The organism is Paenibacillus sp. FSL H8-0079 (assembly GCF_037991315.1).
GTDB lineage: Bacteria > Bacillota > Bacilli > Paenibacillales > Paenibacillaceae > Paenibacillus.
The window spans coordinates 3,920,415-3,978,085 of record NZ_CP150300.1; the positions used below are offsets into that span (position 1 = coordinate 3,920,415).

General features: G+C 43.9%; 53 protein-coding genes and 1 other annotated feature (1 of these 54 only partly in view). Of the genes, 13 read left to right on the forward strand and 40 right to left on the reverse strand.

The features are described 5' to 3' along the window. On the reverse strand, nt 1–337 hold the 5' portion of the coding sequence (locus MHI06_RS17400; protein ID WP_340398578.1) for a carboxypeptidase M32. 1,178 nt of this gene lie to the left of the window's left edge; the window shows 337 of its 1,515 coding nt (coding positions 1–337); the start codon lies at nt 335–337; the stop codon falls past the left edge of the window. A gap of 225 nt (nt 338–562) precedes the next feature. On the opposite strand from MHI06_RS17400, the gene MHI06_RS17405 reads away from it, so the two are divergent. The 4 genes from MHI06_RS17405 to MHI06_RS17420 all read left to right on the forward strand — a co-directional run bounded on the left by MHI06_RS17405 (nt 563) and on the right by MHI06_RS17420 (nt 2,762). Beyond that, nucleotides 563–1,138 carry a carbonic anhydrase gene (locus tag MHI06_RS17405; RefSeq protein WP_169481075.1) on the forward strand — a complete coding sequence of 192 codons (576 nt, stop codon included), beginning with the start codon at nt 563–565 and terminating at the stop codon, nt 1,136–1,138. A 172-nt stretch (nt 1,139–1,310) separates the two neighbouring features. After that, nucleotides 1,311–1,877 (forward strand): PadR family transcriptional regulator, encoded by a 567-nt coding sequence (locus tag MHI06_RS17410; RefSeq protein ID WP_169481076.1) that lies wholly within the window; start codon nt 1,311–1,313, stop codon nt 1,875–1,877. A 97-nt stretch (nt 1,878–1,974) separates the two neighbouring features. Continuing rightward, nucleotides 1,975–2,478 (forward strand): hypothetical protein, encoded by a 504-nt coding sequence (locus tag MHI06_RS17415; protein ID WP_340398579.1) that lies wholly within the window; start codon nt 1,975–1,977, stop codon nt 2,476–2,478. Between the two features lie 5 nt (nt 2,479–2,483). Further along, nucleotides 2,484–2,762, forward strand: coding sequence for a YxcD family protein (locus tag MHI06_RS17420; protein ID WP_017687903.1), 279 nt, complete (start codon nt 2,484–2,486; stop codon nt 2,760–2,762). Between the two features lie 157 nt (nt 2,763–2,919). Here MHI06_RS17420 and tyrS read toward each other — a convergent pair whose 3' ends face one another. From tyrS to MHI06_RS17450, 6 genes are all read right to left on the reverse strand, one after another. Continuing rightward, the gene (gene tyrS / locus MHI06_RS17425; RefSeq protein ID WP_340398580.1) at nt 2,920–4,182 is read right to left on the reverse strand and encodes a tyrosine--tRNA ligase; all 1,263 of its coding nucleotides are present in this window, start codon (nt 4,180–4,182) and stop codon (nt 2,920–2,922) included. A 117-nt stretch (nt 4,183–4,299) separates the two neighbouring features. Continuing rightward, nucleotides 4,300–4,527 (reverse strand) — a binding site (T-box leader). 229 nt (nt 4,528–4,756) lie between these two features. Further along, a complete protein-coding gene (locus tag MHI06_RS17430; RefSeq protein ID WP_340398581.1) occupies nt 4,757–6,226 on the reverse strand; it encodes a YdiU family protein in 1,470 nt (489 codons plus the stop codon). A 330-nt stretch (nt 6,227–6,556) separates the two neighbouring features. Further along, on the reverse strand, nt 6,557–7,873 hold the full coding sequence (locus tag MHI06_RS17435) for a nucleobase:cation symporter-2 family protein (RefSeq protein WP_340398582.1): 1,317 nt from the start codon (nt 7,871–7,873) through the stop codon (nt 6,557–6,559). Between the two features lie 316 nt (nt 7,874–8,189). Then, nucleotides 8,190–8,969 (reverse strand): NRDE family protein, encoded by a 780-nt coding sequence (locus MHI06_RS17440; RefSeq protein ID WP_340398583.1) that lies wholly within the window; start codon nt 8,967–8,969, stop codon nt 8,190–8,192. Nucleotides 8,970–9,015: 46 nt separating this feature from the next. Beyond that, nucleotides 9,016–9,315: a Dabb family protein gene (locus tag MHI06_RS17445; RefSeq protein WP_340398584.1), complete on the reverse strand. Its 300-nt coding sequence runs from the start codon at nt 9,313–9,315 to the stop codon at nt 9,016–9,018. A 54-nt stretch (nt 9,316–9,369) separates the two neighbouring features. After that, nucleotides 9,370–9,951: a TetR/AcrR family transcriptional regulator gene (locus MHI06_RS17450; RefSeq protein WP_340398585.1), complete on the reverse strand. Its 582-nt coding sequence runs from the start codon at nt 9,949–9,951 to the stop codon at nt 9,370–9,372. Nucleotides 9,952–10,174: 223 nt separating this feature from the next. Here MHI06_RS17450 and MHI06_RS17455 point away from each other — a divergent pair, with 223 nt between their 5' ends. From MHI06_RS17455 to MHI06_RS17465, 3 genes are all read left to right on the forward strand, one after another. Further along, complete coding sequence (locus MHI06_RS17455) at nt 10,175–11,290, forward strand: NADH:flavin oxidoreductase (RefSeq protein WP_340398586.1); 1,116 nt, start codon at nt 10,175–10,177, stop codon at nt 11,288–11,290. A gap of 226 nt (nt 11,291–11,516) precedes the next feature. Next, complete coding sequence (locus MHI06_RS17460; RefSeq protein ID WP_340398587.1) at nt 11,517–12,368, forward strand: AraC family transcriptional regulator; 852 nt, start codon at nt 11,517–11,519, stop codon at nt 12,366–12,368. Continuing rightward, entirely contained in the window at nt 12,365–13,300 is a 936-nt protein-coding gene (locus MHI06_RS17465; protein ID WP_340398588.1) for a DMT family transporter, read from the forward strand. The genes MHI06_RS17460 and MHI06_RS17465 overlap by 4 nt, the downstream gene beginning before the upstream one ends. 70 nt (nt 13,301–13,370) lie before the next feature. Here the strand turns inward: MHI06_RS17465 and MHI06_RS17470 are convergent, their stop codons facing one another. Next, a complete protein-coding gene (locus MHI06_RS17470; protein WP_340398589.1) occupies nt 13,371–14,072 on the reverse strand; it encodes a pseudouridine synthase in 702 nt (233 codons plus the stop codon). A 263-nt stretch (nt 14,073–14,335) separates the two neighbouring features. Here MHI06_RS17470 and MHI06_RS17475 point away from each other — a divergent pair, with 263 nt between their 5' ends. Next, nucleotides 14,336–14,968 (forward strand): DUF1963 domain-containing protein, encoded by a 633-nt coding sequence (locus MHI06_RS17475; protein ID WP_340398590.1) that lies wholly within the window; start codon nt 14,336–14,338, stop codon nt 14,966–14,968. A 115-nt stretch (nt 14,969–15,083) separates the two neighbouring features. On the opposite strand, the gene MHI06_RS17480 is transcribed toward MHI06_RS17475, so the two are convergent. The 3 genes from MHI06_RS17480 to MHI06_RS17490 all read right to left on the reverse strand — a co-directional run bounded on the left by MHI06_RS17480 (nt 15,084) and on the right by MHI06_RS17490 (nt 16,919). After that, a complete protein-coding gene (locus MHI06_RS17480) occupies nt 15,084–15,266 on the reverse strand; it encodes a YjfB family protein (RefSeq protein ID WP_169481089.1) in 183 nt (60 codons plus the stop codon). A 101-nt stretch (nt 15,267–15,367) separates the two neighbouring features. After that, a complete protein-coding gene (locus MHI06_RS17485; RefSeq protein WP_169481091.1) occupies nt 15,368–16,228 on the reverse strand; it encodes a Cof-type HAD-IIB family hydrolase in 861 nt (286 codons plus the stop codon). Nucleotides 16,229–16,388: 160 nt separating this feature from the next. Beyond that, complete coding sequence (locus MHI06_RS17490) at nt 16,389–16,919, reverse strand: GNAT family N-acetyltransferase (protein WP_340398591.1); 531 nt, start codon at nt 16,917–16,919, stop codon at nt 16,389–16,391. 209 nt (nt 16,920–17,128) lie between these two features. On the opposite strand from MHI06_RS17490, the gene MHI06_RS17495 reads away from it, so the two are divergent. Continuing rightward, nucleotides 17,129–18,286 (forward strand): S8 family peptidase, encoded by a 1,158-nt coding sequence (locus MHI06_RS17495; RefSeq protein WP_340398592.1) that lies wholly within the window; start codon nt 17,129–17,131, stop codon nt 18,284–18,286. 119 nt (nt 18,287–18,405) lie between these two features. Here the strand turns inward: MHI06_RS17495 and MHI06_RS17500 are convergent, their stop codons facing one another. The 11 genes from MHI06_RS17500 to MHI06_RS17550 form a co-directional block, all read right to left on the reverse strand. Next, the gene (locus MHI06_RS17500; RefSeq protein ID WP_340398593.1) at nt 18,406–18,804 is read right to left on the reverse strand and encodes a RidA family protein; all 399 of its coding nucleotides are present in this window, start codon (nt 18,802–18,804) and stop codon (nt 18,406–18,408) included. 313 nt (nt 18,805–19,117) lie between these two features. Beyond that, on the reverse strand, nt 19,118–20,560 hold the full coding sequence (locus MHI06_RS17505; protein ID WP_340398594.1) for a 6-phospho-beta-glucosidase: 1,443 nt from the start codon (nt 20,558–20,560) through the stop codon (nt 19,118–19,120). A 34-nt stretch (nt 20,561–20,594) separates the two neighbouring features. Then, complete coding sequence (locus MHI06_RS17510; RefSeq protein ID WP_340398595.1) at nt 20,595–22,508, reverse strand: beta-glucoside-specific PTS transporter subunit IIABC; 1,914 nt, start codon at nt 22,506–22,508, stop codon at nt 20,595–20,597. 439 nt (nt 22,509–22,947) lie between these two features. After that, entirely contained in the window at nt 22,948–24,888 is a 1,941-nt protein-coding gene (locus MHI06_RS17515) for a beta-glucoside-specific PTS transporter subunit IIABC (RefSeq protein WP_340398596.1), read from the reverse strand. 169 nt (nt 24,889–25,057) lie between these two features. Further along, on the reverse strand, nt 25,058–25,897 hold the full coding sequence (locus MHI06_RS17520) for a PRD domain-containing protein (RefSeq protein ID WP_091034839.1): 840 nt from the start codon (nt 25,895–25,897) through the stop codon (nt 25,058–25,060). Between the two features lie 224 nt (nt 25,898–26,121). Beyond that, on the reverse strand, nt 26,122–26,427 hold the full coding sequence (locus MHI06_RS17525) for a hypothetical protein (RefSeq protein ID WP_340398597.1): 306 nt from the start codon (nt 26,425–26,427) through the stop codon (nt 26,122–26,124). A 35-nt stretch (nt 26,428–26,462) separates the two neighbouring features. After that, the gene (locus MHI06_RS17530) at nt 26,463–27,044 is read right to left on the reverse strand and encodes an AAA family ATPase (RefSeq protein ID WP_340398598.1); all 582 of its coding nucleotides are present in this window, start codon (nt 27,042–27,044) and stop codon (nt 26,463–26,465) included. A gap of 166 nt (nt 27,045–27,210) precedes the next feature. Next, complete coding sequence (locus MHI06_RS17535; protein WP_340398599.1) at nt 27,211–28,299, reverse strand: acyltransferase; 1,089 nt, start codon at nt 28,297–28,299, stop codon at nt 27,211–27,213. A 139-nt stretch (nt 28,300–28,438) separates the two neighbouring features. Next, on the reverse strand, nt 28,439–28,972 hold the full coding sequence (locus tag MHI06_RS17540; protein ID WP_340398600.1) for a GNAT family N-acetyltransferase: 534 nt from the start codon (nt 28,970–28,972) through the stop codon (nt 28,439–28,441). Continuing rightward, on the reverse strand, nt 28,953–29,429 hold the full coding sequence (locus tag MHI06_RS17545) for a putative immunity protein (RefSeq protein WP_340398601.1): 477 nt from the start codon (nt 29,427–29,429) through the stop codon (nt 28,953–28,955). Before MHI06_RS17545 ends, MHI06_RS17540 begins: the two co-directional genes overlap by 20 nt. A 129-nt stretch (nt 29,430–29,558) precedes the next feature. Then, the gene (locus MHI06_RS17550) at nt 29,559–32,279 is read right to left on the reverse strand and encodes a family 78 glycoside hydrolase catalytic domain (RefSeq protein ID WP_340398602.1); all 2,721 of its coding nucleotides are present in this window, start codon (nt 32,277–32,279) and stop codon (nt 29,559–29,561) included. 134 nt (nt 32,280–32,413) lie between these two features. On the opposite strand from MHI06_RS17550, the gene MHI06_RS17555 reads away from it, so the two are divergent. Then, nucleotides 32,414–33,298, forward strand: coding sequence for an AraC family transcriptional regulator (locus MHI06_RS17555; protein ID WP_340398603.1), 885 nt, complete (start codon nt 32,414–32,416; stop codon nt 33,296–33,298). A 10-nt stretch (nt 33,299–33,308) separates the two neighbouring features. On the opposite strand, the gene MHI06_RS17560 is transcribed toward MHI06_RS17555, so the two are convergent. The 8 genes from MHI06_RS17560 to zwf all read right to left on the reverse strand — a co-directional run bounded on the left by MHI06_RS17560 (nt 33,309) and on the right by zwf (nt 43,862). Further along, nucleotides 33,309–33,875: a 5'-nucleotidase gene (locus MHI06_RS17560; protein WP_047843459.1), complete on the reverse strand. Its 567-nt coding sequence runs from the start codon at nt 33,873–33,875 to the stop codon at nt 33,309–33,311. A 165-nt stretch (nt 33,876–34,040) separates the two neighbouring features. Beyond that, a complete protein-coding gene (ascB, locus tag MHI06_RS17565; protein ID WP_340398604.1) occupies nt 34,041–35,504 on the reverse strand; it encodes a 6-phospho-beta-glucosidase in 1,464 nt (487 codons plus the stop codon). Between the two features lie 49 nt (nt 35,505–35,553). Then, nucleotides 35,554–37,482, reverse strand: coding sequence for a beta-glucoside-specific PTS transporter subunit IIABC (locus MHI06_RS17570; RefSeq protein WP_340398605.1), 1,929 nt, complete (start codon nt 37,480–37,482; stop codon nt 35,554–35,556). 145 nt (nt 37,483–37,627) lie between these two features. Continuing rightward, nucleotides 37,628–38,470, reverse strand: coding sequence for a PRD domain-containing protein (locus MHI06_RS17575; RefSeq protein ID WP_169481106.1), 843 nt, complete (start codon nt 38,468–38,470; stop codon nt 37,628–37,630). Nucleotides 38,471–38,803: 333 nt separating this feature from the next. Beyond that, nucleotides 38,804–39,907, reverse strand: coding sequence for a metallophosphoesterase (locus MHI06_RS17580; RefSeq protein ID WP_169481107.1), 1,104 nt, complete (start codon nt 39,905–39,907; stop codon nt 38,804–38,806). 245 nt (nt 39,908–40,152) lie between these two features. After that, nucleotides 40,153–41,571, reverse strand: a complete 1,419-nt coding sequence (gene gndA, locus MHI06_RS17585) for an NADP-dependent phosphogluconate dehydrogenase (protein WP_340398606.1) — start codon at nt 41,569–41,571, stop codon at nt 40,153–40,155. A gap of 68 nt (nt 41,572–41,639) precedes the next feature. Next, a complete protein-coding gene (fsa, locus tag MHI06_RS17590) occupies nt 41,640–42,305 on the reverse strand; it encodes a fructose-6-phosphate aldolase (RefSeq protein WP_036613461.1) in 666 nt (221 codons plus the stop codon). A gap of 33 nt (nt 42,306–42,338) precedes the next feature. Continuing rightward, complete coding sequence (gene zwf, locus MHI06_RS17595) at nt 42,339–43,862, reverse strand: glucose-6-phosphate dehydrogenase (RefSeq protein WP_340398607.1); 1,524 nt, start codon at nt 43,860–43,862, stop codon at nt 42,339–42,341. Between the two features lie 112 nt (nt 43,863–43,974). On the opposite strand from zwf, the gene MHI06_RS17600 reads away from it, so the two are divergent. Then, on the forward strand, nt 43,975–44,859 hold the full coding sequence (locus MHI06_RS17600; protein ID WP_169481110.1) for a LysR family transcriptional regulator: 885 nt from the start codon (nt 43,975–43,977) through the stop codon (nt 44,857–44,859). 91 nt (nt 44,860–44,950) lie between these two features. On the opposite strand, the gene MHI06_RS17605 is transcribed toward MHI06_RS17600, so the two are convergent. From MHI06_RS17605 to MHI06_RS17625, 5 genes are all read right to left on the reverse strand, one after another. Next, the gene (locus tag MHI06_RS17605; RefSeq protein ID WP_340398608.1) at nt 44,951–46,966 is read right to left on the reverse strand and encodes a chemotaxis protein CheA; all 2,016 of its coding nucleotides are present in this window, start codon (nt 46,964–46,966) and stop codon (nt 44,951–44,953) included. Between the two features lie 14 nt (nt 46,967–46,980). After that, nucleotides 46,981–47,496 (reverse strand): chemotaxis protein CheW, encoded by a 516-nt coding sequence (locus MHI06_RS17610; protein ID WP_340398609.1) that lies wholly within the window; start codon nt 47,494–47,496, stop codon nt 46,981–46,983. Beyond that, nucleotides 47,430–49,019: a methyl-accepting chemotaxis protein gene (locus MHI06_RS17615; protein ID WP_340398610.1), complete on the reverse strand. Its 1,590-nt coding sequence runs from the start codon at nt 49,017–49,019 to the stop codon at nt 47,430–47,432. Before MHI06_RS17615 ends, MHI06_RS17610 begins: the two co-directional genes overlap by 67 nt. A 541-nt stretch (nt 49,020–49,560) precedes the next feature. Then, nucleotides 49,561–50,241 (reverse strand): hypothetical protein, encoded by a 681-nt coding sequence (locus tag MHI06_RS17620; RefSeq protein WP_340398611.1) that lies wholly within the window; start codon nt 50,239–50,241, stop codon nt 49,561–49,563. Between the two features lie 142 nt (nt 50,242–50,383). Beyond that, the gene (locus tag MHI06_RS17625; protein WP_340398612.1) at nt 50,384–50,977 is read right to left on the reverse strand and encodes a cupin domain-containing protein; all 594 of its coding nucleotides are present in this window, start codon (nt 50,975–50,977) and stop codon (nt 50,384–50,386) included. Nucleotides 50,978–51,251: 274 nt separating this feature from the next. On the opposite strand from MHI06_RS17625, the gene MHI06_RS17630 reads away from it, so the two are divergent. Beyond that, nucleotides 51,252–52,760 (forward strand): hypothetical protein, encoded by a 1,509-nt coding sequence (locus MHI06_RS17630; protein WP_340398613.1) that lies wholly within the window; start codon nt 51,252–51,254, stop codon nt 52,758–52,760. A gap of 622 nt (nt 52,761–53,382) precedes the next feature. Then, the gene (locus tag MHI06_RS17635; protein ID WP_340398614.1) at nt 53,383–53,853 is read left to right on the forward strand and encodes a GNAT family N-acetyltransferase; all 471 of its coding nucleotides are present in this window, start codon (nt 53,383–53,385) and stop codon (nt 53,851–53,853) included. Nucleotides 53,854–54,000: 147 nt separating this feature from the next. On the opposite strand, the gene MHI06_RS17640 is transcribed toward MHI06_RS17635, so the two are convergent. The 5 genes from MHI06_RS17640 to MHI06_RS17660 all read right to left on the reverse strand — a co-directional run bounded on the left by MHI06_RS17640 (nt 54,001) and on the right by MHI06_RS17660 (nt 57,484). Then, entirely contained in the window at nt 54,001–54,306 is a 306-nt protein-coding gene (locus MHI06_RS17640) for a hypothetical protein (RefSeq protein WP_340398615.1), read from the reverse strand. Between the two features lie 98 nt (nt 54,307–54,404). Next, nucleotides 54,405–55,175 (reverse strand): AAA family ATPase, encoded by a 771-nt coding sequence (locus MHI06_RS17645; RefSeq protein ID WP_340398616.1) that lies wholly within the window; start codon nt 55,173–55,175, stop codon nt 54,405–54,407. 72 nt (nt 55,176–55,247) lie between these two features. Beyond that, on the reverse strand, nt 55,248–55,760 hold the full coding sequence (locus tag MHI06_RS17650) for a hypothetical protein (protein ID WP_340398617.1): 513 nt from the start codon (nt 55,758–55,760) through the stop codon (nt 55,248–55,250). A 215-nt stretch (nt 55,761–55,975) separates the two neighbouring features. Continuing rightward, entirely contained in the window at nt 55,976–56,422 is a 447-nt protein-coding gene (locus MHI06_RS17655; RefSeq protein ID WP_340398618.1) for a hypothetical protein, read from the reverse strand. Nucleotides 56,423–56,509: 87 nt separating this feature from the next. Then, complete coding sequence (locus tag MHI06_RS17660) at nt 56,510–57,484, reverse strand: phosphotransferase (RefSeq protein ID WP_340398619.1); 975 nt, start codon at nt 57,482–57,484, stop codon at nt 56,510–56,512. Nucleotides 57,485–57,671 lie beyond the last annotated feature (187 nt).

Below are 57,671 nucleotides of genomic sequence, written 5' to 3' on the forward strand. Positions count from 1 at the left end.
GCACGGTATATGATTGTACTTTCTCAGGTGGTACAGACTGACTGCGATCATATTCTTTCTTACAGTCTTCAACCAGACGACGATCTATATCTTCGAGTTGTTCCAATACCGCTGGAGTGGTTAATGCATCCAGGTAGGTCTTCATGTCAGCCGAGGTTTGCAGCTTGAATGCTTCGGTGGACAGCATACCCAGCGTCTCCGAGCGAGTCGGAACGCCTTTTTTCGGCGCACCTGTGCGCAGATCCCAGTGAAGCAAACCGATGGCTTCATGATAGCTCTTAATTTTACGAGCCAAATTACGGAAGGATTCCAAATGTTCCTGTGTTTGTTTATCCATTGTTATCGTTCACCTCTTCAAAAAAAATGTCATACCCTATTGATGATACTTTTCCCATTGAGTATAATCAACTTTTAACAGAGGCAAATTGCATTATTCTACTACAAAGGGTGAGTAATGTGATTTGCTGACCGTGATATACTAATAACGCAAAGGCGCGTAGGACAAGCTGCATCAAATGCAAGTGGCCGTGCTCGTCGTATTGGATAACAGGAGGCAATGGACATGAACAACATTCAAGAGATTTTGGCTTACAACAAAACATTTGTCGAGACTAAAGAATACGAAAAGTATACGGCTGGCAAGTTTCCAACCAAAAAGATGGTTATCATCACTTGTATGGATACACGTCTGGTGGAAATGCTGCCCAAGGCCATGAATCTGAAGAACGGTGATGTGAAAATCATCAAAAACGCAGGCGCGATTATCTCTCAGCCTTTCGGCAGTGTAATGCGTAGTGTGCTTGTCGCCATCTATGAACTGGGTGCAGATGAAGTTCTGGTTGTCGGACATACGGAATGCGGTATGGCTTCCCTTCACGCAGAGACGATGATTGGACATATGGTTGAACGTGGCGTATCTGAAGAAGTCATGACAACTCTTGAGAACTCTGGCATCCGTTTGCAAAAATGGTTGCGCGGGTTTGACAGCGTCGAAGAAGGGGTAAAACATACTGTGGAAGTGATCAAGAAGCATCCTCTACTTCCTCCCAATGTACCCGTCCACGGCATGGTTATCGATTCTGCTACAGGTGAGCTTGATCTTGTCGCTGAGGGGTATGGACAACAGGCATCTCTCTAAATGGTTTGGCGTGCGGACCTTATGGTTCGCACTTTTTTTGTCTAAATTGAGGCAGTTGCTCTGTCAGGTTGTCAAACCATACAGTTTCAGTGTACACTTTTATGAAAGCGGTCAAAGAAAGCAAAATTGATTATTTTCTCTGACCCAGCCCTAATATTAAGGAGACATGTGCATGAACATACTTTCCTACGGATTGCTCGGGCTGCTTACCCGCGAGGAGTCATCGGGCTATGATCTGATGCTGAAGATTCAGCCGCATTGGCAGGCGAAACACAGTCAGATCTACCCACTCCTGTCCAAGATGGAAAACGATGAGTTATTGGCCTCCCGCTGGGTACAACAGTCTGACAAACCGGACAAGAAAATGTACGCAGTTACGGAAAAAGGCATTGAAAAGCTCTTGGAATGGATGATTACTCCTGTTACCGCACCGGTTACGCGCGATGAATTTAATTTGCGTATCTTGTGTGTTGGCATTGCGGAAGACGGAAGCATGAGACGCATTCTAAATGAGCGTAAAAGCTGGTTTATGGAACGCATACGTTATTTCGAGGAACTGAAATCACGTATACCTCTGGATAATCTTCGTGTAGGCAACCGAGATTTTGGAAGCTACATCCTGGTACAAAAAGGGTTAATGCATGCGCAAACAGGCCTGGAATGGTGTAACTGGGTTACCCAATTGCTTGATGGCCAAGCTGCAATTCAAGACCCAAGTCCAAGCGTTTCAGAAATTTAATAAAATTTGAAACGTTCCTGCAAGTCGACCGTATTACATGAGTAAGGCCCATTTTGGGCGATTCAAACAATTTAATCGGGGGGTTACGATCTTTACAATGAAGAAAAAATTTGGAGTTAAACATCTAATGATGGTATTTATGGCCTTTACATTATTGTTCGCAACAGTGGGAGTAACGAATCCGGATTCAGCGGATGCAAGACGTGGTGGCGGATTCAAATCCGGTACGAAAAGTTATAACAATACACCTAAGAAATCCGACTCCAACAGTAACGTGAACCAATCCAATTCCGGCAATAACTCCGGTACTGGTGCAGCTGCAACTCGTGGTGGTGGATTCTTCGGTGGTGGCGGCGGATTCATGAAAGGCATGATGCTTGGTGGTCTTGCTGGTATGATGTTCGGCGGATTGTTCGGTGGCATGGGCGCCCTGGGTAACATCCTTGGATTGCTCGTGAACGTTGCAGCAATTATGTTGATCGTTATGTTGGCTATGGCACTCTTCAGAGCCATCTCCAATCGTCGTAAACCTGCAGCGAATGGCCGTTATGACCGTCGCAATGATCGTGATGATGATCGCAACAGAAACGGACGGTACTAATCTCTATGGTTCTGAGCATGGATGAAATTGTGAATGCAATCTGTATTCATATGGCAGAACGTAAGGGTGTACGTCCAACCGATGTGAACGTAGAACTGAGCTGGGAAGAAGATACAGGTTATTCCGCTGAAGTTTGGATTCAAGGCCGCAGTCAATATCTGGTGGAATCCAATATGATTGAAGCGATTCTTCGCTACCTGCACAGTGAATACAACATCCGGGCATACCGTGAGAACGTACGACTTGATCTGGATGAAGAGATCACAGCGATCGTTAATCAATAATATAGGTCAAGCAATGACCTGTTATACAAAAGACCGTCTCCACTCTGTCGCTTGACAGAGATGGAAGACGGTCTTTTTGTTTCTGTATAAGTGTTGTGATGTAGTCTGATACATCTCTTTACGTTCTAATACTTCTAATACTTCTAATACTCAGACACTATGATTGGAGTTTAACCAGGCTGTAGTTCTTTTTACCTTTACGGATAATGATGAATTTACCGCCAATGGCATGCTCTGCCGACACCGTGAATTCAAGCTCCGTAATTTTCTCACCATTCATGGAGATTGCACCTTTAGTGACATCTTCACGTGCCTGACGCTTGGATGGCTCCAGCCCCAGATCCACGAGCCAGTCCACGATATTTTTCGCTTCGCCGTCCGTTTCAAATGTTGGCATTTCCTTAAAGCCCTGCTCAATTTCGTCTGCTGTCAGGGAACGGATATCTCCACTAAACAGCGCTGCTGTAATCCGCTTAGCCTGTTCCAGCATGTCTTCGCCGTGAACGAATTTCGTCATTTCTTCCGCGAGTGCTTTCTGTGCTTCACGTTTGTGCGGCTCTGTCTCTACCTTTTCAGCCAAAGCTTCAATTTCTTCTTTGCTCAGGAAAGTAAAGTATTTCAAGTATTTAATGACATCACGGTCATCTGTATTCGCCCAGAACTGGTAGAACTCAAATGGTGTCGTTTTGTTCGGATCAAGCCAAATTGCGCCGCCAGCTGTTTTACCGAATTTGGTTCCGTCGGATTTGAGCATAAGCGGGATGGTCAGACCGTACGCCTTCGCTTCAGATCCTTCTTTTTTGCGAATTAGATCGAGACCGCTTGTGATGTTACCCCATTGATCGGAACCGCCGATTTGCAGTTGTACATCTTCGTTCTGGAACAGGTGCAGGTAGTCGAGGGATTGAAGGATCTGGTAGGAAAACTCGGTGAACGAGATTCCGCCTTCCAGTCTACTCGCAACTACATCCTTAGCCAGCATTGTGTTGAGGTTAAAGTTTTTGCCGTAGTCACGCAAGAATTCAATTACATTGATTTTGTGCGTCCAATCGTAGTTATTCACCATGCGAACTTGATTATCGCCATCTGTTACGAACAACTTCTTCATTTGTGCTGTCAGTGCATCCACATTATCCTGCACCTGCTCCATCGTTTGCAAAGAACGCTCTGCCTGACGTCCACTTGGATCACCAATTGTACCTGTAGCTCCACCAATCAGAATGACTGGACGATGTCCTGCCAGTTGAAAACGTTTCAGCATCATGAAGGGAATTAAATGTCCGATGTGCATGCTATCCCCCGTAGGGTCAACGCCGCAGTACAAGGAGACTGATTTGGTTTCAGTCAGTTCACGTAATCCCTCTGCATCGGTCTGCTGGTTAATGGCGTCACGCCACTCTAGTTCATCAATAATATTCATTCGTAAAAACCCCTTTTCTATCCTCAAGATTCAGTCATGATCCACGTCAAATTACGAAATTACACGCTGGAACGGCTTTTTTGGACACAAAAAAATCGCCTCCTTGTCTTCATTAGACACAGGGACGATTATCATAACCGTGGTACCACCCAAATTGCATGGATAACACGCCACCTTAACACGCTATCCATACCACTTTCGGCAATATATCGTTTGCCCTTCCGCTTGGCATTACCCAAGTACTCCAGAGTGTAATTCGCAGCCCTTGTATGTATCAGGTTCCATCAACCCCTGACTTTCTGTAACAGGGACAAAGCCGCTACTGCGCTCTATCAACGTGATTCATGTATTCAATTTATAGCAAGTATAGCCGAACGTTTGAGTCATTGCAAGGCCAAGTATGCAATCTTTGAACAGAACTACGGATGCATAGTTGAAACCAGCTTATATCGTCATCATGTTCAATTTCCGTGATAGCAACCATAGGCTTTCTCCGCAATCTGATGCTCATGTCAATACGGATTGTCGTAATGAAAAAGCTGCCAAAGGCAGCTCTCTCAAGACAAATTTCATTTTAGGTTCCGCAGAATGTGCGATAAGACGGATCACATGAAACCGGCAAGGTAGCGTAGTCAGCCTGTTCTGGTGTATACGCATAAGGCTGTTGCAGAACTGCAAGAAGTTGTTGCATCACACTATAGTCTCCATGATTCTCAGCTCGTTCCAGTGCTTCTTCTACCCGATCATTCCGAGGAATAACTGCTGGATTGTTACTCTTCATTTGTTGTATAACAACATTTTTTGTTTCGGACTGTCGCTCTAATCTGGACTGCCAACGTGAATACCACTCGTTAAACTCAGGTACTCCATTCAGGTTGGTTCCTTCCAAGGTACCTAGCGTCAGCGCCACGAACGTGTTCGTAAAATCTGCGGAATGTTTCTCCATCAGTTCAATAAGTTCTTTAATTAGAGTTTCATCTTCCGCTTCTTCATTGAACAGTCCCAATTTGGCTCGCATGCCTGATAACCAGTGATGATGATACAACTCTGAGAATTGCGCGATGGCATCCTGTGCGATTTGCACGGCCTGCTCCTCGTCTTCATGCAGCAGCGGTATAAGTGTCTCGGCAAAACGTGCCAAGTTCCATCCGCCAATATACGGTTGATTGCCATATGCATAACGACCTTGCTTATCAATTGAACTAAACACCGTACTCGGATTATAAGCATCCATAAAAGCGCATGGTCCGTAATCAATCGTTTCTCCACTGATCGCCATATTGTCCGTATTCATCACGCCATGAATGAAGCCAACTCGCTGCCACTGCGCAATAAGTGCCGCCTGAAGCTTGATCACTTCCTGAAGCAATCGAAGATAACGATCTTCATCTCCTTCAACCTGGGGGAAATGTCGCTCCAATGTGTAGTCTGCGAGAGTTCTCAGTTCCTCTTTCGATCCCCAACGCGCTGCATACTGAAACGTCGCTACTCGAATATGACTGGCAGCTACTCGTGTCAGTATGGCACCCGGTCGTTCTGATTCACGGACGATATGCTCTCCTGTGGACACAACTGCCAGACTCCGTGTGGTTGGAATGCCGAGTGCATACATCGCTTCACTTATGATATATTCACGCAACATTGGTCCAACTGCGGCACGTCCATCCCCTGCGCGAGAGTATGGAGTTCTTCCCGAACCTTTGAGCTGAATATCTACGCGCTCCCCCTGTGGGGTAATATGTTCACCAAGAAGCAATGCCCGTCCGTCACCTAGCATGTTGAAATTACCAAATTGATGACCTGCATAGGCCTGAGCGAGAGGCTCAGCTCCTTGCGGGGTTACATTTCCTGCAAATACGGCGGCACCTTCTTGCGTGTTCAGCGCTTCGGCGTTCAAGCCAAGTTCTGTTGCAAGCGTAGCATTGAAGATAAGCAGATCCGGTGATTCAACTGGCTCCGCTCCCTGGCTTGTGTAGAATATTTGCGGCAGACGTGCATAACTATTGTCAAAATTCAAACGGGTTTCCAGCTTAGCTTGTTGCATGAGGATCACAACTCCTTTTTTTGACCAAGGGAACATCCCTTGTTGTTATTGTAGCCTTGTGAACCAATGCTCATTTATGTAGTCGCATGGATATTCAATATAAAGGAACACATAAAATGTTCTTGATGAAACTTTAGCATATTTACATTCCTTTTGCATTCCTTCGCAATAACTTTCGTATGAAAATCATCATTTAGAGTCACAGCTTCCAAGCAAATAAAAACCCAAGAGGTTCTGTCATGAGGGGAGTTATTACCTTATTTCCCTCAATCCATCCCGTCTTGGGTCTGTTCCATTCATTAAATCAGTTTGGTTATCGTAGAAAAAGAATTACGTATGTGCTTCTTGTGCCTGTACAGGCTGAAGAGGCAAGCTTTCTTTTTTGAAGCCGAGGTTGAAGAAGACATTGAGCAAAATAGCTGACAGACTTCCTGTGATAATGCCATCGCTCACAATAATACGAATGCTTTGGGGAAGTTGAGCAAACAGATCCGGTACAGCGGTAACACCAAGACCAAGTGAAACGGAGCAAGCCACGATCAACAGATTGGATTGTTTGGCAAAGTCGACGTTTTGCAGCATTTTGATCCCGGATGAGACGACCATTCCAAACAGGACAACAGTCGCCCCACCTAATACAGCACTCGGAATAATCGTTGCAAAAGCAGCTACTTTGGGAATAAGTCCGAGAAAGACCAGAATACCTCCGGCTGCAACCACCACATTGGTCGTTTTCACCTTGGAGAGCTGAACTAAACCGACATTCTGCGCAAATGTATTGTATGGAAAGGCATTGAATATGCCACCTAGAACAAACGCGAGACCTTCTGCGCGATATCCCCGTGCCAGATCTTTTTCGTTGATCGGTTGATCGCAGATTTTACTCAAAGCCATAAATACACCTGTTGATTCGATAATAACTACCGTACCTACAATGATCATTGTAATAATGGGGCCGATCTCGAAGGTTGGCCATCCAAAGTAGAAGGGTTGGGGCAAATGGAACCAGGAGGCTTCCTGTACAGCGGCAAAATTCACTTTTCCCATGAAGGCTGCTATGAGGGTTCCCACGATAATCCCCAGGAGAACTGCCAGGGATTTAACAAAACCACGAGCGTATCGATTCAGGATCAGAATGAAAAGTAATACGCCAAAGGAAAGCGCCAAATTGTCCAAACTTCCGAAATTCTCGCTGTTTGCTCCACCCGCCATGTTCTTAATGCCGGTTGGGATCAGTGCAAGACCGATGATGGTTACCACTGTACCGATCACGACTGGTGGAAACAATTTGACGATTTTGCTGAAAAATACGGCAAAGATGACGATAAATAATCCGGCTGCGATGATCGACCCATATATGGCAGGAATTCCGTATTGCGATCCAATGGCAATCATAGGTGTGACCGCTACAAAAGAGCTTCCGAGCACCGCTGGCAAACCTATACCCAAGTACTTCCCTTTCCGAGCCTGAAGCCATGTTGCAATCCCACACGTTAACAGGTCAATGGATACCAGATACGCCAACTGCTCTGCAGTCAAATTTAGCGCTCTACCCACAAGCAAAGGTACCAGAATTGCTCCCGCATACATCGCGAGTACGTGCTGAATGCCCAGTGAAAAAATTCTCATCTTTTTGGTTTCTTTCATCCCACGTTGCCCCCCTGAAATTAGAATCAACCGAACCGCTGCAAAATCATGTTATGTTGATTCACATTATATAAACTATTCAGGGAAGTTCCATGATTCATAACATAGAATTGTTATAACATATAAATAGCCCAACTTAAATTGGGCGTGTTGTACAAAAGGGAATCTCAAACCTTTTATGTCGCGTTATATTATCTAACATAATAATTAACACAATTCTTTTTACACTCAGAAGAAATAAAATTGAACGTGCGATTTATCTTGAAGTATTCATGTTGAGACATAATGTCCGTACATCATAACTTGTTTCATATTCTCAGCTTGTCCAGTTAAGAGGCTTGATGTTAAAACGCTGCTCCATGACCTCTCCGTTCTGATGAACCCTCTCCGTAAACAATAATTCTTCTCTAGTCATCAGAACAACGGATGAAGCTCTGGTTCCATAGTCAAATTTTTCACTCTTAACAAATATGGGAGAAAGCAAACGTTCCCACTCCAATGGAACGCCTGTATGGGGTAGAAGCTCATCCACTGAAGGGTCTGCCAATTGTAGCAAATCTAATATTTGCTCTGTCAGGGTACTTTCTTCCTCCCCGTTGATGATTTTCTCCAGTCCTTCTTTTCCACGTTTCACCTTAGGCCAATCCGTATTGATCAAGTGATTACTAATCCCGTATATTCCCGGTTCCAACTTCATCACAACGTTGCCCACATTAGAATAATAATAGAGGTCGTCTGGATCACCCACCAACAAATTGTATCCAGGGTAATCATTGCGATTTTGCTCCGCACGTGGCATATATTGCTCAGGTGAGGACGTTCCCTTTAAAAAATCAGCAACCAGATCTCCTCTTGAACACTTGGCATGTACATCTTCATTCGGATCACGATAATTCGTGACAGCAGCCAGACGTCCCCCTGTTGTTACGCCCATCCAGGTTCCCATTTTCGACAAATCCCGGCCTGCCAATATTTGAGGGTGATCTTCCCAATAATGTGCTTGAGCCGTAGGTCTGTGATAGAATTCATCCCTATTGGATCCCAATATAAGCGGATACTTTGGATGCATGTTGTAAGCAAATAAAATCAAACACATGGAAATCTTCAACTCCTAGATTCGTTAAACCTCTGATATCGGGGCTTTATATCGCATAATCAACTACAATTACATCTTCCACCCAACCATCCAAGGAAGCTACAAATGCCTGATGAGCAGGATGTGGACCATAGGCGCGCAATGCGTCCTGATCTTCAAACGTCACTCGTAATCCAATCGTATAACCTTGAATACGGTCCGTTTCTTCCGTTGCATTGATTCCAGCCGTCAGCGCGACGATTCCCGGAATTTGTTCCTGTAGTGCGAGCAATTGAGCCACCAATTCCTGCTGCTTGTCAGTCGTAATTTTATCGTTAAATTTAAAAACAACCAAATGTTCAAACATGTTCTTATTCCTCCTCTGTCCATTCGAATAGTAATGCAACTTCATTTAATGAATTCAATTCAATAATTCCAACCCGCCGATCATGTAGGGGACAACTCGTTGGGCTAACTCAGCAGGGGATTCCTGCCCGCCTTCAATATTCCATCGATACGTTATTCCATAGATCGACCAGCTTAGCATGGTTGCCGTAATTTTCAGCGTTTTGGGATCTACATGCCCCGCTACTTTGCTCATTAATTCAAGAAGGAATTGCTCCAGTTGCGTCTTGATGTTCTCTTCAATAATTGGTGCAACAGTCTCATATTTTTTGATGCATCCATTACTTGAGACGTGATAATCACATAATGAAAATATAAGCTGTTGTATGGTCTCGGCTGATAACCTAGCATCCGGGTCCACCCTCTTCGTTACATATTCCATAAAAGCATCCGATAACAAGGCTTCAAGAAGTGCATATTTATCCTGAAAATGGGCATAAAATGTGGCCCTGTTGATTGTGGCTTGTTCCGTAATGTTTTGAATTGTAATGCTGTTGAAATTTTTAAGATTCAATTGGTTTAAAAACGCATCAAGAATTAATTGGCGCGTGCGGATTACACGCGGATCATTCGAGTTTGGAGACAATACACCAGACATGTCCCAATCCTCCTTTGTACACAAAATATTTGGTTAGACTCCTTCATTATAGATAAGTGTTATTTGTTCAACAAGTGAAAGTAAGTGCAAATACACCATACAATAATCCGTGTCTTTCGCTTAAGCAACAAAATGCTTCGATTGTTGGTTGAGCATGCCTATAGACCTTGTTAAGATTGCACTCGTACCCGCTTGAAGGTGCATAATAATGGAGGTGCTTAGTTTGAGTAATCAACAACATAACGTTATTTCTACGGAGCTTCTGTTTCAACCATACACTGTTCAAAAATTAACCCTGTCCTCACGCATCGTCATGTCCCCCATGGCTCGTGCTTTCTCCCCGGATGGTGTCCCGGGCCCCGATGTAGCCGCATATTATCGTCGGCGTGCCGAGCATGGTGTTGGACTCATTATTACCGAAGGTGCGACCATTGAGCATCCATCTGCATCAAGTGAGCCTAGAATCCCTCATATGTATGGAGAAGCAGCTCTTCAAGGGTGGGCTGAAGTGGTCGAACAAGTCCATGAAGCCGGCGGCAAGATTTTTCCGCAGATTTTACACATGGGAATCGTTCGCCCTTCCGGATCTCAGCCTCACCCCGAGGCTGAATCACTTAGTCCATCGGGAGTTGATATGGAAGGTACTCAAGTAGGTGAGCCAATGACGGAGGCAGAGATCGCAACTGTGATTCAAGCTTATGCAGATGCAGCAGCCAATGCGCAAAGTATTGGTTTTGACGGAATTGAACTTCACGGTGCACACGGTTTTCTGATTGATCAGTTTTTCTGGAAAACAACGAATAGGAGAACGGACCGCTATGGTGGTGACCTTCAAAAACGAACGCAATTCGCAGTTGAACTTGTAATGGCAGTTCGTGCTGCGGTAGGTCCTGATTTCCCTATCGCGATGCGGATTTCCCAATGGAAGATGAATGATTATCAAGCCAGACTGTTCGACACCCCCGAACAACTGGAACAATTCCTTCATTTGCTGGTTGACGCAGGTGTAGATATCTTCCACTGCTCGACACGACGCTTCTGGGAGCCCGAGTTTGAAGGATCTGGGCTTGGATTTGCAGGTTGGGTGCGAAAGCTAAGTGGTCAAACCACGATCACAGTCGGTTCTGTGGGTATGCCAAATGAGCCTGAAGCAGGAACTGATGAAGCAAAACATCCAGGTATGGACGAGCTTATGAAGCGTTTCGATCAACAGGAATTTGATCTGGTGGCTGTGGGACGTGCGCTACTTGGTGACCCGGCATGGGCTGCCAAAATGCGTGAAGGCCGTGTATCTGAAATTCAGTCTTTTTCACCTGAAGCACTGGCTACGTTACACTAAGGACAATTCCTTATTGTTCCGGACATTTTTTTGTCCAATATATATAGGTTTGAACTCATGAATCAACTATACTAAGCAAAGGGCTCGCTTTCCCTCCGGGATTGCGGGTATTTTGTTTTTAGAGATATCTGTCCGATCAAACACTTCGAGCAATAGCAATATCGTTCAAGAAAATTCCTTCTTTGCAACCTATAATGACATTAACATACCAGAAAGAAGGTGCATCATGACTCGTGAAGTCCGGACTGTCGTATTTGATACCGATCTACAGCTAGAAGCTTATCAATTTGAAGGCATTATGCAGAAGTTTCCCAATCATTTTCATGACTATTATGTCATTGGATTCATTGAACAAGGCAAGCGACACCTCGTCTGCAACAACGAAGAATATATTCTAAATAGTGGGGACATCATTGTCTTTAATCCACAAGACCCCCATGCCTGCGAACAGGTCGATGGCAGAACCCTCGATTATCGCTGTATCAACGTCCAGCCTGAGGTTATGCGAGAGTATGCGAGAGAGATTACTGGACAAGCTTACTTACCACGGTTTACGTCCCCCGTTCTCTACCAAAGTGAACTTGTGGGTTCCCTGCACGAACTGCATCAGATGATTCTGGAAGAGCAATCCGATTTCTGCAAAGAAGAATTGTTACTCTTACTACTGGATCAATTGCTGCGAGATTATTCGGATGCTGAACCCCCTGTTTCCACTCAGGATGTTACCATAGAGATCAGACGCATATGTGATTACATAGAAGCTCATTACATGGAGAGCATCTCGCTGAACCAGTTAGCCGATTTGACGGAGATGAGTAAATACCACCTGCTGCGTTTATTCACTCGCCAGAAAGGGATATCCCCTTACCGCTATCTGGAAACGATTCGCATTAATCAAGCCAAACGTCTTCTGGAACAAGGTCTGCTGCCGATTGAAGTAGCTGCACAGACAGGATTCAGTGACCAGAGCCATTTCACGAATTTTTTCAAAAAACTGATTGGCCTGACACCCAAGCAATATAGACGTATCTTCAATCATGATTCGGAGTTGAAACGAACCACCACTAACATCGTATGACAAGTCATCTTGGTCATCAAAACACTAAAGCCTCTACCGGACATTTACTCGCTTTGTTTACTATACTGATCTGGGGAACTACGTTTGTCTCGACGAAGGTTCTACTGATTGACTTTACCCCCGTGGAAATTTTATTTTTCCGCTTTCTGATCGGGTATTTGGTACTGTTGCTAATCTATCCACGTTCACTACGGATCGCCTCATTCAGAGAAGAATGGTTATTTATCGGAGCAGGACTATGCGGGGTGACGTTATATTTTCTCATTGAAAATGTAGCACTGGTGTACACAACGGCTTCCAATGTGGGTGTTATTGTCTCCATTGCCCCATTCTTCACTGCCGTGCTCGCACACTTCTTCCTGGATGGTGAGAAGTTAACGCGCCGCTTTCTCATCGGATTCGGGATTGCCTTGAGCGGCATCATACTCATCGCCCTGAACGGCAGTTTCGTTCTGCAACTGAATCCGGTAGGTGATCTGCTTGCTTTCATAGCACCCGCGGTATGGGCGATCTACTCTGTGTTAATGCGGAAAATTGGCCAGCTTAGTTATCACACCATCGGTGCCACGCGCAAAGTGTTCTTCTATGGTTTAGTCTTAATGCTGCCAGCCTTGTTCCTGTCTGACTTCCATTTGGATCTTGGCCGTTTTAAGAACCTAACCAATCTCTCTAATTTCCTCTACCTCGGACTGGGTGCCTCCGCATTGTGTTTCGTAACCTGGAACCGGACTGTGAATCTTCTTGGAGCTATTAAAGCGAGTGTATATATCTATCTGGTACCTGTCATTACTGTTGTGTCATCTGCACTCATTCTTCGGGAACAGATAACCTGGGTCATCCTGCTCGGGGCGTTCTTAACCTTATTCGGTTCTTACATTTCAGAGCGAACAGGAAACAAACTCAACAAAAACACTAATCCGCGTAGCGGTTAGTGTTTGCTTCATTTTTTACTGATAAACTGGAAATCGTGGCTGACCACTGTTGATATGCAGCAGAATTCATTTAGTTTATCTCATTCAATTGAGACAGCAGAATTCCCAACTCCTCTTGCTCCAGATGACGCCATTGCCCCCGCTCCAGTTGATCCAGCGTAATATTCATAATTCGCACGCGCTCCAGCTTCAAGACTCGGTACCCCAAGGCTTTGCACATTCTGCGAATCTGCAGATTGAGACCTTGTGTTAGAATAATACGAAATACATTGTCACTTTGCCTATACACTTCGCAGGGCTTGGTCACCACATCCAGAATTTCAACTCCTTCCGACATGGACTTTACAAATTCGTCAGTTACGGGTTTGTCTACAGTCACTACATATTCTTTATCATGGTTGTGCTCGGAACGCATCATCTTGTTCACAATTCCCCCGTCATTCGTAAGCAAAATCAACCCCTCAGATGCCTTGTCCAGCCTGCCTATCGCAAATATGCGAGAAGGATAATTCATATATTGAATGATGTTCCCTTCTACATGTTCTGCTGCTGTGCAGACAATACCAATGGGTTTGTTCAAAGCAATGTAGACAGGTTCGCTGTCATTACGAGGAATCTCCTTGCCATCAATGAGTACCACATCATGAGGTTCAACTTCCGCCCCTTTTTCACATACCCTGCCATTGATCGTTATGCGTCCAGCTGCAATTAAACGGTTCGTTTCCCTGCGGGAGCAGAATCCCGTTTCACTTATGTATTTGTTAATTAACATGTGTCACCACTTCTCATCTATAGTATTACCACTGGTTCATTGAGTACAGGTACGTTCATTCAGTTCATGCGCGAGTTAGTACCTTGTACTGATTTTCATTCCACATCATCTCACTTATAATGTAACGAAGCAATGGATTGTTATCCAAAAATACATCAATAAGCCAAAAAGACATTGTGCACACCTAAAAAGTACGATCTGCACTCTATTGGTTACTATGTATGACACGAAGCGCGACATTACGAGAAAAGAAGGAGTTTCCCATGTACAACGTGACTCAAATTACAGTTGATTCTGAGCATCCGAACCAGAACTCTGGTATGTGGATTGGCGGAGAACAGGCATACATTCAGGAATGGCCGCTCAATCCGAAAGGTCAGCCCTTGTTACATCTATTCTCCATTGATTGCAATAAACTCTTGCAGCATGTACATATCCCCTCTTTGCCAGTAGACATGTACATCTCGGTCTTCTCTGTGTATTCGGCTACAGAATACTTTCTGGATCAGGTGACATACACAGGAGATGAGCTGGAATGGAATGAAAATATACTGGCTGGATGTACCTATGTATCGGTAACTTCACAACCGCACACTTCTGTAGGTCCCACAGAATGCATCCCTTTAAGTGGAGTGCGTTTCTCGGAAACGTCATTAGCCGAGCAGGATTTCCCTGCCTTTTCGTTTTTCACCTCAACTTTACCCAACGGAGTCCATGGAATCGATCATTTGTTAACCCATTATCAACTGGTATGCCAGGTTTATTCCGCAGATTTTCCCGAGCCCTATCAGGACATATTGGGACTTTCTGATGCCAATGGTTATTTATTTTTACGAAAAGGTCCTGCCTCTGCTGAAGCACCACTAGACGGGCTATTTTTCGTACAGGCTTCTTAGGATCTGCTCCGAATTGAAAAATAAACAACCCAAACGGCCTCAATTCGTTAGAATTGGAGCTGTTTGGGCTTTGCTTGCTGCAATGTTTTCACTAAAACGCATCGTTCTAATCTGCCTATACTGAAATATCCAGACTGCTACCCAGATTAGGGTGAGGAGCAGGTACTGACTTCAACATTTCCGCCATCTGCTGACCTTGCTGCTGCGCCATGTCTTTCGTAATCGACATCACTTGCAAGCTTGCGGACTGAACTACTGAAACTTGGCTCATCGCCATTGATAATGCTGCAATATCCATGTTCTGCACTCCTTTCGCTGTCTGATCACATAGATGTACTTATTATATATCGGACAGAGAGGAGCAAATGTTGAAGGAATCACACAACTCTGCTTATATAGCTACCCCTCAATCAACCCATACTTCACAAAACTGTGATACAATCCATCTTCCTCAACTGTTCCAGTAATATCATCTGCAATGGCTTTCAGTCCTGGCTTCGCATTACCCATGGCAATTCCGACGTTACAAAACTCCAGCATCTCAGCATCATTCATGCCATCGCCGATGGCGAATGTATCTTGCTGTGACATGCCCAGATGCTCCAACAGATCGGCGATCGCAATCGCTTTGTGAATGCCAGGGATCATCAGCTCACCACTTCCTTCACCAAAGATTGGCACGGTGCACTGAATGACTTCAAATTTCCCTTCAAACTCCTGCTTGATTCGTTCAAACGGGATCACCGAGCTCTCCAGGAAACAGACCTTGTTCACGTCATCTTTATATAGATCCGCTTCTCCATACGTCAATCCGGCAATAAACGGGTGCGGTTTCAGCTCCTTCTTCTCTCTGGCTATAGGGTCGTTCTCCACATCGCCATAGATGCGGCGTTCCAGGTGAGGTTGAAGATTGCTACTCGCATACAGAGCCGAATTGGATTCAAGGTAGAAGTCAATGCCGTGTTCATTGAAGAAATCAACCATGTGTCGAACATCTTCCGCTGTCACTCTTTTGTGATAAAGCACATCCTTGCCAAATTCCACATAGCCTCCACCTGCACCAATCAGACCGTCAAATCCAACATCCCAGATGGAATCATAGATTTCTGCTTTGGATCGGCCTGTACATAAATAGAGCAGATGGCCATTCTCACGAGCCTGTTTGCAAGCCTTCTGTGCTGACAACGGAATACTTCCGTCATCGTCAACCAATGTGCCATCAATATCAATAAAAACAATTTTCCGCTTCGTTGCGTTCATCTGTTTAGCCCCCATCATGTATGTTGTCTATGTCTAACCGAGCGAGTGCCGACAGGCATTTTCCCTTATACAAAATTACCGATTCCGTGGTGTTCGCTGATCAATCAATTTCTCCAAAAATCCAGCAAAAGAATCCGCGTATCAAAATAGTAACCAATGGTCACCTACATGCCAACTTGTCCATATGTACGGTTTGCCAGTTATCATTCTGCTCAGCAATAACCGTAAAACCTTGGCGTTTCCAGAAATCTACTGCCCCTGGCAAGAAGCGATGTGTATGCAAATACAGTGTCGTATAGTGCATTTCCTTTACTGCATTCTCCAGTTCCTTTACCAGCATTGAACCAATGCCATATCTGCGATACGCAGGATCCACATAACATTTCACAATTTCGGCTGCAGACTGGGCTTCATATCGTCCTTCCACGGCTTCAATTCGTCCATCATATGGCAAAATCCCAATAGACCCGACGATTCCCGCATCCCCCATCTCTGCAACAAGAAAGATCGCGCATTCTGAATCCAGATAATGTTCTCTGAACTGCTCGAAGTCCGCAGGCAATCTTGTATGATCCATCATGGGAAATACTTCTCTACGTACACGCATGGCAAAATCAATGGCATCATGAACCTGCTGTTCCTGAACAACTGCTACTGTCGGTATAATCTGAAGTTGTGTCAAAAAATCCACGTTCCTTATCCTGTGTATTTGGAGCTATCTTTTGGCCTTTTCTGAACCTGTTCCATGCCAGATCCGCTCTCTTCATTTCATCTTACCGAATTTATCCCGCCCTATCAATCTATCTACACGACAAACCAAATTGAAAGAGTGCCCGCGCAGTCTGATAGAGTTCACATACGATAAGGCGTGTCACAAACTATATTAGAGGGGGAACGCTCATGTGGTTATGGTTAGGTGTTTTTGCTATCATTGTGCTAGCAATCGGGTTCGTATATCGTTATCTGGACCATCGTGCAGAGAGCAAGTTTCATCCTCATGCTCCCAAGCAGCTCTTAGTCAAATTCAAGGAAGGTACGCCCCCAGATGAGATGCACACCTTTCACAAAAAAGGGAGATGTAAGGTCGCTGAGACCTATGAAGATTTAGGATGGTACCGTGTGGAATCCTGCAAAAAAATGCACCGAATGCTGAAACATTACAAAGATCATGAGCTTATTGAACATGCAGAGCCGAATTACCTCGTTGAGACATCCTTCACTCCCAATGACCCTTTCTTTCCTTATCAGTATAACCTGCCCAAAATCAATGCACCCGCTGCATGGGATATTACTCAGAGTAACAGCTCTGTCAAAATCGCCATTATCGATACAGGTGTACAGTTGAACCACCCAGAATTGGCCTCCAAGCTCCTCCCCGGTTACGATTATGTCGATTATGATAATATCCCCGAGGACGGAAACGGCCATGGCACTCATGTAGCTGGGATCGCTGCCTCCGTTACCAACAATGGTGTAGGGATCGCAGGCGTTGCACCGCTCGCATCCATCGTTCCGCTCCGTGTACTGGATAACAACGGGCAAGGAACGGTAGGCAATGTCGGTAACGGGCTTGTTTTTGCTGCCAACAATGGTATCCAGGTAGTCAACCTGAGCTTGGGTGGACCAGCGGGTGATGCTTTCCTTCAAGCCGCCGTACAGTATGCATGGGATCGTGGAGCCGTGATTATTGCTGCAGCTGGTAACGACAACACTTCATTCCCCATCGTACCCGCATCGTATCCCAACGTAATCGCTGTTGCTTCAACCAACCTTTCCGATCTCAAATCCAATTTCTCCAACTACGGCTCTTGGGTTGATATGGCTGCAACGGGGGATACCATATTATCCACATATCTGGGCGGTTCCTATGCCTATCTTAGTGGCACATCTATGGCTGCACCTCATGTGGCCGGAGCCGCTGCATTGCTCGCTGCACAAGGGAAAACAAATGCTCAGATTCGGGATGCGTTATGCTTCGCTTCTGATCCGGTATCAGGCTCTGGGATCTATTGGACGTATGGGCGACTCAATGCCTATCAAAGTTTGCAGGTACCATAATGCACCTACTCTCAATCATGATTGCATGAAGCGAGCCTACCCTTCTATTTCCACAAATTAAAAAACCAAGGAACATCTATACGTTAGATGTCCTTGATTTGGATGAAATGTAGTTGATATTAGACTTTTGCTGCCCAAAGTTCTATCTCAATTTTTATCTCTGGTAGACCCAACTCCGTAATATATCCAATCGTCATTGCAGGATAATCATTACCGAATAACTGTCCCCACTCGGCATAAAAGAAATCCCAATCGATTTTCTCGGTAGCCCATACGTTCACTTTGATAATATGTTCAGCATCTAAACGCTCCGATTCGAGCACTGTTTTAATATTATTAAATGTATTAGTGACTTGCTCATTCAGACTGTCAGGAAAGCGTCCGCTAGGATCTGCTCCAATCTGACCTGAAGTCACAAATAGCTCTGCGTTCCTTGGGATTCTTGTAATATGCGTGTACTGTCCTACAGGAGCTGGCATGTTGGATGGATTTGTTCTCGTAATTTTGTCGTTTTTCATTATGATTACCTCGTCATTCCTAAGATTTTTCTGCGTTATTTCATAGTTTTCTTCCGATTTTGGGCAGACTTCACCCTTGGAATAGATTCTAGAAAAAGACAGCAGTGGAGTATCCATATCCCGAAGATATAAACGCAAGCGATTTTTTCTTCATAATTGGATGCTCCCCCTTCTTAAGTGACAAGATTATCTTGATTTATTTATTATATCTAATAGCTACATCATGGGTCAAATTCATTCCTTCATAAACAAAGAGCAATCCCGTAATAACGTGACTGCTCTTTGTCTTTTCCACAACGTCGGACACCTTGTATCAGAAATATTGTGCGCCATTACTCGCAATGACATCTTTGTACCAGTGAAAACTCTTCTTTTTCACTCTACGAAGTGTGCCCGTGCCATCATTGTTTTTGTCTACATAGATATAGCCATAACGTTTCTTCATCTCTCCAGTACCCGCACTGACCAGGTCAATCGGTCCCCAGCTCGTGTAACCCAGAAGTTCTACCCCGTCTTGAATCGCTTCAGCCATCTCGGCAAAATGACTATTTAAATACTCGATGCGATAGTCATCTTCAATGGAGTCATTGTCTAGCAATACATCCGTTGCCCCAAGTCCATTTTCTACGATAAACAAAGGTTTGCCATAGCGGTCATGTAGCTGATTACACGTAATTCGGAGGCCCTTCGGATCAATGGTCCATCCCCACTCGGATGCTTGCAGATACGGGTTCTTCACCGAACCAAATACATTGCCTTCTGTCGAATCCTTCAAAATCTCAGGGTCCGTACTTGTACACCGGCTCGCATAGTAGCTAAAACCGATATAGTCGACCGTGTTCTGCATCAAGATATCTGCATCTTCCGGTTGCATTTCAATCCGAATGTCATTTTCCCTGAAAAATCTTTTCGTATATCCCGGATATGCCCCCTTCGACTGCACGTCGATGAAGAAGAATGACTCGCGATCTTTCTCCATGGCTTTCCACACGTCATCCGGGTTAGAGCTGTATGGATAGACCATTCCAGCGGCTAACATGCACCCGATCTGCGCACCAGGAATAATCTCATGACAAGCCTTAACAGCAAGTGCACTCGCTACCAATTCATGGTGTGCTGCCTGATACAGGACCTGCTCTTTGTCTTCACCATCCTGCAGAACAATACCCGCTCCAATGTACGGAAGATGCAGCAACATGTTAATTTCGTTAAACGTCATCCAATACTTCACTTTATCCTTGTAACGATTGAATAACGTCGTCGCATATTTCTCAAAGAAACCAATCATCTTGCGGTTCTTCCACCCGCCGTAAGTCTCCACCAGATGTACAGGTACATCGAAATGACAGATCGTTACAACAGGTTCAATATTGTATTTCAATAACTCATCGAAGACATCATCATAAAATTGCAAGCCTGCTTCGTTCGGCTCAACTTCATCCCCATTAGGGAAAATCCGTGCCCAGGCAATGGAAAGCCTGAGGCACTTGAATCCCATTTCTGCGAATAACGCAATATCTTCCTTATAACGATGATAGAAGTCAATGGCTTCATGGGAAGGATAGAATTCCCCTGCTTTTGGTTCATACGAATCCAGGTTACCCAAAGCAATATTCCATCGATTGGCACCAATCGGAATCAGATCTACAGTTGTTAAACCTTTGCCACCTTCCAGATAGGCTCCTTCCAATTGATTCGCTGCGGTTGCTCCTCCCCAGAGAAAATTCTCCGGGAAGGCTGTAAACTTTTCATTCATTGAGGAGTTCCTCCTAAACCATCTGTAATTTCAATTAGCTTAAAACCGTGATCAATTTATCTTTCTCATGAACGGATGCATCTTTGGTTCCTACAACGTCCAGATATTTTGAAGTATTAGTGACAATGATCGGTGTAACCGTTTCATACCCTGCATCCTTAATCGCTTGCAGATCAAACTCAACAATCAGATCGCCTGCATTAACACGGTCTCCGTCTTTCACATGTGTTGTAAAATGTTGACCTTTCAGCTTCACTGTATCCTGTCCAATATGGATCAGCATCTCTACACCATCATCGCTTACAAGACCAATGGCATGTTTGGTACGATATACGGTTTGAACGACACCTGTGATTGGAGATACCACTCTGCCACTGGTTGGACGAATCGCAATCCCTTTACCCATGTGCTCTCCTGCAAACGTTACGTCATTAATTTCTTTCAGTGCAACAACCTCACCAGCCATTGGGCTTACGATTTCGTATCTGCTGTTCGGGTTTGGATCAAGTACAGGTGCTGGAGCTGGTGTAGCTTCTACTTTGTCTTTGAATCCAACCACGTATGTCAGAATAAAACCAAGGATGAACGCGATACCACATGCTACCAGAGCCATATAGAATCCGGAATCAACGCCTGTTGCTTTATTAATGAAGCTTGGGAATCCGAACACACCCAGTCCACCAAAGATGTATAATTTCGAACCGGCCAATCCCAAGATACCGCCACCGATACCACCTGCAATACAGCTCATGATAAACGGTTTTTTCAGTGGAAGTGTCAAACCATAGATAGCTGGCTCAGTTACACCGAAGATACCCGATATGAAGGCAGGAATACCTAATGATTTCAATTTCGTGTTTTTGGTTTTCAACATCACTGCAAGTACAGCACCCGTTTGAGCGAAAGAAGCAGCGAATGACATCGCAACCACCGGGTCAGCACCGGATGTGCTTAGGTTGAGAAGCATAACCGGCACGAGTCCCCAGTGAAGTCCAAACAGTACAAACACTTGCCACAATCCACCGATAATCAAGCCTGTTGCAACTGGACTTAAGTCGTAGATACCTGTTGCTCCTGCACCAATCAATTGGCCTGCCCAAGTGGACACTGGACCAATCAGAATGAACGTTGCTGGAACGATAACGAGCAAAGTAAAGAATGGAACAAGGAACGTGCTAACGACTTTAGGAATAACATTTTTGAAGAATCTTTCAATTTTCACTGCGAAGAATGTAGCGATAATGATCGGAATAACCGATGTTGAATAGCTCATCAAAATTACCGGAATACCCAGGAACGTAATGTGAATTGGTGATTCAAACAACGTACCTGTAAACAAAGTGTACAATGGATCTCCCGCAGTCAAGCCGGACAGCGTAGGATAAACTAACGAAGCACCTACCGCCATACCCAGGAACGGTGAGCCGCCAAACTTCTTGATTGCCGTGTAACCCAGGAAGATTGGGAAGAAGTAGAACAGACAGTCACCGGTTGCATTCAACAGTTGGTACGTTCCGGAAGTATCTGTAATCCATCCAAATGATAAAAACATGGCTGTGAAACCTTTGATCATACCTGTTGCAGCCAGCAAACCGAGTAGTGGTGTGAACACACCGGAGATCATGTCGATAAATCGACTGAACAAACCAACTTTCTTGCCTGAGTTGTCTGCTTCCTCCTCAAACTGACCTTCGCTCGGGAAATTACCCGCTTTAACAACTGCTTTATATACATCCGGCACTTCGTTGCCGATAACGACTTGATATTGTCCACCACTTTGCATGACGGTAATAACACCTGGCAGATTTTTAAGTTCCTCTGTTTTGGCTACGCTTTCATTTTTCAGTTTAAACCGTAGTCTTGTTACACAATGGAATACACTGTTTACGTTCTCACGACCACCTACACGTGTCAGAATATCCTTAGCCAATTGATCGTAGTTGCTCATTGTAATTCTCCCTCTCTAAGTAAACTCCCCATGCTTTTGAAACAAAGAAAACCTGAACTACTGAACATACACAACGTACCGGAACATCCGGAAATCAGTCGTGTTATTCAGCAATTCAGGTTTTGCCCTTAACGGTTGCAACCCTGTAAGGCTGTACACATTTGTATTCAGTTACTTCATTAACTAAAGTAAGTTGCAATCAACCTAGAGACCATGGTGGTCGGAATTGCCTGATTGAACAGTTACAACCCGATTGATGTATGCGCTTACTTCTTGAACTCATCATAGTACATCTGAACTACATTTGCAACACTTATTTTTATGATATTACATATTAAATCCCCGCTGCTGAAAATGAAAAAAAGACAACTCCGAAAACATCGAAGTTGTCCCTGTATTACATTCTATTTTCATATATGATTGCGCAACTGATCTAGAATTAACCGATAACTGTAATCAATTTATCCTTCTCTTGCACTTTACGATCTGTTGTAGCAACCACGTCCAAATAATCAGCCGTGTTGGTTACAATAATCGGTGTTACGGTCTCATATCCCGCCTCAATAATAGCCTGCAGATCGAATTCAACGATCAAGTCACCCACGCTCACACGATCTCCGTCTTTCACATGTGCAGTGAAATGCTGACCTTTGAGCTGTACCGTATCCTGACCGATGTGGATCAGAATCTCTACACCTTGATCATCTACAAGACCAATGGCATGTTTGGTACGGTAAATCGTCTGTACGACACCATTAATCGGAGACACGACTCTTCCACTGGTTGGACGAATAGCAATACCTTTACCCATATGTTCACCAGCAAATGTAGCATCATTAATTTCTTGCAGAGGAACCACATCACCCGTCATCGGGCTGGAAATTTCATAACGATTATTTGGATTAGGCTCAACTGCAGCCTTCTCTTCTTTTACCGGCTCTGGAGTCTGTTTGGCAGCTTCCGGATTAGCAGGATCTTTGAATCCTACAAAATACACGAGAACAAAGCTTAGTACAAAAGCAATAACTGTAGCAATCATAGCCATCCAGAATTCATAGTTAATTCCTGCTGTTGGACTAATTAGCGCTGGAACACCGAAGATACCTGAAGCAAACACAAACATTTTGGAACCTGCGAATCCAATAATACCACCAGCTACTGCAGAAGAAATACAACTCATAATAAATGGCTTTTTCAGGGGCAATGTAAGACCATAAATAGCAGGCTCAGTTACACCGAAGATCCCGGACACAAAGGCAGGAACACCCAGTGATTTGAGTTTGGTATTTTTCGTTTTAAGCATAACTCCAAGAACAGCACCAATCTGAGCAAAGGAAGCAGCAAACATCATAGCCAGAATCGGATCTGCTTTCAGTGTGGACAGATTGAGCAGCATGATTGGCACGATACCCCAGTGTAATCCGAAGATAACCAATACTTGCCACAATCCACCAACAACAATACCTGTCACCAATGGACTCAAGTCATAGATGCCCGATACGCCTGCACCTATCAGCTGACTTGCCCATGTCGCGATTGGACCAATCAAAAGGAATGTTACTGGAACAACAATTAGAATCGTAAAGAATGGCGTAAGGAACGTTCTTACAACAGACGGAATGATCTTTTTGAAGAACGCTTCCACTTTTGCTCCAAAATAAGCAGCAACAATAATCGGAATTACGGATGAGGAATAGCTCATCAAAATAACGGGAATACCCAGGAACGTGATATGAATCGGCGATTCAAACAATGTGCCTGCAAATAACGTATACAACGGTTCTCCACCGCTAAGACCGGATAAGGTCGGATATACAAGTGATGCTCCGATAGCCATCCCGAGGAATGGAGATCCACCGAATTTTTTCATTGCTGTGTAACCCAGGAAGATTGGGAAGAAGTAGAATAGACAGTCACCTGCAGCATTCAACAATTGATATGTTCCTGAAGCCGGGTCCAGCCATTCGAGAGAAGTAAACATGGACAGGAAACCTTTGATCATCCCTGTTGCAGCTAGCAAGCCGAGAATTGGTGTAAATACACCTGAGATCAAGTCGATAAACCGACCCAGAAGACTTTCTTTTTTACCGGAAGATTCAGAATCATCATCATTTGAGACTGGTTCATCTGCATTCATATTACCAACTTGTAGCAAGGCTTTATACACATCAGACACTTCGTTACCCACGACAACCTGATATTGTCCCCCGCTTTGCATTACCGTTATGACTCCGGGCAGATTTTTGAGATCGTCTGTTTTGGCATTACTGTCATTTTTTAATTTGAAACGAAGTCTCGTCGCGCAGTGTACCACGCTGTTAATGTTCTGTTTACCACCAACTCCAGACAGAATGTCTTTAGCTAATTGTTCGTGTTTCATGAAGTTATTTTCTTCCTTTCTGATTAAACACGGATTCGAAGCATATTGGAGAGAATAAAAAAAACCTGAACATCTGAATGTACGGAACATCCGGTTAACGGTATGTTCTGTCATTCAATCGTTCAGGTTTTGCCCTAGTGGTTGCAACCCTGCAAGCTGATCTATGGGATTATTCAGAAGTTGCATTCACAACTCTCTCAATATGAATCGTTAAGTACATCATTTCTTCGTCAGTAAGTTGATACGTGTAGTTGCTTTCAATGAATTTCTTGATTTTCTCCGAGCACTTGTGTGCTGCTGGATACTTCTTCTGAATCATCAGGAACAATTCATCATCGTTGTTGCTCTTGTAATGTTTTCCCTTCACCAAACGTTGAGCGAAAAACTTCAAATGCGTCACAAAACGATAGAATGTCAGTGAGTTCTCATCAAAATCAATCTTGAAATGATACTTGATGATCGTCAAGATTTCCTGCATGACCTGCGTCATACTCTTGATGTTAGGCATTTCCTCATTCAAAGCTGCATTCACAAAGTGAAGTGCCATAAAACCGGCTTCGTCCTCGGGCAAGATCACACCAAACTGATCACAGATCATATTGAGCGCTTCCATTCCGACTTCGTATTCCTCTTTGTATAACTGCTTTGTCTCCCAGATTAAACCGTTGCGTATGGGCAGATTCTTGCGATATCGCTCAATGGCAAAGTGAATATGATCTGTGAGATGTAAGTAAATGCTCTCATTCAATTTCTTGCCAAGTTTTAATTTGGCATAAGCGATGATTTCCTCGGATACTTTCATGTATTCCAGAGGAATGCTTGAGATTAATGCCTTGAAGTTTTCCTGAATATCTTCATTCTGTAAAGTAAATATCTTGTCGATATGCTGCTCGGAAACCATATCACCCGCCCGCTTCTGATAAGCAATCCCCCGGCCAATGATAATAACTTCCTGCTCGTCATTCATTGCAACTACAGCATTATTGTTCAGCACCTTCTCGATTTTCACTTTATCACTCCAATATACAGAAAAAGACAAACCAATCCCTTTTCCCAAGGTATACGGCTTTGCCTGATTCAACAGTTACAACCCGATATGTTGTACGCGCTTCCCTCATAATATTACAAAATTCTACACAGTGCAACAAAAAGTTAATATTGAATTAGCATGACTCCCGATCTAGGTAAATATACTCACAGGAGTGAGCAAAACAAGAATTATTTTACAGGGATTCATGATTTATTGTTTTTGCTGTCTTTCTCCAGTTCCGCTTCAATTCTTCGGTTATTAATATCCATTTCTTCTGAACTCAAACGATCGACATCTTTAAATTGCTTATCCATCTCGTACTCTTTCGCCTCACCTGTATTCATTAGCCCCAAATGATTTTTGATGTCCCGGATATCTTCACGCATATGCATCGTCTGACGGTAATGATCTATCACAAGTGCGAAAACAATGCTCCCAGCTATAATCGGACCGAATGGGATCAGATAACATAATACAAGTCCTATGAGCAAAAATATAATAAAATACATGTGCAGTGCCCCTCTCATATAAAGTAACTAATCTGCTAAGTTAGACGTTTTTCAGATTGCAAATTAAAGCGTTCCTGGATTAACTGTGCCACTTCAGCCGGGCTCTTGTGCGTGTTATCAATCCTTATGTAGTGCTCATGCGTGATTTCTCCTGGTTCCGAGTTCAATCGATATTTCTTCATCGTATCAAGTAACTCTCGCTCAGACCACGAGATGTCACGCTTGGTTGGCTTATGCAGCAGGCGATGTGGGCTCTTGTTACGCTCCAATCTTTCCGATGTATCCGCCTCCAGTTCCACATAACAGACCTGACCTCCATGAGATGTAAACAATTCACTGATTTGACGAATGTACTCTCCGTCTTGCTCCAGATCAAACGCCCATACAAATGTGAAAATCAGACCCGGCAGGTCACTCTTCGCCACTTCTTCAAAAATCTCCTGACGGAACAGATTCACCAGTCTTTTGCCTTGTGGTGTACCATAACTAAAATAAGGAGACACCAGTTCAATGGTCATATGGTTATGAAACAATTTTAGATTCGTTATCTTCTCCAGTTCTTGTCCAACTGTCATTTTGCCCACTGCCTGCGGACCAAAAATAATCACAAATTTCATTTGATCACTCCTGACAAGGTAGTATTCATTCCATTAATTCAATTTTATGGACATTAAACTCTATGATACCTTCTTTAGGGCAAATAAAAAAGAGGTTTCAAGTGATTCCCTCAACGTTTGAGGGCTTGAAATCTCTTATCTTAAATTGCATATGTTTATTTTAACTTTAACGTCCGATCAGTATCCATCCCCACTTCATCCGGCGCAATCCCATCGCGCACATCCATGAAATCAGGAGCGCCACAACATAAGATAGAATGATGCCCACGCTGAAGTGCCGAGCCAGGTCATCTGTGAATTCGCGTCTCCAGAAGAGCAGTACGAGTGGATGCATTAAAAATACACCGAACGCAACGGTACCCAAAGAGTCCAGAACACGTGTAGCTTTACGAACCTCGGTATGTTTTCCAGTGCCGATTCGTTCACTGAAGATCAGCAGAAGCAAGCAGGCTGACAGAGTAAACAGATTTCGGAACAGAAACAGCACGGTATAGGTTACCATCGGGAATGCAGCGAAAGTGGTTTTGATATAAGCATTACCATATATAAAAATGGCACCTCCGCTCAACAATGTAGCTATAAGCACATAACGGTGTGTATACAGTTTCTTCAAAGCCCATTCAAAGTTTAACCCAATCCATGCACCAAATCCGATCACGATCAAATAGCTAGGTAGCAAACTGCCTGTTCGTTCGAAGTGAAACTGCAAATGTAGTGCATAGAATAGGGCCTGAGCAGCAATAAAGTATAATGGCAAGTAACGTTTAAACAGACGATGGCGTGTAAGTGACAGAAGCCATGGAAACACGATATAAAACTGAAGAATAATCAGAAAAAAGTACAAGTGTGTATGAGCAGTTCCCAACACTAATTGTTTGGCAAATTGAACACCATGGGTCAAAGGTTCTTTGCCCGCAAGCAGCTGTTTAATGGCAAAATAGATAAGGGACCACACCACATAGGGTACAAATACATTAAATAAACGCTTCTTATAAAAAGCGATCATCCAACCCTTCTCATTCACCTTGGAGCTGTAGTTATAGAACAAGACCAAGGATGACAGGAACAGAAACGCTGGAACGGCAAATTGCAAAAACGTGTTCCAGAAGTAATACACATCATGATCTAACGTGTTCTTGGGGTAATGCGCAACTGCTGTTGAAGTAGCATGGATGGCTACAACTGCCATAATCGCAAAAGCACGATAGAGATCCAGATACTCAATACGCCGGGGCCGATTAACCGGTTGATTCATACAGATAACCTCACTTGTGCCTGATATGGGATGATAGTTTCCGGCCGCAATCCAGATTCTAGCTTCATTTTAATCAGCACGCGAGGGTAATACAATCATAATCTATATTATTTTCGTTATATTACATCATTATTCTGCATTATTCGACATTCTCTATCCAGAATCGTTCAATAACGTTACCATTGGATTCTACATAGTCTACATCCCGAATGCCACCATTACGAAGGATAACCCTTCTGGAAGGCTCATTCATCGCGTCGCATACGACTAATACTTTGGTGATTCCAAGCTCTCTTGTTTTCTCCAACGACAACCTGAGAATGTCGGAACCATAGCCATTGTTCCGCTCCCCCGGACGAATGCCATAACCGATATGCCCTCCGCTATTGTATAGTCTATCATTAAGCTCATGCCTTATATTCACGGCACCCACGATTTGTTGACTCTCCGTGACCAGCCAGTATGTACTGTCTTTGACCCAGCTTTCCGGGATGTCGATGCCTTGTTCATTGCGCTGTAAAAAGGCCAACATCTCATCAAACGCATAAGGATCTTTGGAAATGACCCAAGGTACCATCAATTCTCCACTTCTGACCCAGTCTTCATAAAATGCCAAATACGCATCCTTATATGCTCGTGATGGTTTAATTAATCTAACGTGTTCTTTCCCCATTGTCCGTATTTCCTCCCAACAGATTTTGATATTGCCACGTTCTCTCCTCCAGCACACGCCGCTCTTGATCTTCGATTGGGCAGTCATAAAAGATAGCTTTCACTGCGTACGTTGCAGCATGTACCGCATGCTCCTTCACATGAGCAGTTGCAGCTACGTGTCCCGCCGCACGAGATGCAGCAGAGGCAGCCGGATTGTCCGATTCTCGTGCCGCAGCATGAGCTGCAAAAGCCGCCTTTCGAGCATCAACCATGGCAATCTCTCCACGAATCCAACCTCGTCCTGCAGCAATGGCATCAAGGGCGCGGAGATCCTCCGACTGCTGTGCCTCAAATACATGCAAGACACGTTCCGCACACTCCGCAGCCCAACAGGCCAATGTATGGTGATCCTGTTGCTTAGCCAGACCCTCTATTTCACGGCGCAAAGGTGCATCTTTGAATGCAGGTTTTGCCATGGTCATGCTCCTTTCGTAGTTCACATTTCATTATTCAAAAACTACAAATTCACCCTGAGACAAGTTCGAAAAAGGACCTGCGTGTGTGCAGATCCTCTTCAAGTGAACATCTTACCGCTTATTCTATTATTATACGGACTCTGTCAATGTAGCCTCCTGAACATCTCGTCCCCTCTTCGCATCCGTGTCCTTGTACATGAATTGGTAACTTCCAGATCCCAGTGTGATTTCAACATCGTCTCCAATGCTGCGAATAACCTGAACTTCACTCACCTGATCCAACGGTTTCCCTTGCTCCAAAACGATCTGTGCACCTGCGCCAGGAAGACGCACCGTACCTCTTGTATTGGCAGGAATATGCACCCGTATCTCCATTTCGCCCTCCGCCAACCGATGCCAACTTGAAGCAACTTGACCATACATCGTCTCCAAACTCGCTTCTACCCAGTCCAGTCCTGGTCCAGGTTGCGGCTCGATATGCACCATTCGGAATCCTGGCTGATGTTCATCGGACCGAATGCCAGCAACATAACGATACAACCATTCCCCAATCGCCCCGTACGCATAGTGGTTAAATGAATTCATGTCAGCGCTCCAGAGACTGCCATCCTCTTTGATCCCATCCCAATGTTCCCAGACAGTCGTTGCGCCTTGAGTCACCTGATATAGCCAGGACGGATAATCCTCTTGAAAAAGTAAGGTATAAGCCAGGTCGTGAAGACCTGCATCACTCAATACCGGATTCAGATAAGGTGTGCCCACGAAGCCTGTAGTAAGATGATTGCCCGCCTCTTTCACGAGTTTCGCCAATTGTTCGACAGCACGAGTTCGGGCAGTGGCGTCCAGTAGGTCAAATTGAAGTGCAAGAACATGCGCTGTTTGCGTTGGAACAGCAATTTTGCCGGCTGGAGTCACGAATTCATTTCGAAACGCATGAACAATGTTCGTATGCAACTGCTTGTAATATTCAGCATCATCTGTCTTTCCAAGCACCTCAGCCGCTTTTTGAGTTAACGAAACCGAATAGGCATAGAATGCAGTTGCCACATAGTCCGTGTCCGTTGCGCCCACATAACTATCGGGCTTGGAGTCCAGTCCCAACCAATCGCCAAAGTGGAATCCCGTGTTCCACAGATACGGATTGTCACCCTGCACGTGAATGTATTCAATCCAACGTTGCATGCTCCTATATTGCTCAGCCAGCAATCTGGCATCCCCATACATCTCATAGATGGTCCATGGACAGATGACTGCTGCATCACCCCAAGCGGCAGAAGAATGACTGGTGTCCCCCCATCCTTGTGACGTGGAACTTCTGAGATCCGGAACGAAGAATGGAATACCTCCATCTGCTCCCTGATCCGCTTCCAGATCCCGCAACCATTTGGTGAAGAAGGACGCCGTGTTCATCAGGTAGGAGGACGTGCGGACAAACATCTGTGCATCACCGGTCCACCCGAGCCGTTCATCCCTCTGTGGACAGTCTGTTGGCACATCAAGGAAATTCCCTTTTTGCCCCCACAATATATTGTGATGCAGTTGGTTCACCAGTGGACTGGAGCATGAGAACTGACCTGTTTGCTCCATATTCGAGTGCAGTACTATTCCGGCGAATTCATCCAGACGAATGTGTTCCGGGAAGCCAGCCAGCTTCACATAACGAAACCCTTGGAACGTAAAATGCGGTTCAAATGTTTCCACGCCATCCCCCTTGCAAGTGTAGCGAATACACTGCTTGGCGGCGCGAAGATTATCCGTGTAGAAGTTGCCTTCATGATCCAATATCTCAGCATGGTGCAGCTCAACCGTCTGACCCGCCTTACCTTGAATGCTGAATTTCACCCATCCCACCATATTCTGCCCCATGTCTATTACACGATCTCCCTGTGGAGTTGTCAGCAAAGCAATTGGCTGTAACTGTTCGACTTGGGTGACGGGTACGTTCTCCTGCGCAACGATGATATCTTTCGGGTGCTCCAATACGTTTACGGGTAACCAACTCACCTGAGAGGAATCCGACCAATCGGACTCCATTCGTGCATCATACGTCTCCCCCATATAGATGTCCGACATGCGAATGGCACTTGGAGCAGCCGTCCAATCCCCGTTAGATAAAATCCATTCCTCCGAACCATCTGCGTATTTTATATGCAATTCCAGCAGCAATGCGGATGTTGAACCGAATATCTCCCGTTCTTTGTTCCAGCCAAGATACCCTCGGTACCAGCCATCTCCAAGATACGCACCCAATATATTCTGTCCATCCTGAAGCAGGTGGGTAACATCATAGGTTTGATATTGTAACCGCTTACGATAAGAGGTCCAGCCAGGTGTAAAATAATCTTCTCCTACTCTTGTGTTGTTCAGATGCAACTCGTATAATCCAAGTGCTGTCACATATATTCTGGCAGATGTAACAGGTTGTTTCACTTTAAACTGCTTGCGCATACGTGGGCATGACGTATCTCCATCATCTGTTGGTTGAGCTGTAATCCATTCCGCTTGCCAGCGGTTGTTGCTGTCCATAAGTCCCATCTCGAAATAAGCCGTTTCGGACCAGCCCGAATCACTTCCTGCATCATCCCATGCCCGAATCCGGTAGTAGTATCGCGTTCGCGGAGAAGGCTGAAACTGGTTTAACTCCACATGTATGGACTGATCCGTACTTATCTCGCCAGAATCCCATACAATCCCATCAAAATCTTCCGTCAATGACAGCTGGATCTGGTATGCGGATTGCATGCAGTTCCGACGATCAGACTGCAACTGCCAGCTTAATCTCGGTGATTTTACATCGAGGCCAATCGGATTCATTCTATACTCACAGCGAAGGTGACTAACGTTGAACATCAGCATATCGTCCTTTCCATCTTGGCTTCCCATTCCGGGTTACGATATAATTATATCGATCCTGTTGTTGTAAATACCCGGTAATCAGGACTTTTTCATCCGGTAATTCAGCCATCTGTGCGAGGAGGTTGCTTGTGAATTCATCTGTACAACTCATGAAAAGTGAGTACTTCCTGCATAATCATCTGCAACTTTTTGTCAATCGTTGCTCTGAAGATTTTGTGCTTCCTTTTCACGCACATGATTTTATTGAGTATAGCTATGTTGCCGAAGGAAAGGGCTTTCATCATATCGGTGAAGATGTCATTCCGGTGACGAAGGGCATGCTATTTGTCATTCCTGTAGGCGTTCCTCATGTTTTCCGTCCTGTGAGCACCAACGTATCCGAGCATCCGTTAATTCTATATAATTGCCTATTTAATGCTGAGCTGATCAACACCTTGACATCTGTCATTCAGGAAAAAGAAATCATTCATCATCTGATGGATCTGGCACAAAATCAAGTTCCTTATATATCCGTTGTGGATCACAACGACCGGATTGAAGAACTAATGGTGAAGCTGTACCGTGAATCCTCCGTTCCGGGAATCGGTTCGTCTACTATGTTATACACCCTGGTGAGCCAGTTGGTATTGATGACCTACAGACAACTTTATCAAGAGGTTCATGATGAAGCGGTTCATTCCACTGATTTTGAATACATTCTTCACTATCTCAAGCAACATGTGAGCAACCGTATTCGAATGTCTGATCTGGTACGTGTATCGGGCTGGAGTGAAAAGCAGATCGGAAGAATGTTCCAGAGGCATACCGGACAGACCTTTAGCAGCCACATGCAACATCTCCGTATACAAAAAAGCTGTGAACTGCTTAAGAGTTCACAGCACAAAGTCAGCCTGATTGCCGAGCTGGTCGGATATCGGGATATAGATTCATTTTATGCTGCATTCAAAAAAATAACAGGCGAAACACCTCTCGCCTATCGCAAAAAATCCAGAGCACAGCACTCTGGACAATAAAGATTTACTTTCAGACACCGACAACCTGTAACACTTCATCTATGTAAGCCTTGGCCTCTTTCCATGAAGACATCAACGGAAAGTTGTATCGTTCACGCTCCTGTATATTCCATGGATGCGGGATACAGATGACTTTCTTGCCATCCTCATGCGCGGGAATCAAATTATGTGCTCCATCATCAATAAGCAAATCAAAAGCGAGCAAGTTTTTTCTTTTGCATGTAATAAACTGTTCTGCGGTTATAAAAGGCATATGCTGCTGAAGCCAGTTCCACTTCTCAACGACTGTTCTTGGTTCTGCTGCCGTAACGACTATGACATCATAAGCATCGTTCAGCTTGCGCATCTCATCTACAACATACTCGTCGTATAACTCCAATTCCTCGAACAGACCCGGCCGACCATAAAATACATCATGCGTGCTCTCCGGATGACGCAAATGAGACGTATCCCAATGGATCATATCCTCATAGCGCAACGGATGGGTCGGGAAGTTGAGGTTGTTGTGATATATAGCCCGCTTGACCAGATGACATATCGTGTCATCCATATCTACAGCAATAATAGGCTTCTTCATGGTTATCCCTCCCCCAATACGATCACAGTATACCATCCAGAATGTTATGAAGTCATCTTTTTTACATTAATGTGGATTAGTGTTGATGAGAATCCTGCGAGATTATAGTAAAAAGGCGCCCCGGCGCCTTAATACCAGCTACGCCCGGGGTGCCTATATAGTGATCTATTCCAAGTTCTCGCCATTTGAGGCAATGACTTTTTGGTACCAGCCAAAGCTCTTTTTCTTATAACGATTCAATGTACCTTGTCCGTTGTCATCCTGATCCACGTAGATCACGCCATAACGCTTGGACATTTCCGAAGTGGATGCACTGATGATATCAATTGCTCCCCAGTTGGTATATCCCATCAGGTCCACACCATCCATAACGGCTTCTTTCATTTGTGTGATATGTTTTCTCAGATAATCAATACGGTAATCATCGTTGATGGAACCGTCTGCTTCAACCGTATCTTTCGCACCAAGGCCATTCTCCACCACAAACAGTGGCAATTGATAACGGTCATACAGCTCTTTCAATGCAACGCGCAGACCGATTGGATCAAGCTGCCAACCCCATTCCGTACGATCCAGATTCGGGTTCTTAATCGTACTGTACAGGTTACCACCCGTCACTCCATACTCCTCTGGGTTCACTGCGGACACCAAGGATGTGTAATAACTGAACGAGATGAAATCAACCGTATGTTCACGCAGGATCTGCTCATCTCCCGGTTCCATGGCAATCGTAATCCCGTTCTCTGCCCAGTACCGAGCCATGAACGTTGGATAACTACCACGAACTTGTACATCCGTATGCAGCAGGTTCAGCTGGTTATCGATCTGTGCTTGCAGCACATCCTCTGGCTTCGACGTCGCCGGATAGTGAATCATGCGTGCAAGCATACATCCGATCTGGAAGTTCGGGTTAATCTGACGTGCCTTTTCTGTTACCAGGCTGCTGGCTACAAATTGATGATGAAGTGCCTGATAAGAAGCCTGCATCGTGTTCTCAACCCGGTCTTCAATGATACCGCCACCTGTGAACGGTTCAATAATGGTTGTGTTAATCTCATTAAATGTCAACCAGTATTTTACTTTGTCCTTGTATCGATTCATCACGGTTTCCGCATATCTTACAAAATGTCCAATCACTTCGCGGCCAGCCCAACCGTTATACTTCAGGACAAGCGCCATAGGCATCTCATAATGCGAGAGTGTTACCAGTGGTTCAATATCGTATTTACGGAGTTCGTCGAACACTTCGTCATAGAAACGCAGTCCCTCTTCATTCGGCTCGGTATCATAACCATTCGGGAAAATACGCGGCCAGTTGATGGACAGACGGAATGTCTTGAAGCCCAGCTCTGCGAAGAGCGCAATATCCTCTTTGAAACGGTGGTAAAAATCAATCCCGTAACGCTTCGGATAACCTTCTGCACTATGATGTGCCATTGCTTTCTCAACCGTTGCACTGGTGACATGCATCAGTTCTCTAAGGTTGGTGTAGTCCTTTTTCTCAAAATAAGGAACCATGTCGGCCGTCGACCATCCTTTGCCGCCAGCATCGAATCCACCTTCAGCCTGGTTGGCGGCAATAGCGCCGCCCCATAGAAAACCTTCCTGAAACCCTTGTCGATTAATCATTCGAATCTCTCCTTCTTTTGTTGATATGGTTAGTCCTAAGACAGACCGTTTAGATTTCAGCTTTCAATACGTCTTCACCCATCGTGATTTCACCCAATTTTACAGGCAAAACCTCCTTGTAATCAGCCGTATTGGTAACAACCATAGCGGTTGTAATGTCGTATTCTTTTGCAATCTCGGCCAGTTCAAATGTGAGCAACTTGTCTCCAGCCTGTACACGTGCTCCTGTAGCAACATGTGCATCGAAGTACTGTCCACGCAGCTTCACTGTGTTAATTCCAACATGAATCAGCAATTCCATTCCGTTATCACTGCGGACAACGATCGCATGTTTCGTTTTGAACACATTCATGATGGTACCTGTCACTGGAGAAACCAATTCGCCTACCGTTGGAACAAACGCTACACCTTTACCCATCAGTTCATCACCGAATGTTGGATCATTGACTTCTTTGAGCGGGATCGACTTACCTGTCATCGGGGCAACAGCTACCGCATCACTCGTTGGTTCTGGAGCGCCCATATCGTCCACGTTCACGCTTGCCGCATCGCTAGAAGCTACTTTAGCTGGTGCTGTAGAAGCACCAGGTGAGAATTGAGCCAACGCCTCAGCGTCTCCTTCTTCTTCCTTAATACCAAATATCGTAGACATGATTGCACCCACAACAAAGGCCAAAATCATACCCACAAAGGAATACCAGAAAGTTTGTCCGATCAGGGAAGGAAGTCCCGGGAGACCACCGTTACCCGCAAGCACATATGCTTTCGCGCCAAAAGCAAGGGCGAATCCGCCACCTACTGCACTACCAATCATCGCTGCAGCAAATGGTTTTTTGTATTTCATGTTTACGCCGTACATAGCAGGCTCCGTTACACCCATCAGAGCTGTGAAGCTCGTGGACAATGCAACGGTTTTGAGTTTTTTATCTTTTGCCCGGAAGAATACGCCGAGTGTTGCACCAGCCTGACCCATGTTGGAGATAAAGGTCAATGGCAAGAATTTATCGAAGCCCAGTGTAGCGATATTACTCAGGATGATCGGTACAAGTGCATAGTGCATTCCTGTCATAATAATGAGCGCCATCGCGCCGCCAAGAACAATACCTGCAATCAATCCGCCTTCATTCAGCAGCCAGTTGATGCCGCCGGACAATCCGCTACCTACAAATGTACCCAATGGACCGATCGCAATCAGCGTTACCGGAACCATCACAAGCAAAGTAATCAGCGGCACAAGCAATAGCTTGAGTGCAGCAGGGATAACACGGTCAACCCATTTCTCAACATAGGACATCAACCATACTGCAAGAAGAATCGGGATAACCGATGAAGCATAACTTACAGCCGTAACCGGGATTCCCAAAAATCCAACCGATTCACCGCTAGATAGCAATGCTGTCATGTCTGGATACATCAGTGCCGTACCTAGTGCAATCGCAACAAACGGGTTACTGCCGAATTTACGAGCAGCGCTGACTGCAATCAGTAAAGGCAGGTAGTGGAATACACCGTCACCGATGGCTGAAAGAATACGATACGTATCCGTTCCAGCAGACATCCAACCTAAGGATACGAACAGTGCAAGTAATCCTTTGAGCATACCTGCCGCGGTAATCGCTGGAAGCATCGGAGCAAAGACACCTGCGATTGTTTCAAAAATTTTCAGCACGACATTTTGTTTTTTATCTGACTTTGTCTCTTTATTTTCTGTATTTTCTGTACTTTGTTGGATTGCCGGATTCTCCTTCACCATAGCATCGAATACTTTTGCCACATCATTACCGATAATGACTTGGAATTGATCGCCGGAAATATTTGTTCCCATGACCTTATCCAATTTCTTGAGTGAGCCATTATCGACTTTCTCGTTATTCTTCAAATCAAAGCGCAGTCGAGTAACGCAGTGATACACCGAGTTAATATTGTTTGTTCCCCCAACGGCTTTGATGATTTCCTGTGCCGTTTCCTGATGTTTCATGATCTTTTCCTCCTCATTTTTCCAATAAAAAATACCCGAACGAATATAGCGCAAATCAATCGCACTATCTCATTCGGGTATTGCCTGATTGAACAGTAACAAGCCCATAGATATCCAGTTGGGATTTCATTCTATTGCGCGAACTTTATACGTCCCGCTTGGTTTTCATCAGACGTTCCAGATGGAGCGTTAGATATAACTGCTCAGAGTGAGTCATGTCATACTGATAGTTCTTATGGATAAAAGTCTCGATCTTGCCAATACATTTAAAGGTCTCCGGATAGTTTTTCCGTACCACTTCATATAAATACTCCTCGGCATCATCATGTGAAGAATGGGTAATGACACGCTGACAGAAATATTTCAAATGGGTGATGAAGCGGAAATAGTTGACGCTATCTTCATCCAATTCGACGTTGAAGTGATATTTGATGATATTCATAATCTCCTGCAACAGCTGCATCAGATGGGTGACATCGTTCATGGAATCATTTACTTCCGCATTGATGAAATGTAATGCAATATTACAGATTTCATCTTTGGGGAACTCAATATCCAGTCTTTCCTTCAGCAAGGTCAGTGCTTCTCTGGCCACATCATACTCCGCCTTATAGAAGTGCTGAACTTCCCAAGAGAGTGGATTTCGAGTAATCATCCCTTTTTCCAAGCGTTGAACAGCAAAGTGAATGTGATCAGACAGCGAGACATAAATCCCATCACTAATAGTTTTGTTCAATTGCGTTCGTGCCAGTGTCACAATATCATCTGTTGCCTGCAGAATCTCAATAGGCACTTCAGCTACGATGGATTTGAATTTCTCATAGATCGATGTATCCTGAAGACGGAATACCTTCTCAATCCGCTCTTCATCAATCTCATCGCCTGCTTTGAACTTAAATCCGATACCCCGGCCGAGGATCAGTAGTTCCTGATTTTTGTCATCCACGGTACTGACAATATTGTTATTAAATATCTGTTTAATAATCATTCTGGACCCACCTGGTTTTTTTTGAGGAATAAAAAAGGGCAAAACCAAAACAGAAATAATAAAATCATTTCCATAGTGGTTTTGCCCGCATTACCGGTAACAAGCCTCGGATCTAATTTATCATAACCTGAAAACGGTGTCAACCCAAAATACTACTATTGCTATTCCACTTCATTCCCTTACATGAGTCTTTTCCCTAAGCTTCCACGTTTAAGGGTGCATATGCTTTAGTATTCACATTTTGGAGCAGATTCAAACGGCGTCATCCAACAACCATCACTTGATCACTTGCTTCGAACAAAAAAAGGCCCTTCTTTCGAAGGGCCCACTGTATTATTGTTGAAATGTCACATTAATCTGTACAATCTCCGAACGACTGCTTGTGCGAATCGGAGGTCCCCAGAATCCAAATCCTGACGTTACGATGGAGTGCATAGAGCCCTTTTGCAGATAACCCCAATCATTCTCATAAATAGCCTGTGTGATGAACTGAGCAGGTGCAATCTGTCCACGGTGGGTGTGACCAGATACGACCAGATCAACATTATTCTGCTCCGCAATATCCAGATCATACGGCTGGTGATCCATCATAAGTACAGGTTGGCTTAAGTCCGTATCTTGCATTAATGTGGCTACTTCTGCACGATCCTTCTCTGTCCGGTCTTTCCGTCCAATCAGGGTGATCTTGTCATCCAGAACGATCTTGTCATCGTACAAAACTTGCATGTTGCTCTTCTCCAGCGCAGCGATCAGGTCTTCAATTGGACCATCGAACTTGTCGTGATTCCCAAGAGAAGCATAGACGCCATACGGAGCCTGAATGCCACTGATAATGTCGGCAATGCCACTCTTGAGGTACATATCCAGATTGTCATCAATAATATCTCCCGGATACAGCACCAGATCTGGCTTCAGTGCATTAATCTCCTCCACCATGCGTTTGGCATGTGCAGGGCCAGATAGAAGTCCGAAGTGCATATCAGCAGCCATGACAATGTTGAGCTTGTCTACACCTTCAACTTTTTTATCAATCTGAATGTTATATGCTCTCACCACAGGACTGTAGGCATTGAAAATCCCATAACCCATTGTAGACACTAACAACACCAAGGTAACGACTCCTGCCCACTTCTGTGTATGATGTCTCGGAATACGGGTTAATCTGAGCAACCACATCGTCAGGTGAATGACTGGCAGAATCAGCAATAGTAACGAGAAGATCGCCAGCCAGTAGGAACCGATAATACTGAGAAAAGAGATACTTCCAAACACGCGTGCCAGAATGAATGAAACGGCAAGGAATACGAGCGCTATGATATAAAACCACCGGAATCTGGCGGACACGACAGGTTTCATCCAACTCCAACCGCTCCAACCTATGTAGAACACTAATAAACCGTATACTACCAAAAACAATATACCTGCTAATACGAACATGCCCGGTCTAACCTCCACGTCAATAAGTTGTATTCTGAATTTTAATCACGGATGTAGGTCCGTCTGAACAAGTATAACGTAGTTGAAGGGTCAGATCACCTGTTTGCAAAAGCAAGATGGGTACATTTTATTACAATTAATGATATTCAAATTCGAATCATTAACGAGAAAAAGCATTCCCGCAGCCGCCCTGAATAGTTAAATTCAAGGACAACTGCAGGAATGCTATATTTTCGGAATTAAAATTACTCGTTTGTGTCCATCCACTGGAAGTGGAATGAACCTTCTTTGTCCACACGTTTGAACGTGTGAGCACCGAAGTAGTCACGTTGTGCTTGCAGCAAGTTTGCTGGCAAACGTTCCGTACGGTAGCTGTCGTAGTAAGACAGAGCACTGGAGAATCCAGGTACCGGAACACCTTGTTTTACAGCAGAGGCTATAACTTCACGCCAAGCGCCTTGATAAGACTCAACGATGTTTTGGAAGTATGGATCAAGCAGCAGGTTTTTGAGTTCTGCGTCTTTGTCATACGCTTCTTTGATGTTTTGCAAGAACTGCGAACGGATGATGCAGCCGCCGCGGAAGATCATGGCAATGTTGCCGTATTTCAGATCCCAGCCGTACTCATCGGAAGCTGCACGCATTTGTGCAAATCCTTGAGCATAGGATACGATTTTACTTGCAAACAGCGCTTTACGCACGTTCTCGATGAACGCTTTTTTGTCGCCAGAGAATGCTTCAGTCGCAGGTCCATTCAGGATTTTGCTAGCTGCTACACGCTCGTCCTTCATCGCAGACAGGAAACGGGAGAATACGGATTCCGTAATCATGGACAATGGTACGCCGAGATCCAGCGCGCTTTGGCTTGTCCATTTACCTGTTCCTTTTTGTCCAGCCGCATCCAGAATGACGTCAACCATTGGTTTTCCTGTTTCTGGATCGTATTTGGAGAAGATATCTGCCGTGATTTCGATCAGGTAGCTGTCCAGCTCCCCTTGATTCCACTCGGTGAAGATCTCATGCAACTCTTCAACGGAAACGTTCAATACGGATTTGAGCAAGTGATAAGCTTCACCAATCAACTGCATATCTCCGTACTCGATACCGTTATGCACCATTTTCACATAGTGTCCGGCACCGTCTGGTCCGATATATGTGCTGCAAGCGTCATCGCCAACTTTGGCGGAGATCGCTGTCAGAATCGGTTCTACCAACTGATAAGCACTTTCCTGACCACCTGGCATGATTGCCGGGCCTTTCAGTGCGCCTTCTTCACCACCGGATACACCTGCGCCGATAAAGCGGAAACCTTTTTCTTCCAGTTCTTTACTGCGACGTTGTGTGTCAGGGAAGTAAGCATTACCTCCGTCGATAATAATGTCGCCTTGATCCAGATGAGGTAGCAGTTGCTCGATCGTTGCATCTGTCGCTTTACCTGCTTGTACCATGATCAGAATTTTACGCGGAGACTCCAGGGACTCTACGAATTCTTCAATTGTAAATGCACCTGTCAGGTTTTTACCTTCTGCTTCTTTCAGAAGATCATTCGTTTTCTCCGGGGAACGGTTAAATACCGATACCGAGAAACCTTTGCTTTCAATATTCAAAGCCAGGTTTTTACCCATTACTGCCAAGCCAATAACACCAATCTGTTGTTTACTCATTATGTCCTCCCAATGCTCCATTATTTATATAAGATAATAGTAAGTTAAAACGGATAAACGGTCAGTGATTATTGTACTGTTTTTTTCCAGTCAGCTGCAAATTTGTCCATACCTTGATCTGTCAGCGGGTGTTTGGATATCTGTTCAATGACGGAGAATGGAACAGTAGCAATATGTGCTCCAGCCATCGCTACACGTGTAACGTGATCCGGATGTCTTACAGAAGCCGCAATAATCTGTGCATCCAGGTTATGAGTACGGAACAATTCAGCAATTTTGGTAACCAATTGTACGCCATCCTCGGAAATATCATCAAGACGTCCCAGGAATGGAGATACATATGTTGCACCAGCACGAGCAGCCAGAAGGGCCTGGTTCACAGTGAAGATCAACGTTACGTTGGTTTTCACACCTTTTTTGGTCAAGTAACGGCAAGCTTCAAGTCCTGCAAGTGTCATTGGCAATTTGATCGTAATGTTTTTGTCGCTGTTGTTAATTTTAATCAGTTCGTCTGCTTGCGCGATCATCTCTTCAGCAGTAAGGGCATCTGGTGTCACTTCCGCAGAAACGGACTCAACTTCAGGTACCAAACGCAAGATTTCTTCGATACGATCTTCGAATTTCACGCCTTCTTTGGCTACCAAAGAAGGGTTCGTCGTTACGCCAGACAATACGCCAATTTTATATGCTTTTTGAATATCTTCCACGTTAGCTGTATCGATAAAAAATTTCATGATTGAATTACCTCCAGATATTTTTATTATGGTTTAAAGATTGGCATTAACCGCCAAGGGTGTGCTACTTGCAACTACAGACTGCTGATCCGCAGGCTGATCAAACCACCAGTGGTGACCTTCTGCTTCAAGCATAGCATCCGATTCAATCGGTCCATAGCTGCCTGCAGGATACAGGTGAAGTGGCAACAGATTTTCCTGGAATGCATCTAGAATCGGTTGCACCCAAGCCCAGGACAATTCTACTTCATCCCAATGGGCAAAGAAAGTTGGATCGCCGTGCAAAGCATCACGAATCAGGTTCTCGTAAGCTTCTGCGAGATCACCGTTATCCGGAGAAAGATCAATATGAACCGGTTTGAATTCACCTTTATTCTCAGGGTCACTTGCATTAAGTTGCAATGTCATGCTCTGATCCGGACTCATCTCAATGACGAGTAGGTTCGGCTTCGAACCATTGCTTTTCAGCACATTCGCCTGTCCTGAAGGTTCTTTGAATTCAATCACGATACGTGTTGATTTCTCCTTCATTCTTTTACCCGTCCGGATGTAAAACGGAACACCGCGCCAGAAGAAATCATCAATTTGCAATTTGGCAGCAATGAATGTGTCATTCATCGTATTCTCTGCTACACCCGGTTCAGCAGCATAAGCACTTACCGGTTGGCCTTGAATGTGGCCTTCAGCATACTGTCCGCGGATGATACTTGCGCCCACAGTTTGCTTCTGTAACGGTTGGATTGATTCCATGATGTGCTTTTTCTTCAATCCAACTTTTTCGGAAGTGCTGTTGTATGGAAGCTGAATCGCCATCATCATGAGCAATTGCAGCATATGATTCTGGAACATGTCTCGCACAGCGCCTACATGATCATAATAGGATGCACGTTCTTCGACACCTACAGTCTCGTTAGCCGTAATTTGCACATTGGAGATGTAACGGTTGTTCCAGAGTGCCTTCATAATTGGGTTACTCTGATGCAACGTCTCCAGACGTTGTACCATCGGTTTGCCCAAGTAATGGTCAATCCGATAAATCTCTTCCTCTGTGAACGATTCGCTTAATTTGCGATTCAGATCTCTTGCGGACTGTAGATCGTGACCAAATGGCTTCTCAATGACGAGACGTTTCCAGCCCTCCGTGGAACCCAGCCCACTTTCTTGAATATTCTCGGCAATCGGTTCGAAGAATTCCGGACCAACCGAGAGATAGAACAAGCGATTGGACGGAATGCCAAGCTCAGCTTCTCTTTGTTCAACTAATCCTAACAGCTTTATATAATCTTCCTTATGGCTTATATTCAATACACTGTAGCGAAAAGCTTTCACAAATGACTTCACAACTTCAGGATCAGCCTGGCGTCTGGAAAATTCATTTAATGATTTTTCCACTTGAGCCTGAAAGAATTCATCAGACCACTCTCTACGCCCCAGACCAATCAATGAGAAGGTTTCCGGAAGCTTCTGCTCAAGATATAAGTTATATAAGGCAGGATATATTTTTCTTTTGGCTAAATCGCCAGTAGCACCAAATAAAACAATGGTAGTTGGTTCCATCTCACCGTTCTCCTTCCAAGTAACTCTGGTTTCTTTGTTGTAGTTACACTATAATACGTTTTGAAGCCATACAAGTAATTAATATATTTCACAGGAGCTATAGACCACATCTATGACAACAAATTACGAACTATATAAAGTCTTTTACTGGGCTGCCAAAACAGGCAGTTTGACACAGGCTGCAAAAGCATTGTATATCACTCAACCCAGCGTCAGTCATGCCATCAAGCAGTTGGAAGAGAGCTTTGGTCTTACCTTGTTTTATCGAAATTCCAAGGGTGTAGCGTTGACACAGGAAGGTGTCAGTCTATACTCCTATATTGAACAATCCCAGATTCTGATCTCACTTGCGGAAGAAAAAATGGCCGCACTGAAGAGCCTCGACAACGGTGAATTGAGGATCGGTGGCAGTGACTCCCTGTTCAAGCATTACATGTTGGCGTACCTTGAGGAATTCCACACCTTGTACCCTAACATCAAGCTGCATTTGAGCCATGGAACCACGCCGGAAGTCATTACCTTTCTGAAGGAAGGCAAGATCGACCTTGGTGTAGTTCGGATGCCCATTGTTGATCCACAGCTCGAAGTCAGGGAAAGTATTCAGTTGAAAGACTGTTTTGTAGCTGGTGAACGTTATGCTCAGTTAAAAGGCAAAGTCATGACACTTGAGATGCTTCTTGAGCATCAACTGATCCTCTTCTCCAGGAACAGCCGGGTTCGGATGGCTATAACCGAGTTGTTTAACAGCTATAATTACACGTTGAAGCCTGAGATTGAGGTCGGTAGCGTTGATCTGTTGATTGAATTTGCACGTCGGGGACTGGGCATTTCCTATGTTACACGTGAATTCATCTCCAAAGAGCTGGAGGAAGGTTCTCTCTTTGAAATTCAGCTTGATGTCCCGCTCCCCCCTTCCCATGTGGGGATAATGACCAAACGCAATATGCCAATTTCTCTGGCAGCCAACCGTTTTATGGATCTCATTTTCAAAGCCTGAGTGGCCACCATGTCAAAAGGTACAACGAAGAGCCCCACCGTCCAGTTAAGGATGGTGAGGCTCTTTGGCCTGCATGCTGCTTATTTAAAGATTAATGACTCACCAGATAGGAAGCATCCAATATGAGGGCAACCTTGCCATTCCCCAGGATCGTTGCACCAGAGAGATGGTTCATCGCACCCAGATACGTACCGAGCGTCTTAATCACAACTTCCTGATTCCCGATAATCTCATCTACTGCGTACGCTGCAATTTTGTCAACGGAACGCACGATCACCAGTGGAATGGTTTTGGATTTGCGGTCCGTTCGTGGATAGTTCAATTTATCACAGAGTCTGTGAAAGGGTACAATACGACCATGATTTAGAATCGCTTGTTGCCCTTGGATCATCTGAATATCTTCAGGTGAAATGCGGACAATCTCGGCGACGTTGTACATCGGCAAGATCAGAACACGACCCGATACTTTGACTAACAGTCCTTTGATAATCGCCAATGTGAGTGGTAGACGAATCGTAAACGTGGTACCCACACCAACCTCCGTATCAATATCAATGATACCGTTGAGTCGCCCGATCTGACTACGCACGATGTCCATTCCTACGCCGCGTCCTGATACTTCACTGACAGAAGAAGCCGTTGAGAAGCCAGGCTCAAATATGAGATGTACAGCTTCCTGTGTTGTAAGGCGTGCAGCCTGCTCTTCACTAATGATGCCTTTTCCCAAAGCGGAAGCCTTGATCTTATCACCATCGATGCCTTTGCCATCATCCGAATAACGAATGACGACATGGTTTTCTTCGTGAAATGAAGTTAAGGTAATACGTCCTTTGGATGGCTTGCCGAGCTCCGCTCGAACCTCTACACTTTCAATGCCATGATCTGCACTGTTGCGGATGAGATGGATCAGCGGGTCACTCAATTCTTCAATAATCATCCGGTCAAGCTCAGTCTCTCCACCTTGAATGACCAGTTCCAGATCTTTATCCAGTTTCTGCGAAAGGTCACGAACCAATCTCGGGAAGCGGCTGAATAGTTGATCAATGGGTAACATACGTGTCTTCATTACACCTTCTTGAAGCTCTTTGATCACCCTGCCCATATGATCGGATACACCACTAATACTCTGGATGAGTGTGGAAGGCTCCTTGCGCGCACCCGACCCACTAAGATCTGCAAGGGATGTCTGATCAATTAAAAGCTCACCAACCAGGTTCATCAAATGGTCCAGACGTTCAACACTGACACGAACCGTAGGTTGAGCAGCCTTCACTTTTTCTTCTGGACCAGAGACAGCCATGGTAGGCACGCTTGGTTTTGTTTGCTCTGTTTCAGAGAGTAATTCAACTGGCGCAGAAGTCGCTGCAACCTCATTGGATTCCAGCATGTATGGATCAATCTCCAGCACATGAATATCCGAGTCTGAAGACAGCTCTGCCTTAAGCTGCTGTGGGTCCTTTGAAGTAGCCGCGATGATGATGAACTGACCATAATGATCATCTTCATTCTCCGCGCCCGGTTGGCTCTCCATGAGCGAAGCAGCGACAACCGTACCACAGATGTCCTCAATTCGTTGTCGCAAAATATGATATCTGGCCGCTTTCATCATGCACTTCTGCTCCAGCACAATGTGAAGGGACAACAGCTGTTTGCCTGACACGACAGCCACCTGTGCCACAATCGATTCTGCGGGTTGCAAATAAGGTGCTTTAAGTTTCCCGACTGTTGCCGGGGTCTGAATTAACTCCTTTATTTCTCGTACTACCGCTCGAAAGTCTTCATATGCTTCCCCACGGATGTACTGATCCCGAAGCACCTTCATGGCGTCCAAAGAGCGGAACAACGTATCAATTAGCTCCGAAGTCATCTCCGGTTTTTTCTCCCGGACCCATTCAAGGGCGTACTCCACTTCATGCGTGAGGTCGCTTAATTCACGGAAATCCATTGTGGATGCCGATCCCTTGATGGTATGGGCTGCTCGAAACAGCGTCTGAACCAGCTCTACAGAAGGCGAAAGCTCCAATGCCAGCAAAGACTGATCCATACGTTCCAGTTGATCATTCAGTTCTTCGATAAAGATGTCACGGTAGGCAGACAAATCCATCATTCGTGTATACCTCCCTAACCGCCCAATATTTCGTCCAGTTTCAAAATGCCCACAAGCTTGTCTTCCTGTTGACCCACGCCATGGAAAAATCCTTCACGGTTACGACCATAACCTCCGGTTGGCGGATGTATTTCCGAATATGTGGTTACCTTGTTCACGCGGTCCACGATCAAACCAATATATTCATCCTGATGTCGAACTACGATAATACGAGTCGCTCTGGTGTCCGGTTCATCCGACATACCCAGCAGATTCCGCAGGCTCATCACACATACAACCTTGCCACGCAGATTAACTACCCCTTTGATCTCTGGACGGCTAAATGGGATATCTGTGATGCTCAGCATTTTAATAATTTCATGAATTTCTTCGATTCGAATGGCGCAAGTCTCTGCACCTACAGACAGTTCAATATATTGTTCCTTCTGAAGTGAAGACATCGATTCACCCTCAATTCGATTAATTAATTGGTTTTGAAGGCAGCTGCCGAATTCGCCAGCTCTTCCGCCAGATGTGCCAGAGACTGGCATGTTGCAGCTGTCTCTTCTGACGCTGCTGCGGATTCTTCACTTGAAGCCGAGATGGATTCAACGGAACTCATGACCTCTGCCGCTTGAGCCGCTTCTTCTTCACATGCAGCTGCAATTTCGTTTACTTTCTGTGAGGAGTTATTGACCATATCAATGATCTGATCAAATGCCTGTCCAGTCATGGAAGACTGTTCAACACTGGCGGCTACCGCCTGTACGCTTTGTCTTGTGTTTTCCTGCATCGCTTTGATGATGGCTGTAATTTCTTTGGTCGCCTCGCCGCTACGCTCTGCAAGCTTCCGGACTTCATCTGCGACTACGGCGAATCCTCGACCTTGTTCTCCCGCACGTGCTGCTTCAATGGCTGCATTCAGCGCGAGCAGATTGGTCTGTTCAGCGATATCGTCAATCACTTCAATGATGTCACCGATTTTACGGGAATCATCTTCGAGTTTGGTCATTTTCGTATTCACAGCTTGCATGCCTTCCAATGAAGTTTGTACAACAAGTCCACCTTCACGAGCAGTCTTCACGGTATCATTGGACAATTCGGCAGCTTCTTCCGCACTTGCAGCAACGGAGTTAATGGCAAGTGATAGCTCCTTGAACAATTCGGAGATGTTTCCTGCCTCGCTGGATTGGCTTGTGCTTGTACTTGCAATTTCCTGCGTGCTGGCTGAGATCTGTTCCGAGGAAGCGGCAACGCTTTGGGAGTTCATTACGATATTGTTGATTAACTCTTTCAGGTTGTCGACCATACGATTCAGTGCCGCGGCCAGTTGACCCACTTCATCTTTGCTGGAGATGTCTGACTTGAGGGTCAGATTTCCGCCGGCAACTTCCGTAGCCAGACCCAGCATGGCCATGAGTGGCTTAGAAATGGAGCGAGATATAATGTAACCGATGAGGATACTGAAGAGTACGGATGCAATCACCATAACAATCGTTACCGCAAAAGCAGTTGTATAAGCTTCTTCAGATTTCGTGTTGGCCTGATCTGCCAAATTTACATTGAGGTTCACCAGGTCTGCGAGGTTTTTTACAACCTCATCACCAGGAGGTTTCAAAGTCGCTTTCAGGAATGTAATGAAAGCTGCATCATCATCTGATAACGCCATAGTGACGCCTTGATCATAAAGTTTCATGTAGCTGGTATATTGGGTATCTAACTTACGAAGCAATTCCGTTTCTTCCGGGGTAGTGGCAAGAGGACGGTACGTAGCAAGTCGATCCTCCAAAGATTGACGAATCGTGGCAATACTTTCTGTAATTCTGGTCTGCTCTGCTACTACAGTTTCGTAATTCAAATCACGTACGTTAACTCGCAATCTCTGATAATCAACCTGAGCAGAAGAGAGCTCTCGAACCGAGATCAGATTATTGTTGTACATCTCTTGCATCCGTTCATTCGTACTTCTCAATGTTACTACCGAGTAGACGCCAAGCGCCGCAAGGATTATCGACACAATTAAAAATGCTGAGATAATCTTTGTTGCTGTTTTTAAATTTCCAAACCACTTCATGTAATCTCCTCCTAGGCATCTTAGTGTCCAGTTATGTATATAACGCTCGGCAAACCCTTCTCTTGGTCGCGCTCTAGACAACTTACGATTTATTTCGACAGAAATATATCAAAACTGAATAGGAGATTTTTAATTCTATAAATTTGCACTATTGCGAATTTTTATTTTAGATATTAAGTTTCTACTATTTTATTAAGTAACTAACTAATTACCTGTTTATTAAAATCAATAATTTCATATATACGAAATTCATATATTTTTAAATTATATTACATATGATTTATTAGACATAACATTAGTAAACTGTATAACTTCATTTTTATGATTTGGTAAGGTACAATCTCGTAGTTCTTCGGTCTAACAAAGATTACAATTTGTTTATCATTCATGCCTTAATTTCATATAAGTACAGTTCAACCCATGACTTAAGTCTAATATGTTGCAACTTTAACTAATGCCTTTGTCATACAAAAAAAATCAAACCCACATAAGGTGAGTTTGATTAAATAGATATCAATTCTATGGATTAGTATGAATAGAACTACGTGCTGTACAACTGCTCCAGTTCGATTAAGCGATCCTTAATCCGCTGCGGAATAATGTCAAACAACTGGTCCCAAGTCATGAACATTTCCGGTTTCAACAGATACTCTTCGAACTCCATGGAAGGCACGAACGCCTTGGTCTGCAGATAACTCGTTACCTGGGCATCAACCTGTTCATTCGTTTCAAAATACCCACGGAATAAATCATTCACGAGTAACCCATCACACCCGGCTTTGGTACCTGCGGCACTATATAAGTCTGGCAATAATTCAAACACAACTGGCAGCGGTGAGAAAGCGTGCTTGCCAGGCTGTGAATACAGACATACATGACGTCCAACCACATTAACTCGATCCTTCAGCAATCCCCGCAGCACTTTACCATGAAAGCTGGCTTCACAGTCTACAACTTCACCGTCATGACCCACATATATCCACACATGTTCCATCTCATACAGATGTCCGATCTCATAATCCCACCAGATCGCAAACTCAATTACATATTGAACTGCTTCAGCCGGGAATTGAATATCCCTCTTGAACGAAGGCGAAGGTCCTGAACGATCCAGTACAGAAACGCCAACAAAATCGGGATAGAAGGGCTCGTTCCGGTCAAACATTAATACAGGTGCATAACTCATTGCAGTTTCAAGCATTTCCGTTTCGGACATTGTCATGGATGGTATCCCCCATTTTCATCGATGTTACAACTATATTAACAGAGAATCGTATAGGTGTTAACGTATAGAATAAGCCCACAACTGGATAAGTTCCAGTTGCAGGCTTGAATGGTTATATTTTCTTAGAGTGGAATTGCTCCTATTCTTTAGATCCTTTTGTTGGTTTGAGTGCATTGGATGGTTGGGTAGACAGGTCAGAAACAGCAGTATCGCACCCTATTGGAGGACCCAGGATGGCATCATTTTTAATGGATGCAACGGCTTTGGCATACGCCTCTTCATCCAAACAGTACGCGCGGTGAGCCACCTCCGGCGGTGTAGCTGCCAAGAAATCCGCTCCAAACACAATATCAGGCGTTGGTTGATCAAAGATAGTTAATACATATACATCATCTGTCTCAGCGACAAACCAGTGAAACCAACCTTTCGGAAATACAACAACCTGACCTGGTTTCAGACGATATGTCAATCGTTCACGCGTAAACGGATTGAAGACTGACGCTGTAATTTCACCGGTGATGACCACAACCATCTCCGTGACATTGGTGTGCCAGTGCGGCTGCACAATAATCCCTTTGCTTAAGTACACGTTGAAGAAACCATTTGCAATGGTCGGCAGCTGTTCTCCAAACAACTGGGTTATATAGTTTCGTGAATCCCTTTGATAATTGACAACCGCATTAGAATCGGCAGCTAATGGAACATTCGGAGCTTGCAAAATCGGATCAATCATACGGTTATTTCTCCTCCTTGGGCATACATCTCATTATTGTACTGTATGCCGAGGAAATGCGGCTCATACCTGTATCCATAGACATCGTTCAGTTTAATAAAAGTATTCAAGCAAGTCATGCTCTATTATCACAAAATGGAAGTCTCTGAACGGCTTTGATATAATTCATCTATTATTAGTTATGCAGGATACTTGGTGCAATAGTAGCTTAGCTTCGATTGGTACAGAACGAAAGGAGCATACAATGATCCCTAATGTTGGAGATATATACTGCGTGTACGTCGAAAAATTACAACAATACACAGCCTGCCAGGTAACTGGACTGAAAGAAACGGAGGGTAAAACTTCCGACACGCTTGCCTCAGTTCTTCAATTGGATTGGACTGGTGACCAACTGCCGAATGAAATGCAGCTTCATCAGATGAAGCCACTGATCTGTAATTTTTATTTTTGGAATGATCGAGTTGACCATAGTTTCGTGAGTGCTAATGTTCCTTCACAGTATGTGCTTGCAGGCAATATCCCGCCTCTCTATACCAAGGAAACGAATACGTATGGCGGAGGCTGGCCAATCGGAGAAAAGCTCTATCTCCAGCGTGAATGGGAAGGTATTGATGCGATCCGAAGAGAACAGTTCAAACAAGCTGCGGATGATGACGAAGAAATCATGATTGGCGATCGTGTAATGCGGCGAAGTACGAGCACACTCCGCGATTTCAGCCCTAAGTTTGAGGAAGATATAACCGAACTCACAAAGCTACCCTGTCTAACACATATTGAAATGAATGGATATACGGAATCGATCTTTCCATTTATAGAAGATAATCCGTTTATTAATGAACTTCATATCATAGATCATGGTCAAACGATGCTGGATATCAGCAAGAGTCACCTGACCAAACTTATTGTGGATGTCAGCGGGTTGGAGCGGTTAATTTTGAACACGAAGATGACGAGTCTGAACTTCACAGGAGAGCTGTCCCCTAGTCTTTGTATCGTAGCTCATGAAGATGGTAAACGCATCACTCTGAATGTCCCAGTGGACTTGCCACAGGTTACTGGTATTTCGCGACTTGAAGGTCTGTATATCAGAGATATCACGGAACTCAATCTGGAGCCAATTGTCCAGTACTATCCTGAGCTTTCAGAATTACGATTGTGGGGCAAACCCGGCAATGTATCCCATATAGAAACGATTCAGCATTTGGCGAATTTGCAAACCTTCACTACATATGACCTGTTCGGCTTCGACGGTGATCAATTCCCTGATCCAGAGCAGCTTCCCGAATTGGCTACGCTGTGGCTAACCAGCCTGCCTGCCGATGCAGCCAAATCGATCAAAACAAAATTCAAAAAACTTGCTGCTGCCGGACTTGATGTGGAGATCACCAAAGCACGCAAACCGGAATGGCTTGCCGAGAACCTGAACAATCCGTTTCGGGATTGGGATGGAAGGGACCACATCAAGGCAGAACACGCAAAAAAAGCAGCTCATTTGTACAAGCAGTGCTTGAAGGAAATTCGTCAATTAAGTCAAGGTCCAATGGATCAGGAGTCTATACACAAGCAGCTCGTCTCCATGGTTGAAAACTACACCCAGACCTTCAACAAGATGGATGCGAAGACCGGCTTTATTGAAACCGTTGAGCGGGAAGAGATTTATGTTGTTCTAACGGAGCTACTGGATCAGTTGAATGAGCAATTGGAACTGCATCAAGATGATTCAGTTAAGGTTAATCACGAGGAATTATTTGAGGTATTTGATCGTTTGAGAGATTTCTAGGTTACATGTTTCGATTCGTTCAGTCGCTAGGGCGCCAATATTTCATCCAAAAAACAGCTGTTTACGCAATAGAGGGTTCTGTAATGAATTTTGCAGGATCCTCTTTTTATGAATACATTTTCTTCTACTATACTTATCCCTTTACGTATAATTTAATATAACATCAACGAGTTTAAGCAGGGCTAGGAAGTGAAGATTCTCAATGTATTCTGTTTCACGGTATGTGTAGTTGTTCTTATTTTAACCGCTCATTAATTCGACATCTTCTGTCTCTGAAATTTGAAGTTACTATTCCTCACCCCTTCCTAAAGAAAGAATTTGTTTTATGTATCTTTTTTTTCTCGAATGCGATCCATGAATAATACGATACCCAGAATAGTAACGGAAATATCGCTACTGCAATATAGCGTTTATCATGAGGGAGCGTAAAGATAGTAACAATGGCGATCGGTAAAATAATGGCAAGTAGAATTAAATATTTGCCCCAATGTCTTTTTAATATCTCCAACCCCTCCTTAATCGTTTTTTTTTACTTGATAAAGATACGACGAACATCTTTTTTGTATTAAATTAACAGAGCATGTACTATATTAACAAGCGTTTAATAGGAGGGATATATTTAATGGAGGTTTCATTATGTAAAGCAGATTTAAAAGATGCAGCGACTATTCATGAAATGAAAGTCAAAGCATTTATGCCTTTGTTGGAAAAATATCAGGATTTTGAAACAAGCCCCGCCAATGAAACCGTAGAAAGAATTGTTACTCAACTCAATCAATCTTGTACAGATTATTTTATAATTCTTCATCTTGAAGTTGCTATTGGTGGAATTAGAATCGTGAAAAAGGATAATCAAATCTACAGTGTTAGCCCCATTTTTATACTGCCAGAACATCAAGGAAAAGGAATTGCTCAAAAAGTCTTTATAATGGTTGAGCAGATTTATGATGAGGCGAAATCATGGAAATTGGGTACCATCTTACAAGAGAAAGGAAACTGTTATTTGTATGAAAAGATTGGCTATAAAAAAACGGGTGCAACAAAAGTGATTAACAACAAAATGACAATGGTATTTTATGAAAAGCATTTATAGATGCATAAACATTGGATTAAGTTAACCGCCTTACGGTGGGCGGTTAACGTTTGTATGAAATTCACAAGCAAGTTTAACATAGCTGATCACTGTGTTGCCTTCTTAAGTTATATTAACCTAACGTTTCTATTAATAAGCAGTGAGCAATCATACAGTTAGTCCAAGCTTATTAATGAGTAAATCACCTTGTTCGATTTTCAATGAGTTCTTTTCTTGTTTGAATTCCCAACCAATTTCATTCGCATACCTTATTAAAAGTTCGCAATTCCTAGGTCTGTGTGGGTTAAAGTGCCAACTAGCTTCCCATGTAAATAAGACTTCAAAATATGTGGTTCTAGATGAATAAACCTTAAAATTAACAAACTTATTACTAGGAATCTCATTGATAACACAGTGAAATTGATAACCATTTACCATTATCTTTTTAGCTCTCTTGCTGAATGTCTTTCCCATACATATGCCCCTCCTGAAACACAATAGTTTTTCAAGCATGGCAAGTCATACCTTAGTCCAAAATTATATCACATATTAGAACTATACTGCCCGTTAGCTTAATCTTGAGCTTCTTCGAATAACTCTCTGAGCATCCTATCCTTATTATTTACAAACTCTTTCATAATCATAAAATGGTCGGTTTCTTCCAATACTTGGACCTCGATACCATCCGGCTTTAGATTGTAAATAATCGAATCTGGGTATGCCATAAGGATTGGGGAATGGGTCGCAATAATAAATTGAGAGTTTTGCAAAACAAGTTCATGGATTCGTGTCAGCATCGCCATTTGGCGAAGGGGAGACAATGCAGCCTCAGGCTCATCCAGTATATATAATCCATTCTCCCCAAACCGATGAATGAACGTGGAAAAGAACGACTCTCCATGCGATTGCTCATGCAAGGACTTGCCACCGTACGAATCTTTAATAGGGCGAATCGGGCGACCGAATGAAGGTTGGCTGTCCAACTCATCGATCGTCGTGGCTAAATTATAATAACTTTCTGCCCGGAAGAAGAAGCCATCCCTCGGGCGTCGCGGGCCTCTGATCAATTGTATATATTCATATAAGCTCGAGTGGGTAGCCTGGGTTGAGAAGGAAAAGTTGATCGTCCCACCCTCCGGGTTAAATCCCCATGCGACAGCAATGGACTCCATCAGTGTTGATTTGCCCATCCCATTTTCACCTACGATATAGGTTACCTGGGGGTGGAAATCAAGAGTATGTAGGCTTCGAATGACTGCCAAATTAAAGGGGTAACGATTATAAGTGGGTACTTGGTGCCTTTTGAGCTGAATTTGTCGTAAATAGGAATGCTGTACATTCAATATAGTTCACTCCCTTTAGTTTACTGCATCAATCAGATAATACCACATACCGAAATTACCCTGCCCGTTAGTTCAATAAGATAGATGAACAGTATCGTCCGGGTCTGAACCAGCATATCCCCATACTTCCCCTTCAACGTGATAACCGCCACCACTCCATTGAAGCAAGTAGCCTCCAGTATCCATACCTTGTGTGATACCTTCTTTACTATTTATCCAATTTAAAGATTCCCCGGGAGCAATCGTTCTAGCGAGATACACTTTACTAGTATCTAAGTGCGTTAAGCTAACATTAACTTCATGGCTACTATTGTTCTTCATAAGCAGTTTTATATGTACAAATTCAGGATTTACGGAAAAGGGTTGCTGTACCGTTGCGCCTCCAGAAACAATATAGTGAGAGGGTTTGCTCTCACGTTCGCTTAAAGAATTGGTATGGGTTGTACTTTCGGAATTGCTTGATAATACAACAGATTTTGGAGTAGACATATTCTCTTGAGTTGAACTTGTTGAATCACAGGCAGTTCCTGTCGCTGCTGTTAAGGCTAATGATACAACAGTAAAAAATAGTCTCTTTTTCTTCAATACTTCATCCCCAGTTTTCTTTTATAAGTTATTCTAAAACCCTATAAGAAGTTCCTCGTTATTAACAACACTATCAATCAATAAAAGTTACACCTGTAATTCGCAAGATGGCATTGAGTTAACCTGTCCGTTACTGGAACAAAAGCAGCAGATCACATTGATCAGCTGCTTTCTTCGTATTATTGAGCTATCATTTCCTTTTGGCTTAACCAATTTTAGTTTTGGACAAATTCAGCAGATACAATAGTTTTGTTCCATTCCACATGGATTGTGTAGGAGCCGGGCTTCAGTTTCGAAAATGTCTTTATATCTGTATAGTCCTGACCAGGCTCCAAATCAATATAGTCTTTTGTTGGTACAACACCTTCGTCTACTTCTTTGTTGTTTTTTATCAACCTATACCTTGCTCCGCCAATAACATTCACTATTTTTTCGCTTTGATTTTTGAAAGTATACATTACGTTAGTATCGGAACCTACGTTTTCTACCTTAACGGAACCGACTAAATTAGATTGATTTGTATTTCTGTTTGGTCCTAATGGTTCCTTTTTTAAAATATTTGTGGCTATTGGTTCTGACTCCATATTTTCCTTGGTACAGCCTGCAAAAATCATGCACACTACTAAAACTAACATTATGATGGAGCTATTCATTTTCGTCATTAGTATCATCTCCGTATAATTAGACGAACACTTTCTTGAATAGGTTGCTAATTTCAATGTTGTGTCACTATTCAGGTAAAACGCCCATTAGTTGAATAAGAAACTTTCTCCTTTAGAATATTTTATAAAATAATGTTGAATAACTGATGGGAGACTAGCTGCCAAAGATTGTTGTTCGTTTGGATTTAAAGAATGAAATGCAAAAATCCTTATTATTGACCATATAAAGAAAGCTTCTAATAACTCTATATAATTTTCTTCTAGTTGATTTACTTTACTATATGATTTAATGAATATTTTCCTATTTTCAACTGAAAGATGCAGAAATGTTTCAGCCATATCAAATAAATAAAAGCCATAACCACAATTCGAAAAATCTATTGGTCGAGGAATATCTTCATAAAACACATAATTACTCTCGTGAAGGTCGGAATGAATGATTCCCCAGTTACACTGTTCTCCCTTATGTCTTTCTATCATTTTTGCTATTTTATGTGCTGACTCCTCCACATAAGAAAATGCTTCACTTGACACAAGTTCTAAATTTACCAACTGTTTTAATTGATTAAGTGAAGAATATAAATGATCGGAATTGTATATTGGTCTATTAAAGCCGTCAGGTGCATTCCACTTCATAGAATGTTTATGTAAAGCCGCCATTAAAAGAGCCAAATTGGCAGTTTCATTACTTGTTGGCTCTCTGTTAAGCACCTTACCATTAACCCACTGGTGAACAGTCACAAGGAATTTATTGTCATTATAATCAGTTGATATAACTGTGACCAGATCACCTTCGAGATTCCTTATAGGATTAGGTACAACAAGACCTGTATCTTCATTCAAGGCTTCAAGCCACATGAGTTCTGATTCGATATTTTCCTTTGAGTAATTGGAGCTCTTCGAGATATGGATTTTGATAAGAAACTTCGGATTATCGTCTTTTGTATGAACTCGGAATGTAACATTATCACTTTCCCCGAGGTATACAATTTCACTAAAAATTATCGGGTATTGAATTAAGGCTTCTTTTGCTACCTTCGTATAATCCTCTTCAGAAAACATAACATCCACCCCAGTTGTTTCCATTTTTATAAAATGATTATATCAGGAATATTTATGCTATGAAGACCAAGATTGATTATAAACAAACTCTACTGTCCATCAGTTTAAAAAGATGCGCATTGCACAGTGTTGTCCGGATGCAACAGAAAAAGACCAAAAATTAATTAATATGTTGGCGACTTAAGTA

Coding starts and splice junctions, on each gene's coding strand:
- MHI06_RS17405 (WP_169481075.1), top strand. CDS start 563: ATGAACAACATTCAAGAGATTTTGGCTTACAACAAAACATTTGTCGAG.
- MHI06_RS17410 (WP_169481076.1), top strand. CDS start 1,311: ATGAACATACTTTCCTACGGATTGCTCGGGCTGCTTACCCGCGAGGAG.
- MHI06_RS17415 (WP_340398579.1), top strand. CDS start 1,975: ATGAAGAAAAAATTTGGAGTTAAACATCTAATGATGGTATTTATGGCC.
- MHI06_RS17420 (WP_017687903.1), top strand. CDS start 2,484: ATGGTTCTGAGCATGGATGAAATTGTGAATGCAATCTGTATTCATATG.
- tyrS (WP_340398580.1), bottom strand. CDS start 4,182: ATGAATATTATTGATGAACTAGAGTGGCGTGACGCCATTAACCAGCAG.
- MHI06_RS17430 (WP_340398581.1), bottom strand. CDS start 6,226: ATGCAACAAGCTAAGCTGGAAACCCGTTTGAATTTTGACAATAGTTAT.
- MHI06_RS17435 (WP_340398582.1), bottom strand. CDS start 7,873: ATGAAAGAAACCAAAAAGATGAGAATTTTTTCACTGGGCATTCAGCAC.
- MHI06_RS17440 (WP_340398583.1), bottom strand. CDS start 8,969: ATGTGTTTGATTTTATTTGCTTACAACATGCATCCAAAGTATCCGCTT.
- MHI06_RS17445 (WP_340398584.1), bottom strand. CDS start 9,315: ATGTTTGAACATTTGGTTGTTTTTAAATTTAACGATAAAATTACGACT.
- MHI06_RS17450 (WP_340398585.1), bottom strand. CDS start 9,951: ATGTCTGGTGTATTGTCTCCAAACTCGAATGATCCGCGTGTAATCCGC.
- MHI06_RS17460 (WP_340398587.1), top strand. CDS start 11,517: ATGACTCGTGAAGTCCGGACTGTCGTATTTGATACCGATCTACAGCTA.
- MHI06_RS17465 (WP_340398588.1), top strand. CDS start 12,365: ATGACAAGTCATCTTGGTCATCAAAACACTAAAGCCTCTACCGGACAT.
- MHI06_RS17470 (WP_340398589.1), bottom strand. CDS start 14,072: ATGTTAATTAACAAATACATAAGTGAAACGGGATTCTGCTCCCGCAGG.
- MHI06_RS17475 (WP_340398590.1), top strand. CDS start 14,336: ATGTACAACGTGACTCAAATTACAGTTGATTCTGAGCATCCGAACCAG.
- MHI06_RS17480 (WP_169481089.1), bottom strand. CDS start 15,266: ATGGATATTGCAGCATTATCAATGGCGATGAGCCAAGTTTCAGTAGTT.
- MHI06_RS17485 (WP_169481091.1), bottom strand. CDS start 16,228: ATGAACGCAACGAAGCGGAAAATTGTTTTTATTGATATTGATGGCACA.
- MHI06_RS17495 (WP_340398592.1), top strand. CDS start 17,129: ATGTGGTTATGGTTAGGTGTTTTTGCTATCATTGTGCTAGCAATCGGG.
- MHI06_RS17500 (WP_340398593.1), bottom strand. CDS start 18,804: ATGAAAAACGACAAAATTACGAGAACAAATCCATCCAACATGCCAGCT.
- MHI06_RS17505 (WP_340398594.1), bottom strand. CDS start 20,560: ATGAATGAAAAGTTTACAGCCTTCCCGGAGAATTTTCTCTGGGGAGGA.
- MHI06_RS17510 (WP_340398595.1), bottom strand. CDS start 22,508: ATGAGCAACTACGATCAATTGGCTAAGGATATTCTGACACGTGTAGGT.
- MHI06_RS17515 (WP_340398596.1), bottom strand. CDS start 24,888: ATGAAACACGAACAATTAGCTAAAGACATTCTGTCTGGAGTTGGTGGT.
- MHI06_RS17525 (WP_340398597.1), bottom strand. CDS start 26,427: ATGTATTTTATTATATTTTTGCTCATAGGACTTGTATTATGTTATCTG.
- MHI06_RS17530 (WP_340398598.1), bottom strand. CDS start 27,044: ATGAAATTTGTGATTATTTTTGGTCCGCAGGCAGTGGGCAAAATGACA.
- MHI06_RS17535 (WP_340398599.1), bottom strand. CDS start 28,299: ATGAATCAACCGGTTAATCGGCCCCGGCGTATTGAGTATCTGGATCTC.
- MHI06_RS17540 (WP_340398600.1), bottom strand. CDS start 28,972: ATGGGGAAAGAACACGTTAGATTAATTAAACCATCACGAGCATATAAG.
- MHI06_RS17545 (WP_340398601.1), bottom strand. CDS start 29,429: ATGGCAAAACCTGCATTCAAAGATGCACCTTTGCGCCGTGAAATAGAG.
- MHI06_RS17550 (WP_340398602.1), bottom strand. CDS start 32,279: ATGTTCAACGTTAGTCACCTTCGCTGTGAGTATAGAATGAATCCGATT.
- MHI06_RS17560 (WP_047843459.1), bottom strand. CDS start 33,875: ATGAAGAAGCCTATTATTGCTGTAGATATGGATGACACGATATGTCAT.
- ascB (WP_340398604.1), bottom strand. CDS start 35,504: ATGATTAATCGACAAGGGTTTCAGGAAGGTTTTCTATGGGGCGGCGCT.
- MHI06_RS17570 (WP_340398605.1), bottom strand. CDS start 37,482: ATGAAACATCAGGAAACGGCACAGGAAATCATCAAAGCCGTTGGGGGA.
- MHI06_RS17575 (WP_169481106.1), bottom strand. CDS start 38,470: ATGATTATTAAACAGATATTTAATAACAATATTGTCAGTACCGTGGAT.
- MHI06_RS17580 (WP_169481107.1), bottom strand. CDS start 39,907: ATGTTCGTATTAGCAGGTATATTGTTTTTGGTAGTATACGGTTTATTA.
- gndA (WP_340398606.1), bottom strand. CDS start 41,571: ATGAGTAAACAACAGATTGGTGTTATTGGCTTGGCAGTAATGGGTAAA.
- fsa (WP_036613461.1), bottom strand. CDS start 42,305: ATGAAATTTTTTATCGATACAGCTAACGTGGAAGATATTCAAAAAGCA.
- zwf (WP_340398607.1), bottom strand. CDS start 43,862: ATGGAACCAACTACCATTGTTTTATTTGGTGCTACTGGCGATTTAGCC.
- MHI06_RS17600 (WP_169481110.1), top strand. CDS start 43,975: ATGACAACAAATTACGAACTATATAAAGTCTTTTACTGGGCTGCCAAA.
- MHI06_RS17605 (WP_340398608.1), bottom strand. CDS start 46,966: ATGATGGATTTGTCTGCCTACCGTGACATCTTTATCGAAGAACTGAAT.
- MHI06_RS17610 (WP_340398609.1), bottom strand. CDS start 47,496: ATGCCAGTCTCTGGCACATCTGGCGGAAGAGCTGGCGAATTCGGCAGC.
- MHI06_RS17615 (WP_340398610.1), bottom strand. CDS start 49,019: ATGAAGTGGTTTGGAAATTTAAAAACAGCAACAAAGATTATCTCAGCA.
- MHI06_RS17620 (WP_340398611.1), bottom strand. CDS start 50,241: ATGACAATGTCCGAAACGGAAATGCTTGAAACTGCAATGAGTTATGCA.
- MHI06_RS17625 (WP_340398612.1), bottom strand. CDS start 50,977: ATGATTGATCCGATTTTGCAAGCTCCGAATGTTCCATTAGCTGCCGAT.
- MHI06_RS17635 (WP_340398614.1), top strand. CDS start 53,383: ATGGAGGTTTCATTATGTAAAGCAGATTTAAAAGATGCAGCGACTATT.
- MHI06_RS17640 (WP_340398615.1), bottom strand. CDS start 54,306: ATGGGAAAGACATTCAGCAAGAGAGCTAAAAAGATAATGGTAAATGGT.
- MHI06_RS17655 (WP_340398618.1), bottom strand. CDS start 56,422: ATGACGAAAATGAATAGCTCCATCATAATGTTAGTTTTAGTAGTGTGC.
- MHI06_RS17660 (WP_340398619.1), bottom strand. CDS start 57,484: ATGTTTTCTGAAGAGGATTATACGAAGGTAGCAAAAGAAGCCTTAATT.